General features: G+C 59.2%; 53 protein-coding genes (1 of these 53 only partly in view). 24 read left to right on the top strand and 29 right to left on the bottom strand.

Annotation, left to right across the window (positions count from 1 at the left end; translation table 11 throughout):
* Nucleotides 1–265, top strand: the 3' portion of a protein-coding gene (locus BMY54_RS23135) for a helix-turn-helix domain-containing protein (protein ID WP_093438176.1). The gene continues 233 nt to the left of window position 1, outside the view; the window shows 265 of its 498 coding nt (coding positions 234–498); the start codon falls outside the window, past its left edge; it ends in the stop codon at nt 263–265.
* Here BMY54_RS23135 and BMY54_RS23130 read toward each other — a convergent pair.
* On the bottom strand, nt 262–1,338 hold the full coding sequence (locus tag BMY54_RS23130; protein WP_093438171.1) for a DUF748 domain-containing protein: 1,077 nt from the start codon (nt 1,336–1,338) through the stop codon (nt 262–264). The genes BMY54_RS23135 and BMY54_RS23130 overlap by 4 nt on opposite strands.
* A 127-nt stretch (nt 1,339–1,465) precedes the next feature.
* Between BMY54_RS23130 and cysK the strand changes: the two genes are divergently transcribed.
* Together cysK and BMY54_RS23120 are read left to right on the top strand one after the other, a co-directional pair.
* Nucleotides 1,466–2,440, top strand: a complete 975-nt coding sequence (gene cysK / locus BMY54_RS23125; RefSeq protein ID WP_007911289.1) for a cysteine synthase A — start codon at nt 1,466–1,468, stop codon at nt 2,438–2,440.
* Nucleotides 2,441–2,624: 184 nt separating this feature from the next.
* Nucleotides 2,625–3,563, top strand: coding sequence for an aspartyl/asparaginyl beta-hydroxylase domain-containing protein (locus BMY54_RS23120; protein ID WP_093438167.1), 939 nt, complete (start codon nt 2,625–2,627; stop codon nt 3,561–3,563).
* Nucleotides 3,564–3,619: 56 nt separating this feature from the next.
* Here BMY54_RS23120 and BMY54_RS23115 read toward each other — a convergent pair whose 3' ends face one another.
* On the bottom strand, nt 3,620–3,817 hold the full coding sequence (locus tag BMY54_RS23115) for a hypothetical protein (protein WP_099758281.1): 198 nt from the start codon (nt 3,815–3,817) through the stop codon (nt 3,620–3,622).
* Complete coding sequence (locus BMY54_RS23110; RefSeq protein ID WP_371914459.1) at nt 3,814–4,320, bottom strand: hypothetical protein; 507 nt, start codon at nt 4,318–4,320, stop codon at nt 3,814–3,816. Before BMY54_RS23110 ends, BMY54_RS23115 begins: the two co-directional genes overlap by 4 nt.
* A 210-nt stretch (nt 4,321–4,530) precedes the next feature.
* Between BMY54_RS23110 and BMY54_RS30660 the strand changes: the two genes are divergently transcribed.
* Together BMY54_RS30660 and BMY54_RS23105 are read left to right on the top strand one after the other, a co-directional pair.
* The gene (locus tag BMY54_RS30660; protein WP_162835961.1) at nt 4,531–4,695 is read left to right on the top strand and encodes a hypothetical protein; all 165 of its coding nucleotides are present in this window, start codon (nt 4,531–4,533) and stop codon (nt 4,693–4,695) included.
* 95 nt (nt 4,696–4,790) lie between these two features.
* Nucleotides 4,791–5,654 (top strand): DMT family transporter, encoded by an 864-nt coding sequence (locus BMY54_RS23105; RefSeq protein WP_093438153.1) that lies wholly within the window; start codon nt 4,791–4,793, stop codon nt 5,652–5,654.
* Between the two features lie 121 nt (nt 5,655–5,775).
* Here the strand turns inward: BMY54_RS23105 and BMY54_RS23100 are convergent, their stop codons facing one another.
* On the bottom strand, nt 5,776–6,684 hold the full coding sequence (locus BMY54_RS23100) for a DMT family transporter (RefSeq protein WP_093438149.1): 909 nt from the start codon (nt 6,682–6,684) through the stop codon (nt 5,776–5,778).
* A gap of 85 nt (nt 6,685–6,769) precedes the next feature.
* The gene (locus tag BMY54_RS23095; protein ID WP_093438144.1) at nt 6,770–8,395 is read right to left on the bottom strand and encodes a methyl-accepting chemotaxis protein; all 1,626 of its coding nucleotides are present in this window, start codon (nt 8,393–8,395) and stop codon (nt 6,770–6,772) included.
* A gap of 400 nt (nt 8,396–8,795) precedes the next feature.
* Between BMY54_RS23095 and aceK the strand changes: the two genes are divergently transcribed.
* The 5 genes from aceK (at nt 8,796) to BMY54_RS23070 (ending at nt 17,150) form a co-directional block, all read left to right on the top strand.
* On the top strand, nt 8,796–10,517 hold the full coding sequence (aceK, locus tag BMY54_RS23090) for a bifunctional isocitrate dehydrogenase kinase/phosphatase (RefSeq protein ID WP_093438140.1): 1,722 nt from the start codon (nt 8,796–8,798) through the stop codon (nt 10,515–10,517).
* Between the two features lie 292 nt (nt 10,518–10,809).
* Complete coding sequence (gene hrpA, locus BMY54_RS23085; RefSeq protein ID WP_093438135.1) at nt 10,810–14,721, top strand: ATP-dependent RNA helicase HrpA; 3,912 nt, start codon at nt 10,810–10,812, stop codon at nt 14,719–14,721.
* Nucleotides 14,722–15,049: 328 nt separating this feature from the next.
* On the top strand, nt 15,050–16,171 hold the full coding sequence (locus BMY54_RS23080) for a beta-ketoacyl-ACP synthase III (RefSeq protein WP_093438130.1): 1,122 nt from the start codon (nt 15,050–15,052) through the stop codon (nt 16,169–16,171).
* 137 nt (nt 16,172–16,308) lie between these two features.
* Nucleotides 16,309–16,920 (top strand): RNA polymerase sigma factor, encoded by a 612-nt coding sequence (locus BMY54_RS23075; RefSeq protein ID WP_093438125.1) that lies wholly within the window; start codon nt 16,309–16,311, stop codon nt 16,918–16,920.
* Complete coding sequence (locus tag BMY54_RS23070; protein ID WP_093438121.1) at nt 16,914–17,150, top strand: anti-sigma factor family protein; 237 nt, start codon at nt 16,914–16,916, stop codon at nt 17,148–17,150. Before BMY54_RS23075 ends, BMY54_RS23070 begins: the two co-directional genes overlap by 7 nt.
* Before the next feature lie 143 nt (nt 17,151–17,293).
* On the opposite strand, the gene BMY54_RS23065 is transcribed toward BMY54_RS23070, so the two are convergent.
* Nucleotides 17,294–18,616: a putative porin gene (locus BMY54_RS23065; RefSeq protein WP_007914428.1), complete on the bottom strand. Its 1,323-nt coding sequence runs from the start codon at nt 18,614–18,616 to the stop codon at nt 17,294–17,296.
* Between the two features lie 282 nt (nt 18,617–18,898).
* Here BMY54_RS23065 and BMY54_RS23060 point away from each other — a divergent pair, with 282 nt between their 5' ends.
* The gene (locus BMY54_RS23060; protein ID WP_093438117.1) at nt 18,899–20,023 is read left to right on the top strand and encodes a GNAT family N-acetyltransferase; all 1,125 of its coding nucleotides are present in this window, start codon (nt 18,899–18,901) and stop codon (nt 20,021–20,023) included.
* 116 nt (nt 20,024–20,139) lie between these two features.
* On the opposite strand, the gene aqpZ is transcribed toward BMY54_RS23060, so the two are convergent.
* From aqpZ to BMY54_RS23035, 5 genes are all read right to left on the bottom strand, one after another.
* The gene (gene aqpZ / locus BMY54_RS23055; protein ID WP_093438113.1) at nt 20,140–20,832 is read right to left on the bottom strand and encodes an aquaporin Z; all 693 of its coding nucleotides are present in this window, start codon (nt 20,830–20,832) and stop codon (nt 20,140–20,142) included.
* A gap of 296 nt (nt 20,833–21,128) precedes the next feature.
* Nucleotides 21,129–22,961 carry an ABC transporter ATP-binding protein gene (locus BMY54_RS23050; protein WP_093438109.1) on the bottom strand — a complete coding sequence of 611 codons (1,833 nt, stop codon included), beginning with the start codon at nt 22,959–22,961 and terminating at the stop codon, nt 21,129–21,131.
* 90 nt (nt 22,962–23,051) lie between these two features.
* The gene (locus BMY54_RS23045; protein ID WP_093438104.1) at nt 23,052–23,609 is read right to left on the bottom strand and encodes a peptidylprolyl isomerase; all 558 of its coding nucleotides are present in this window, start codon (nt 23,607–23,609) and stop codon (nt 23,052–23,054) included.
* Between the two features lie 3 nt (nt 23,610–23,612).
* Nucleotides 23,613–24,416, bottom strand: coding sequence for an alpha/beta fold hydrolase (locus tag BMY54_RS23040; protein ID WP_093438101.1), 804 nt, complete (start codon nt 24,414–24,416; stop codon nt 23,613–23,615).
* A 14-nt stretch (nt 24,417–24,430) separates the two neighbouring features.
* Nucleotides 24,431–25,354 (bottom strand): PA3225 family LysR-type transcriptional regulator, encoded by a 924-nt coding sequence (locus BMY54_RS23035; RefSeq protein ID WP_007914443.1) that lies wholly within the window; start codon nt 25,352–25,354, stop codon nt 24,431–24,433.
* Nucleotides 25,355–25,403: 49 nt separating this feature from the next.
* On the opposite strand from BMY54_RS23035, the gene BMY54_RS23030 reads away from it, so the two are divergent.
* The 3 genes from BMY54_RS23030 to BMY54_RS23020 all read left to right on the top strand — a co-directional run bounded on the left by BMY54_RS23030 (nt 25,404) and on the right by BMY54_RS23020 (nt 27,761).
* Nucleotides 25,404–25,718: a hypothetical protein gene (locus BMY54_RS23030; RefSeq protein WP_016985956.1), complete on the top strand. Its 315-nt coding sequence runs from the start codon at nt 25,404–25,406 to the stop codon at nt 25,716–25,718.
* A 230-nt stretch (nt 25,719–25,948) separates the two neighbouring features.
* A complete protein-coding gene (locus BMY54_RS23025) occupies nt 25,949–26,548 on the top strand; it encodes an FMN-dependent NADH-azoreductase (RefSeq protein WP_093438095.1) in 600 nt (199 codons plus the stop codon).
* Nucleotides 26,549–26,894: 346 nt separating this feature from the next.
* Complete coding sequence (locus BMY54_RS23020) at nt 26,895–27,761, top strand: carboxylate/amino acid/amine transporter (protein WP_093438091.1); 867 nt, start codon at nt 26,895–26,897, stop codon at nt 27,759–27,761.
* Nucleotides 27,762–27,867: 106 nt separating this feature from the next.
* Here BMY54_RS23020 and BMY54_RS23015 read toward each other — a convergent pair whose 3' ends face one another.
* Nucleotides 27,868–29,166 carry a mechanosensitive ion channel family protein gene (locus BMY54_RS23015; RefSeq protein ID WP_093438086.1) on the bottom strand — a complete coding sequence of 433 codons (1,299 nt, stop codon included), beginning with the start codon at nt 29,164–29,166 and terminating at the stop codon, nt 27,868–27,870.
* Nucleotides 29,167–29,357: 191 nt separating this feature from the next.
* Between BMY54_RS23015 and BMY54_RS23010 the strand changes: the two genes are divergently transcribed.
* The gene (locus BMY54_RS23010) at nt 29,358–30,698 is read left to right on the top strand and encodes a DEAD/DEAH box helicase (RefSeq protein WP_038358505.1); all 1,341 of its coding nucleotides are present in this window, start codon (nt 29,358–29,360) and stop codon (nt 30,696–30,698) included.
* Nucleotides 30,699–30,753: 55 nt separating this feature from the next.
* On the opposite strand, the gene BMY54_RS23005 is transcribed toward BMY54_RS23010, so the two are convergent.
* The 4 genes from BMY54_RS23005 to BMY54_RS22990 form a co-directional block, all read right to left on the bottom strand.
* Nucleotides 30,754–31,353 carry a hypothetical protein gene (locus BMY54_RS23005; protein WP_093438082.1) on the bottom strand — a complete coding sequence of 200 codons (600 nt, stop codon included), beginning with the start codon at nt 31,351–31,353 and terminating at the stop codon, nt 30,754–30,756.
* Between the two features lie 12 nt (nt 31,354–31,365).
* A complete protein-coding gene (locus tag BMY54_RS23000) occupies nt 31,366–31,950 on the bottom strand; it encodes a papain-like cysteine protease family protein (RefSeq protein ID WP_093438078.1) in 585 nt (194 codons plus the stop codon).
* 262 nt (nt 31,951–32,212) lie between these two features.
* Nucleotides 32,213–32,488, bottom strand: a complete 276-nt coding sequence (locus tag BMY54_RS22995; protein WP_093438074.1) for a hypothetical protein — start codon at nt 32,486–32,488, stop codon at nt 32,213–32,215.
* A 106-nt stretch (nt 32,489–32,594) separates the two neighbouring features.
* Nucleotides 32,595–33,329 carry a DUF899 domain-containing protein gene (locus tag BMY54_RS22990; protein ID WP_093438069.1) on the bottom strand — a complete coding sequence of 245 codons (735 nt, stop codon included), beginning with the start codon at nt 33,327–33,329 and terminating at the stop codon, nt 32,595–32,597.
* Between the two features lie 175 nt (nt 33,330–33,504).
* On the opposite strand from BMY54_RS22990, the gene BMY54_RS22985 reads away from it, so the two are divergent.
* Nucleotides 33,505–33,897, top strand: coding sequence for a transcriptional regulator (locus BMY54_RS22985; protein ID WP_093438066.1), 393 nt, complete (start codon nt 33,505–33,507; stop codon nt 33,895–33,897).
* A gap of 122 nt (nt 33,898–34,019) precedes the next feature.
* Here BMY54_RS22985 and BMY54_RS22980 read toward each other — a convergent pair whose 3' ends face one another.
* The 3 genes from BMY54_RS22980 to BMY54_RS22970 form a co-directional block, all read right to left on the bottom strand.
* Nucleotides 34,020–34,889 (bottom strand): DUF6279 family lipoprotein, encoded by an 870-nt coding sequence (locus tag BMY54_RS22980; RefSeq protein ID WP_093438063.1) that lies wholly within the window; start codon nt 34,887–34,889, stop codon nt 34,020–34,022.
* A gap of 78 nt (nt 34,890–34,967) precedes the next feature.
* Nucleotides 34,968–35,684, bottom strand: a complete 717-nt coding sequence (locus BMY54_RS22975) for a TorF family putative porin (protein ID WP_093438058.1) — start codon at nt 35,682–35,684, stop codon at nt 34,968–34,970.
* A 205-nt stretch (nt 35,685–35,889) separates the two neighbouring features.
* A complete protein-coding gene (locus BMY54_RS22970) occupies nt 35,890–36,078 on the bottom strand; it encodes a hypothetical protein (protein WP_170844885.1) in 189 nt (62 codons plus the stop codon).
* 340 nt (nt 36,079–36,418) lie between these two features.
* On the opposite strand from BMY54_RS22970, the gene BMY54_RS22965 reads away from it, so the two are divergent.
* The 3 genes from BMY54_RS22965 to BMY54_RS22955 all read left to right on the top strand — a co-directional run bounded on the left by BMY54_RS22965 (nt 36,419) and on the right by BMY54_RS22955 (nt 38,882).
* A complete protein-coding gene (locus BMY54_RS22965; protein ID WP_093438054.1) occupies nt 36,419–37,255 on the top strand; it encodes a CvfB family protein in 837 nt (278 codons plus the stop codon).
* Between the two features lie 46 nt (nt 37,256–37,301).
* Entirely contained in the window at nt 37,302–37,700 is a 399-nt protein-coding gene (locus BMY54_RS22960) for a DUF2177 family protein (protein WP_093438050.1), read from the top strand.
* A gap of 249 nt (nt 37,701–37,949) precedes the next feature.
* The gene (locus BMY54_RS22955; protein ID WP_093438047.1) at nt 37,950–38,882 is read left to right on the top strand and encodes a DMT family transporter; all 933 of its coding nucleotides are present in this window, start codon (nt 37,950–37,952) and stop codon (nt 38,880–38,882) included.
* On the opposite strand, the gene BMY54_RS22950 is transcribed toward BMY54_RS22955, so the two are convergent.
* Nucleotides 38,827–40,008, bottom strand: a complete 1,182-nt coding sequence (locus tag BMY54_RS22950) for an MFS transporter (RefSeq protein ID WP_093438043.1) — start codon at nt 40,006–40,008, stop codon at nt 38,827–38,829. The genes BMY54_RS22955 and BMY54_RS22950 overlap by 56 nt on opposite strands.
* Nucleotides 40,009–40,112: 104 nt before the next feature.
* On the opposite strand from BMY54_RS22950, the gene BMY54_RS22945 reads away from it, so the two are divergent.
* On the top strand, nt 40,113–41,006 hold the full coding sequence (locus tag BMY54_RS22945; RefSeq protein ID WP_093438038.1) for a putrescine utilization regulator PtrR: 894 nt from the start codon (nt 40,113–40,115) through the stop codon (nt 41,004–41,006).
* Nucleotides 41,007–41,148: 142 nt separating this feature from the next.
* Entirely contained in the window at nt 41,149–41,277 is a 129-nt protein-coding gene (locus BMY54_RS31015; protein WP_007914492.1) for a PA1414 family protein, read from the top strand.
* A gap of 103 nt (nt 41,278–41,380) precedes the next feature.
* Here the strand turns inward: BMY54_RS31015 and BMY54_RS22940 are convergent, their stop codons facing one another.
* The 6 genes from BMY54_RS22940 to speB all read right to left on the bottom strand — a co-directional run bounded on the left by BMY54_RS22940 (nt 41,381) and on the right by speB (nt 46,897).
* Nucleotides 41,381–41,629 carry a phosphopantetheine-containing protein gene (locus BMY54_RS22940; RefSeq protein WP_034153223.1) on the bottom strand — a complete coding sequence of 83 codons (249 nt, stop codon included), beginning with the start codon at nt 41,627–41,629 and terminating at the stop codon, nt 41,381–41,383.
* 43 nt (nt 41,630–41,672) lie between these two features.
* The gene (locus BMY54_RS22935; protein ID WP_093438035.1) at nt 41,673–42,398 is read right to left on the bottom strand and encodes an MBL fold metallo-hydrolase; all 726 of its coding nucleotides are present in this window, start codon (nt 42,396–42,398) and stop codon (nt 41,673–41,675) included.
* An 86-nt stretch (nt 42,399–42,484) separates the two neighbouring features.
* A complete protein-coding gene (locus tag BMY54_RS22930) occupies nt 42,485–43,864 on the bottom strand; it encodes a sodium:solute symporter family protein (protein WP_093438031.1) in 1,380 nt (459 codons plus the stop codon).
* A gap of 91 nt (nt 43,865–43,955) precedes the next feature.
* Nucleotides 43,956–45,458, bottom strand: coding sequence for a purine-cytosine permease family protein (locus BMY54_RS22925; RefSeq protein WP_093438026.1), 1,503 nt, complete (start codon nt 45,456–45,458; stop codon nt 43,956–43,958).
* Between the two features lie 55 nt (nt 45,459–45,513).
* Nucleotides 45,514–45,936 carry a YybH family protein gene (locus tag BMY54_RS22920; RefSeq protein ID WP_034153227.1) on the bottom strand — a complete coding sequence of 141 codons (423 nt, stop codon included), beginning with the start codon at nt 45,934–45,936 and terminating at the stop codon, nt 45,514–45,516.
* Between the two features lie 10 nt (nt 45,937–45,946).
* Complete coding sequence (speB, locus tag BMY54_RS22915; RefSeq protein WP_003222717.1) at nt 45,947–46,897, bottom strand: agmatinase; 951 nt, start codon at nt 46,895–46,897, stop codon at nt 45,947–45,949.
* Nucleotides 46,898–47,292: 395 nt separating this feature from the next.
* Between speB and BMY54_RS22910 the strand changes: the two genes are divergently transcribed.
* On the top strand, nt 47,293–48,186 hold the full coding sequence (locus tag BMY54_RS22910) for a LysR family transcriptional regulator (RefSeq protein WP_007956593.1): 894 nt from the start codon (nt 47,293–47,295) through the stop codon (nt 48,184–48,186).
* 5 nt (nt 48,187–48,191) lie between these two features.
* Nucleotides 48,192–48,788, top strand: a complete 597-nt coding sequence (locus BMY54_RS22905; protein WP_093438021.1) for a tRNA-uridine aminocarboxypropyltransferase — start codon at nt 48,192–48,194, stop codon at nt 48,786–48,788.
* Between the two features lie 121 nt (nt 48,789–48,909).
* Here BMY54_RS22905 and BMY54_RS22900 read toward each other — a convergent pair whose 3' ends face one another.
* The 3 genes from BMY54_RS22900 to BMY54_RS22890 form a co-directional block, all read right to left on the bottom strand.
* Nucleotides 48,910–50,271 carry an HlyD family type I secretion periplasmic adaptor subunit gene (locus BMY54_RS22900; protein ID WP_093438017.1) on the bottom strand — a complete coding sequence of 454 codons (1,362 nt, stop codon included), beginning with the start codon at nt 50,269–50,271 and terminating at the stop codon, nt 48,910–48,912.
* Nucleotides 50,272–50,281: 10 nt separating this feature from the next.
* Entirely contained in the window at nt 50,282–52,441 is a 2,160-nt protein-coding gene (locus BMY54_RS22895; protein ID WP_093438012.1) for a type I secretion system permease/ATPase, read from the bottom strand.
* A 167-nt stretch (nt 52,442–52,608) separates the two neighbouring features.
* A complete protein-coding gene (locus BMY54_RS22890) occupies nt 52,609–53,967 on the bottom strand; it encodes a TolC family outer membrane protein (RefSeq protein ID WP_093438007.1) in 1,359 nt (452 codons plus the stop codon).
* A gap of 532 nt (nt 53,968–54,499) precedes the next feature.
* Between BMY54_RS22890 and BMY54_RS22885 the strand changes: the two genes are divergently transcribed.
* Nucleotides 54,500–56,097, top strand: a 1,598-nt coding sequence (locus tag BMY54_RS22885) for a retention module-containing protein (RefSeq protein WP_139213438.1), incomplete at its 3' end; no start/stop codon positions are given.

The following is a 56,097-nucleotide window of genomic DNA, read 5'->3' as shown; positions in this document are numbered from 1 at the left end:
ACTTTATATGGATGCGCTGGCCCAAAACGCAGCCGATGAAAACACGCGAATCTTCATCAACTGGCGAGCCCGAACCGGGCTGTCTCTTAATCAGGCTGCCGAGGCACTGGGTGTCAGTGCTCGCAGCATCAGTCGCTACAGTAATGGTCGCGAGGCAGTCCCGCGTTCACTGGCGCTGGCTTGTCTGGGCTGGGATTCACTGCAACAAGGCTCAACTCTGGCCGCAGAGGAGTCTGGTCGCTATACCGTCAACCGCAAAAGCTAACCCGCATCCGGCTTCGGCCGCTCATACCGGGCGTTGAACGCCTGTATGAATCCATTGCGCAAAATCTGCAAAAACGCTTCGAACGCGCTGATGTTTTGCTGATGCACGTTACCGCTGAGTTCGACCTTGGTGGCGAACTGGTTTTTCGCCTGATTCTTCAGCACGGTTTCCGAGCCACCGACGATGGCTTCCCAGACCGAGCGGAAGATGCTTTTGTTCTTGTTTTCCACGTCCTGCTGCCAGTTGAACACTTCGACATCGCGCAGCAGCGGTTTGATGTAGCCGTTGACCTGGGCTTTTTTGGCTTGGGCTTCGATCACCACGTCACCGTGGCCTGCGTTGAAGTCGAACTTGCCGTAGGCCGAGGCGAAGTCGTTCATGCTCTTGAGTTCGATGTCTTTGGCGCGCAGGCGGAACTGGAAGTCTTCAAAATTGCTCAGCGGGTCGAAGGTGGCAGTGGTTTCCAGTGGCGCATGCCCGAGCAAAAGCGCTTTGCCTTCGAAACGCGCGTCACGTTTGCCCTGATTGTCGACCACGTTGGTCAGGTTGTAGATGCTGGCCTCGACGTTGGTGGCGTTCATATTGACCGGTGGCTTGGAGTTGAAATTGCGGAAAGTGATTTTGCCTTCGTGAATCTGGACCTCGTCGAGGGTAATCGGCAGCAATTTGCCCAGTTGTGCGCGCCAGTCGGTGCCTTGACCGGTTTGAGAGTTCTGCTTGTTGGCACCGCCGTCGACGAAGTTAATCTCAGGTTTGACGAATTTCACCTGGGCTACGACGGCATGGTCATACCACAGCGAATGCCAGCTGACCGCCAGATCGATCAGCGGAGCATTGACGAACGGCACCGGTACCTTGCCGTCGACCTTGACGATCTTCAGTCCATTGATCTTGTAGGCGCCGCGCCATAGGGCGAGGTCGACATCAGTGATCTGGCCCCGATAGTCACCCATGTCCGCCAGTTTGCCGTTCAGGTAGTCGCGCACCATGTAAGGCAGGGCGATGTGCAGTGCGATCAGCAGCACAACGACGACGGCGAAAATCCCTAGTGGCCAACTGTAGCGACGCTTCATGACGGCAATTCCCTGACGATGTAAGCGATTGACTGTTACGTCGCGCAGACGTTCGACCCGACTGGACTGTGATGGGCAACAGGCATACCTTGGAAGGCTGAATTCAACGCTGCATAAGGACCCAGCCATGAGCCGTATTTTTGCTGACAACGCCCATTCCATCGGTAATACGCCGCTGGTGCAGATCAACCGCATCGCACCGCGTGGCGTGACCATTCTGGCCAAGATCGAGGGGCGCAACCCCGGTTATTCGGTCAAGTGCCGGATCGGCGCCAACATGATCTGGGACGCCGAAAGCAGCGGCAAACTGAAGCCGGGCATGACCATTGTCGAACCGACGTCGGGCAACACGGGGATCGGTCTGGCCTTTGTTGCCGCGGCCCGTGGGTACAAGTTGATGCTGACCATGCCGGCCTCGATGAGCATCGAACGCCGTAAAGTCCTCAAGGCTCTGGGCGCCGAACTGGTGTTGACCGAGCCGGCCAAGGGCATGAAAGGCGCAATCGAGAAGGCGGCCGAAATCGTTGCCAGCGATGCCGACAAATATTTCATGCCGGCGCAGTTCGATAACCCGGCCAACCCCGCCATTCACGAAAAGACCACCGGTCCGGAAATCTGGAACGACACTGACGGTGCCGTCGATGTACTGGTAGCGGGCGTCGGCACCGGCGGAACCATCACCGGCGTTTCGCGGTATATCAAGAATACCCAGGGCAAACCGATTCTTTCGGTGGCCGTGGAGCCGATGTCGTCGCCGGTGATCACCCAGGCGCTGGCGGGTGAAGAAATCAAACCGAGCCCGCACAAGATTCAGGGGATCGGTGCCGGCTTTGTGCCGAAGAACCTGGATCTGTCGATGGTCGACCGGGTCGAGCAAGTCACCGACGAAGAGTCCAAGGCAATGGCCCTGCGCTTGATGCAGGAAGAGGGGATTCTATGCGGCATCTCCTGCGGTGCAGCGATGGCAGTCGCGGTGCGTTTGGCGGAGACGCCGGAGATGCAGGGCAAGACTATCGTGGTGATTCTGCCCGACTCCGGCGAGCGTTATCTGTCGAGCATGCTGTTCAGCGATCTGTTCACTGAGCAGGAGACTCAGCAGTAATCCAGTTGATTCAGATCAGCCGGGGTTCAGGATCGTTATGCTAATAAATGCTTTGTTGCGCAATTCTTAACACTGAATCTTGTGTAAGGCGGGTTTTGCCCGGCGCCGGTAGTGTTTATCATGGCCGGCTGCCATGCCGGGTAAAGGGCATTGCGCAGCGTTGTCTTTATTCAAGGAGTCGTTGATGACCTTTTCGTTAGCCGCCAAGGTATTGGTGCTGCTGCTGTTCGTGGGCAGCATCCTCTATGTGCATTTGCGCGGCAAGGCGCGTTTGCCGGTTCTGCGCCAGTTCGTCAACCACTCGGCGCTGTTCGCTCCGTACAACGCCCTGATGTACCTGTTCTCCGGCGTGCCGTCCAAGCCGTACCTGGATCGCAGCAAATTTCCGGAACTGGACGTGCTGCGCGACAATTGGGAAACCATTCGCGACGAGGCCATGCACCTGTTCGATGAGGGTTATATTCGCGCGGCAGAAAAGAACAACGACGCCGGCTTCGGCTCGTTCTTCAAGAAGGGCTGGAAACGTTTCTACCTCAAGTGGTACGACAAACCGCTGCCATCGGCCGAAACCCTGTGCCCGAAAACCGTGGCGCTGGTCAGTGCGATTCCCAACGTCAAAGGCGCAATGTTCGCGCTGTTGCCGGGTGGCAGCCACTTGAACCCGCACCGCGATCCGTTCGCCGGCTCCCTGCGTTATCACCTCGGCTTGTCGACGCCGAACTCCGACGATTGCCGGATCTTTGTTGATGGTCAGGTTTATGCCTGGCGTGACGGTGAAGACGTAATGTTCGACGAGACCTACGTGCATTGGGTCAAGAATGAAACCGACCAGACCCGCGTGATCCTGTTCTGCGACGTCGAGCGTCCGCTGAGCAACCGCCTCATGACCCGCATCAACCGCTCCATCAGCGCCTGGCTCGGCCGTGCCACTGCACCGCAGAACCTTGATGATGAACGCGTCGGCGGGATCAACCAGGCCTACGCCTGGAGCAAGAACTTCAGCGACAAGTTCAGTGGCGTGGTCAAGCAGTGGAAACGCCGTCATCCGAAAGCCTACCGCGTGATGCGTCCGGTGCTGGCGGTGGTGGTATTGACGTTGTTGGGGTATTGGCTGTTTGGCTGAGGCTGGACAGGCGATGAAAAACCGCTCCTTGTGAGCGGTTTTTTATTATCTGCGAGTCAGCGCCGCCCAGCGAGAACGTTGGGTTCGTCTTCGATGCCTGTAATCAATAGCTGAAGAAAGCGCTGCTGATTGGCTGATAGTTCGGAGGAGATAAACTTTTCGTCCGTTTTGATTGATCTTTTCTTAGTAGGGGATTTTTTCACGGATTTACGCATGTTCCCGCCCTCGTTGATCATTACTTGAACAGTTTTCACGATACTTTACTCTCCACTGCGAGGACAAGGCGGCCTTCCAAATCAAATTTGAAGCCGAGTTTTGTATAAACAGGAATTGCTCCAGGTATCGGTTCCTGAACTTCAATGCACTTGCTACCGATTATTTGCGCAAACTCATCGATGGCCACCATCGACAAAAGCGCAATACGCTTTTTTAGCGGATGAGGCACTCCGGGCCGCCCCTCCAATCGTACGATTCGAATTCGCTGGCGGCTTTTGTTCGGATTGACGAAACACAGCCCGCACAGCTTTTCTTCAAACCAGATCGCGATATCCAGGGACAAGGGTTCTCGTGACTTCCATTTGGCAATCTCTCGCCAGCAAAAATGCGGATTCTCCCAAAGCTCGAACGCACCTAGTGCTTCGGCATCGATAGGTTCAAAGCGTACTGGCGACAAGTCTTGTCCCGCCGGTAGCTGCAACAGAGCAGTGGCGATGCTTGCCTGCTTCCTGGCCAGCGACCGATACAACTGATAGCGCAAATACGTCCGTTCTCTTGGCATATGATTTCGAGCATTCCATGTCTCCCCATCGATAGGTGTTGCGGTTGCTCAAAAGCCTATTCAGCTCTCATGCATCCGTCGCTACTGGCCCTTTGTCCAAATCATTGCAATCCATGTCCCACGCTGGTTATAGTCGGCGCTCGTGAGCCCCATGGTTCACCCTCCAGCCCTTCAAAAAAGATCTGCCAAATGCCTGCATCCCTCATCAACGCGGTAGTCGATTCAGCGGTCAACGCTGGCGTCGTGCCGTGCGGGAATCAGCAGCCCAAGCAGATCAGTCATTACCCCCCACCTGTCAGTAGCACGCCGGTGTGCGCAGTCGTATCACCGCCGGGCGTTGGTGTTTCGGGCTGATCGGCAGTTTTTGCTGACCCCTGCGCCCGCCAGAAAAACCTACTGAATTTCAGCTTCGGCTGAGTTGGCTTCTTGCCTGACTACAGGTGGTAATCATGTTTGTCCTGTCGAAAAAATCCGCGCTCGCGGCCGCGTCCACGAGCCTGTTCGTTCTGCTGTGGAGCAGCGGCGCGATCTTCTCCAAATGGGGGCTGGCCCACGCGTCACCATTTGCCTTTCTGCTGATTCGCTTCGCGATTGCCTTTTGCGGGCTCGTGCTGCTGGCGCCGTTGCTCAAGCTGAAGCTGCCCAAGGGCGGCAAACCGATGATGTTTGCGATTGCCACGGGTGTGGTGTTGTTGGGGGCCTATCAGATCTTTTATCTACTGGCCTTGAACAGCAAAGTCACTCCGGGCGTGATGGCGACCATCATGGGCGTGCAGCCGATTCTCACCGTGGTGTTGATGGAGCGGCAGCGCTCGGCGAGCCGGATGTTTGGTCTGGCCTTGGGGTTGGCGGGGCTGATCATGGTGGTTTACCAAGGCATCGGTCTGGCCGGGATGTCCTTGGCGGGGATGCTGTTTGGTCTGCTGGCGCTGGCGAGCATGACGCTGGGCTCGATCATGCAGAAACGCATCACCGACAATCCTCTCGGTACGCTGCCGGTGCAGTACTTGGCCGGGCTGTTGTTGTGCGGGATTTTCGTGCCGTTCCAGCCGTTCCACTTTGAGCACAGCACAGGTTTTATCGTGCCGGTGTTGTGGATGGGACTGGTGGTGTCGGTGCTGGCGACGCTGTTGCTGTATCGGTTGATCGCGCGGGGCAATCTGGTCAATGTCACCAGTCTGTTCTACCTGGTGCCGGCGGTGACGGCAGTGATGGACTATCTGATTTTCGGCAATCGCCTGGCGGCGTTGAGTGTGCTGGGGATGCTGTTGATCATTGTCGGTCTGGCGTTTGTGTTCCGTAAAACCAGCTAACAGATCGTCAGGTGGCGGCTTTTAGGCCGCCGATCGCAAGCAGGCTCACTCCTACAGGGGAACGCATTCCAATTGTAGGAGTGAGCCTGCTCGCGATGGCCTTTTCGGCCACAGCACAAATTTATCGGGCGGGCGCCTCAGCCGGTTTCACCACCGCCGGCTTCAACACCAGCCACAACGCCAACGCAATCAACACCCCGCCATAAATGTGCGCCATCGACAACGGCTCATCCAGCAGCAACGCCCCCCACAGCACGCCGAATGGCGGAATCATGAAGGTCACGGTCATCGACTTCACCGGCCCGATCGAACTGAGCAGGCGGAAGTAAATGATGTAGGCAAACGCCGTGCAGCCAAGACCCAGGCCCAACAGCGACAGCCAGACATTCCAGCCGCCCCAACTGGCCGGCGGTGCGGTGATCACGCTATATCCAAACAGCGGCAACAGAAACAACGTCGCACCGAGCATGCTGCCCAGCGCCGACAGGCGACTGTCCAGACCACCAGCCTGATCCAGCCAGCGCCGTGCGAGGAAACCGGCAAAACCATAACAAGTGGTCGCCAGCAAACAGGCGAGGGCGCCCATCAACAATTGCAGATCGAACGCCACGGGACCGGCGCGGGTCAGCACGCCAACGCCGAACAGGCCGAGGAACACCCCGCCCAGTTTGGCTGCGGTGAGTTTTTCACTGAAGAACAACCCGCCAATCAGCACGCCCATCAACGGCGTGGTGGCATTGAAGATCGCCGAATAACCGGCCGGTAACACCTGGGCCGCGACCGAATACAGCGTCGCTGGAATCCCCGAGTTGATCACACCCAGCAGCATCACGGTTTTCAGTTTGCCTTTGAAATCCCAGCGTACGCGCATCAGCCCGAGGATCACCAGCAGGCCAAGGGCCGCAATCGACACGCGAAAGAATCCGGTCGGGATCGTGCCGATCACCGGCGCAATAATGCGCATGAACAGAAAACTCGCGCCCCAGATGGCCGCCAGCGACAACATACGGAAAATATCGACAGGGCTCACGGCGGGTCTCCTTCCTTGATCGGGACGAGAGTGTTGCCGAGCGCCCTGCCGAAGGCAACCGCTAATCGGGCATGCAACTGTTCGTTCAGATCACAAAGCGTGTGACCAGGCCGTTCAAGTCGACGGCCAGACGCGACAGCTCCTGGCTTGCGGCCGAGGTCTGGGTGGCGCCAGCGGCGGTCTGGGTCGAGAGGTCGCGGATGGTCACCAGATTCTGATCGACCTCGCGAGCGACCAAGGCCTGTTGCTCGGCTGCACTGGCGATTACCAGATTGCGCTGGTTGATCTGCGAGATCGACGCGGTGATTTTCTCCAGCGCCTGACCTGCGCTGTTGGCCCGACGCAACGTCTGGCCAGCCTGTTCGGCACTGCTCTGCAGCGCGCCCACGGTCGACCCCGTACCTTGCTGGATGCTGCTGATCATCAGCTCGATTTCTTCAGTGGAATTTTGCGTGCGTTGTGCCAGCGAGCGCACTTCATCGGCCACCACCGCGAAACCGCGCCCGGCTTCACCGGCGCGGGCCGCTTCGATCGCCGCATTGAGCGCCAGCAGGTTGGTCTGTCCGGCAATCCCGCGAATCACTTCCAGCACTTTGCTGATGTCCTGTGCCTGCGTGGCCAGGCCTTCAGCTTGTGCTGAGGCGCCCAGTACGGCGTCGACCAGTTCTTGAATCGAGCTGATGGTTTCGCTGACCTGCACATGACCGTGCTTGCTGTCCTCGTTCGACGCGGCAGACGCCTCGGCGCTGGACACCGCGTTGGCCGCGACTTCGTCCACCGCGGTGCTCATCTCGGTCACTGCGGTGGCGGCTTGTTCGATCTGATCGTTCTGCTGTTGCAGGCCGCGAGTGCTTTGCTCCATCACCGAACTCATTTCCTCGGCCGCGGAAGCCAACTGCTGCGCCGATTCGCTGATGCCGCGAATGGTCGAGCGCAGATTGCCCTGCATCTCGGCCAAGGCGTTGAGCAAATGCGCAGCCTCATCTTTACCGGTGCTGACGATCTCGCCGCTGAGGTCGCCGGCAGCAATGCGCCGCGCCACATTCAGGGCCTGATTGATCGGGGTGGTGATGCTGCGTGTCAGTTGCCAGGCCAGCAGCAGCGTGGCAATCAGGGCAACCACGATGATGGTCGCGACGATCCACAATGCCCGTTGGTACATCGCTGCGGCGGCATCTGCGGCGGCGTCGGCACCTTGCTGATTGAACGCGATCATCTGCTCGAGGGTTTTGTCGAGCAGCGTTCCCTGTGGTGCCAGTTCATTGTTAAGCCGCGTGTAGGCCTGTTCACTTTGCCCGGCGTCGATCTGGCCGATGATCTGTTCGAGAATGCTCATGTACTTGGCGGTGTTGGCATTCAAACCGTCGAGCATCAGCCGTTCTTCTTCGCTGGTGAGCAGGGCTTTGTGATCGGCGAGGCGCTTGAGCAGTTCTTCGCGCTGCGCCTTGATGAGGCCTTTGCTTCTGTCGCGCACAGCAGACTGGGTGCTGGTGATCAGGCGCAAGGATTCAAGACGGATGCTGGCGATGTTCGCCGCCGTGTCATGGATGCTCTCGATGCTCGGCATCCACGATTCTTCAATCACTGTTGCACTCTCGCGCAGGGTTTTCATCTGGCCCAGACCGAACAGGCCGACCACCACCAGCAGACCGGCCAAAACGGCAAAGCTCAAACTGGCGCGCAAACCTATGCGCAGATTCCGGATAGACATCAGTGTGCTCCTTGATCTTTGAGGGGGGGGAGGTCGTCCTCGTCAGCGAGGATCTTGTTATGAAGGGGGGAATGGTGGGCTATATATCAAAGTGCCACTATTTTGGTAAGACCAATCTGGAAGCGTTGCCGTCGGTAAGCGCATTTGCAGTAAAGCCACGAGCTAGACGCGTTTGATCAGTATTGGATCCGAAGCCCAGAGAATTCGCGGCCTGGCGCAGGGCGGCCAGAAGGACCATCAAGGTGATTAACTGACCGAACGGTCGATTAAAAAAACTTTGCTAAAAACTGTGTCGCTGTACAACCCTGACGCGGATTTGGCAGAAATTGCACTTCACGCGCACACGCTTGCGTGGCTAAGCTCAGGCACAGATTTCCCCACGCACGCCGAGGTCTTATCTATGCCGCAGCAATGGCCAGCCACCGATATCGCCCGCATGATCCTCGATGGCTTTGACGATTACCGCGAGCATTTCCGGCGAATCACCGACGGCGCCCGGGAGCGCTTCGAGCAGGCGCGCTGGCAGGAGACGCAAACGGCGTCGGCGGCACGGATCAATCTCTACGAAGAAAAGGTCAGCGAAACTATCGCTCGCCTGCGCGAATACTTCGATGATGAAACGCTGATGAACGTCAGCTGCTGGCCGTTGGTGAAAAGTGCCTACATCAGCGTCATCGACCTGCGCTTCGATGATGAGTTGTCCGAGACCTGGTACAACTCGATTTTCTGCGGGCTGTTCAGCCACGACCTGATCAGCGACGGCTGCATGTTCATCCACACCACCCGCCCGAGCCTGCGCCGAGCCCGCGCCGCGCAAACCCGCACCTACAAACCGCAGGGGCAGTTGTCGGGGATGCTCGCGAGCATTTTTGCCGACTATCGCTTCAGCGAGGATTACGCCGATCTGCCCGGCGATTTGCTTCGCCTCGAAGCACAACTGCGCGAGAACCTGCCGGACTGGGTGTGCAAGGATCCGGAGCTGAGCGTCGAGCTGTTTTCCTCGGTGTTGTACCGCAACAAGGGCGCCTATCTGGTTGGACGCATCTACACCCGCGACGAGCAATGGCCGCTGGTGATCCCGCTGCTGCACCGAGAAGGGCGCGGGATTCAGATCGATGCGTTGATCACCGACGAAGCCGATGTGTCGATCATCTTCTCGTTCACCCGTTCGTATTTCATGGTCGATGTACCGGTGCCGGCGGAGTTCATCGGCTTCCTGCGACGCATTCTGCCGGGCAAGCACATTGCCGAGTTGTACACCTCAATCGGCTTCTACAAGCACGGCAAATCCGAGTTCTACCGCGCGCTGATCAACCATCTGGCCAACACCGATGATCAGTTCATCATGGCCCCGGGTGTGCGTGGCATGGTCATGAGCGTGTTTACCCTGCCGGGCTTCAACACCGTGTTCAAAATCATCAAGGACCGTTTTTCACCTTCGAAAAACGTCGACCGCGCCACGGTGATCGAGAAGTATCGGCTGGTGAAAAGCGTCGACCGGGTAGGGCGCATGGCCGATACCCAGGAGTTCGCCGATTTCCGTTTTCCGCTGAGCAAGTTTGATCCGGCGTGCCTGGAGGAGCTGCTGGAGGTGGCGCCGTCGACGGTGTCGGTCGAGGGCGACACGGTGTTGATCCGTCACTGCTGGACCGAGCGGCGGATGACCCCGCTCAACCTCTATCTGGAAAACGCCAACGATGCGCAGGTGCGTGAGGCGCTGGAGGATTACGGCCTGGCGATCAAGCAACTGGCGGCGGCGAACATCTTTCCCGGTGACATGCTGCTGAAGAACTTTGGCGTCACTCGCCACGGGCGCGTGGTGTTTTATGACTACGACGAAATCTGCTTCCTGACCGAAGCCAACTTCCGCCACATCCCCGCACCGCGCACGCCGGAGGACGAAATGGCCTCGGAGCCGTGGTATTCGATCGGGCCGCTGGATGTCTTTCCCGAGGAGTTTCCGCCGTTTCTGTTTGCCGATTCGGGGCAGCGCAAGTTGTTCGATCAGTTGCATGGCGAGTTGTATAACGCAGATTACTGGAAGGGCTTGCAGGAGGCGATTCGGGCCGGGAAAGTCATTGATGTTTTCCCGTATCGGCGTAGAGGTCTCGATAACGAGTAGCTCTTTTAAAAAAACACCCTCACCCCAGCCCTCCCGAAACGTCGGACCGCCCGCAGGGAGAGGGGGCCGACCGAGGTGTCTTGCGCCAAACACCGACCTGAAAGAGCTTGGCGATTGTGGATTCGGTGATGCGCGTTCAGGTCGGCGAAGCTGGCAAAGTTGACTCGGTCGGTCCCCTCTCCCTTTGGGAGAGGGCTAGGGTGAGGGCAGCAATCCCCCTGACACGCCACAAATCCGCCAAATCTGCGACAATCCGCCCCCTGCATAAATAGACGACCGAATTGCCTACCCGATGACCGACGAATCGCCCTCCATCGACAAACTGCTGAAGAACCTCGATCACGCCATGCTCGCCGACCGTCACCGGCTGCGGCGGCAGTTGCTTGAGCTGCGCAAGAAACCCGACGAGGCCAAACTGGCCCAATGGGTGACGCGCATGCAGGCGTCCTGCGATCAGGTACTGGCCCGCCGTGCCAGCCTGCCGGTGATTCGTTACGACGACAGTTTGCCGATTGCGGCCAAGCGCGACGAGATCAAAAAGGCGCTGGAAAAACACCAGGTGCTGATCATCGCCGGCGAAACCGGCTCGGGTAAAACCACCCAGTTGCCAAAAATCTGTCTGGAAATCGGTCGCGGCCAGCACGGTCTGATCGGCCACACCCAACCGCGTCGAATCGCTGCACGCAGCGTCGCCAGCCGGGTCGCCGAAGAACTCGCTACGCCACTTGGTGCGCTGGTCGGCTATCAGGTGCGTTTCGAGGATCAAAGCGATTCCAACACTCTGATCAAGCTGATGACCGACGGTATTCTGCTGGCGGAAACCCAGAACGATCGCTACCTCGAACGCTACGACACGATCATCGTCGACGAAGCCCACGAACGCAGCCTCAACATCGACTTCCTGCTCGGCTACCTGAAAACCCTGCTGCCGCGTCGCCCGGACCTGAAAGTCATCATCACTTCGGCGACCATCGATCTGGAGCGCTTCTCCAAGCACTTCGACGATGCGCCAATTGTCGAAGTCTCCGGCCGCACCTTCCCGGTGGACACCTGGTATCGCCCGCTGACCCTGGAGCAGGACGAAGAGGGCAACCGCGTCGAGGATGACCTGACGGTGGATCAAGCGATCCTCGCGACCCTTGACGAAATCGCCGCTTACGAGCGCAGCGAACGCCGCAGTCCGGGAGACGTGCTGGTATTCCTGCCCGGCGAGCGCGAGATTCGCGACGCTGCCGACATGCTGCGCAAGGCGCAACTCAAACACACGGAAATCCTGCCGCTGTACGCGCGCTTGTCGCCGGCCGAGCAGCAGCGGATTTTCCAGTCGCACCCGGGCCGTCGCGTGGTGCTGGCGACCAACGTTGCCGAGACCTCGTTGACCGTGCCGGGCATCCGTTACGTGATCGACAGCGGCACCGCGCGCATCAGCCGTTACAGCTACCGTGCCAAGGTCCAGCGTCTGCCGATCGAGGCGATTTCCCAAGCCAGCGCCAACCAGCGTAAAGGTCGTTGCGGACGGGTTGAGCCGGGCATTTGTATTCGGCTGTACAGCGAAGAAGATTTTAACGGGCGCCCGGAATTCACCGATCCAGAGATTCTGCGCACCAACCTCGCTGCCGTGATTCTGCAGATGCTGCATCTGCGTCTCGGCGAGATCACCGCATTCCCGTTCATCGAGCCGCCGGATGGCAAGGCGATCAGCGACGGTTTCAACCTGCTGCAAGAACTCTCGGCGGTTGACCGCAACAGTCAGCTGACCCCGCTCGGTCGCCAACTGGCGCGCCTGCCGGTCGACCCGCGCATGGGCCGTATGCTGCTTGAAGCAGCCAAGCTCGGCAGTTTGCAGGAAGTGCTGATCGTCGCCAGTGCGATGTCGATTCAAGACCCGCGCGAGCGGCCGCCGGAGCGTCAGCAAGCCGCCGATCAGGCCCACGCGCAATGGAAGGACACCGATTCGGACTTCGCCGGACTGGTCAATCTGTGGCGCGGTTTTGAAGAGCAGCGCCAGGCGCTGACCGCCAGCCCGTTGCGTAACTGGTGCCGGAAGAATTTCCTCAACTATCTGCGTTTGCGCGAGTGGCGCGACTCGCATCGGCAGTTGAGCCTGATCTGCCGCGACATGCAGTTGAGTCTGAATAAAGAGCCGGCGGATTACCCGAAACTGCACAAAGCGGTGCTGGTCGGCTTGCTCAGCCAGATCGGTCAGAAAACCGAGGACGGCGATTACCTCGGCGCGCGTCAGCGACGTTTCTGGATTCACCCGTCGTCGGGCATCGGCAAGAAGCGCCCGCAATGGCTGATGACCGCTGAGCTGGTGGAAACCACCAAGCTTTATGCACGCATGGTCGCCAAGATCGACGCCGACTGGATCGAGCCGCTGGCCGGGCACCTGATCAAGAAAAACCACTTCGAACCGCATTGGGAAAAGAAGCGCGGCCAGGTCGTGGCCTACGAGCAGATCACTCTGTTCGGGCTGATCGTGGTCGGCCGCCGGCCGGTGCATTACGGTCCGGTGGATCCCGTGGTTTCTCGCGAGTTGTTCATTCGCGAAGGCTTGGTGCGTGGCGAGATTCAATCGAAAGCCAAGTGCCTGACCGCCAACCAACAGTTGCTCGAACAGCTCGACGAACTGGAAGCCAAGGCCCGTCGTCGCGACATTCTCGCCGATGAAGAAACCCTGTACGCGTTCTACGACGCGCGGTTGCCGGCGGAGATTCACCAGACCGCGACCTTCGACAGTTGGTACCGCATCAATAGCCAGAAGAATCCGCAGTTGTTGATCATGCGCGAAGAAGACGTGCTGGCTCGCGAGGCCAGTGAAGTCACCGCGCGGGATTACCCGGACACGCTGCACATCGGCGATCTGGAACTGGCGCTGACTTATCACTTCGAGCCCAATCATCCGCGCGACGGCGTGACCCTGCGCGTGCCGGCCCCGCTGTTGCCGATGCTGCCACCGGAACGCCTGGAATGGCTGGTGCCGGGGATGATCGAGGCCAAGTGCATCGCCCTTGTGCGCAACCTGCCGAAGGCCTTGCGCAAGAACTTTGTGCCGGTGCCGGACTTCATCAAAGCCGCGCTGCAACGCATGACCTTTGCCGAGGGTTCGTTGCCGCAAGCGCTCGGTCGCGAACTGCTGCGCATGACTGGCGCGCGGGTCAGTGACGAGGCGTGGGCCGAAGCCGAGCAAGGCGTCGAGGGGCATCTGCGGATGAACCTGGAAATTGTCGACGGCCAAGGCAAATTCCTCGGCGAAGGTCGCGATCTGGCCGAGCTGACCGCACGGTTTGCCGAAGCCAGTCAGGCCGCGCTGGCGGTGCCGCAGAGTGCGAAAAGTCAGCAACCGGTGGAGGCCAAGGTCTTCGCGCCGGTGGCGGAAAAGACTCAGCAGAAGATCGCCGGGCTGTCGATGACGGTATATCCGGCGCTGGTTGAAGAGGGCGGCACGGTCAAGGAAGGGCGCTTCTCGACCCCGGCCGAGGCCGAATTCCAGCATCGTCGCGCCTTGCAGCGGTTGTTGATGCAGCAACTGGCGGAGCCGGCCAAGTTCCTGCGTGGCAAGTTGCCGGGGCAGACTGAGCTGGGCTTGCTCTATCGCGAGTTGGGCCGGGTTGATGCGCTGGTTGAAGATATTCTGCTGGCGAGCCTCGACAGCTGCATTCTCGAAGGCGAAGACCCGTTGCCCCGCGACGGCGCCGGTTTGGCGGCACTGGCCGAGCGCAAACGCGGCAACTGGACTGAACACGCCGAACGCGTGGCGCGCCTGACGCTGGAAATTCTCAAGCTGTGGCACAGCCTGCAAAAGCGCTTCAAGGGCAAGATCGATCTGGCCCAGGCTGTGGCGCTCAATGACATCAAGCAGCAAATCAACAGTCTGGTGTATCCGGGGTTTGTCCGCGAAACGCCGATGCAGTGGCTTAAGGAATTGCCGCGTTACCTGAAAGCGGTCGAGCAGCGCTTCGAAAAGCTCGGCGCGCAGGTGCAGAAGGATCGCGTCTGGAGCGGCGAACTCGCCGGCCTCTGGGGGCAATACCAGACTCGCGCGGCGAAACATGCTCAGGAAGGCAAACGCGATCCGCAGCTTGAGCTGTATCGCTGGTGGCTGGAGGAATACCGGGTGTCGCTGTTCGCCCAGCAGTTGGGGACGAAAGTACCGATTTCCGACAAACGCCTTAACAAGCAGTGGACCCAGGTCGAGCCCTGACCTAGAGGCATATGCAGTCCCTTGTAGGAGTGAGCCTGCTCGCGATTGCGGTGTGTCAGTCACCTTGCCACTGGCAGACAGACCGCAATCGCGAGCAGGCTCGCTCCCACATTGGGATTTGGGTTGTGCTTGAGAAAGGCGCCAAAACCCCGCGTTTATGGCAAACTTCGCGACCATAAACGCCGGTTTCGCGACCCAGAGCCTTCGCCCGGTTCGCGCGACGGAATAAAGCGATGCCAGGTTTGCGTCCCCCGGATGGGAATAGACCCTTTGTGTGTTGGTACGACGGTTCCAGCACTTTCTGCCTGAACAGATTAGAGAAACGACCATGCATAACGTCGTCATCAGCGGCACCGGCCTGTACACCCCGGCCAACAGCATCTCCAATGAAGAGCTGGTGCAGTCTTTCAACGCCTACGTCGCCCAGTTCAACGCCGACAACGCCGAGGCCATTGCCCGCGGCGAAGTCCAGGCCCTGACCGAATCCAGCGCCGCGTTCATCGAAAAAGCTTCAGGCATCAAGAGCCGCTTTGTCATGGACAAGGACGGCATCCTCGATCCGCAACGCATGGCCCCGCGTCTGCCGGAGCGTTCCAACGACGAATGGTCGGTGCTTTGCCAGATGGCTATCGGCGCTGCCGAACAGGCCCTGCAACGTGCCGGCAAAACTGCTGCCGACATCGACGGCGTGATCGTTGCCTGTTCCAACCTGCAGCGCGCCTACCCGGCCATCGCCATCGAAGTCCAGGAAGCCCTGGGCATTCAGGGTTTCGGTTTCGACATGAACGTGGCCTGCTCCTCAGCGACTTTCGGCATCCAGGCCGCCGCCAACAGCGTGCAACTGGGCCAGGCCCGGGCGATCCTGATGGTCAACCCGGAAGTCTGCACCGGTCACCTGAACTTCCGTGACCGCGACAGCCACTTCATCTTCGGCGATGCGGCGACTGCAGTGATCATCGAGCGCGCTGAGACCGCGACGTCCAAACACCAGTTCGATGTGGTCAGCACCAAGCTGCTGACCAAGTTCTCCAACAACATCCGCAACAATTTCGGGTTCCTCAACCGCGCGGCGGAAGAGGGCATTGGTGCCCGCGACAAACTGTTCGTGCAGGAAGGCCGCAAGGTGTTCAAGGATGTCTGCCCGATGGTTGCCGAGCTGATCGGCGAACATCTGCAAGAGAACCAGCTCAACGTCGGCGACGTGAAGCGCTTCTGGCTGCACCAGGCCAACCTGAGCATGAATCACCTGATCGTGCGCAAGTTGCTGGGTCGCGAAGCCACTGAAGAAGAAGCCCCGGTGATTCTCGACACCTACGCCAACACCAGCTCTGCGGGTTCGGTGATTGCTTTCCACAAGTATCAGGATGATCTGGCTGCCGGTTCGCTGGCGGTGTTGAGTTCGTTCGGTGCAGGCTATTCGATCGGTAGCGTGATTCTGCGCAAACGTTGAAAATCGGTTTAATTTCCACCTGATCGCGCCGACCTTTCCTACATCCGAATCGGCTCAAACGCTGTAATTTTTCGGAAATGGCGGCAGGTGAAGACCTGCCGCTATCATTTTCGGAATCGGCACAAGGAGATTTTTGGATGGCGGCTGACGACACCCAACTGCTTGCGCGCCTGCTGGCGGGTGAGCAAAAGGCTTTCAAGGAACTGGTGACGACGTATCAGAGCGCTATGCGCGCCGTGGCGTATGCGATTGTCGGCCAGCGTCATGTCGAAGAAGTGGTGCAGGACGCCTGGTTGTCGGTGGTGCGCCACATCGCCAGCTTCGAAGGCCGCTCCAGTCTCAAGACCTGGCTGTTGACCATCACGGCCAACTCGGCCAAAAGCCGTTATAAACAAAATCGCCGGGAAGTGTTGATGGATGATCTGCCGTCACCTCATGGCACGATCGACGATGACCGCTTTTCTCCCGGTGACGGCCATTGGCTGGTTGCCCCGTTCGCCTGGCATCAGGACACCCCGGAAGCCTTGCTGACCGAAGGTGAATTGCGTGACTGTCTGGAGCACACCCTGCTGAACCTGTCGGAACTGCAAAGCAGCGTTTTGTTGTTGCGCGAACGCCAAGGGCTGGAGCTGGAGGAGATCTGTAATCTTCTGGAGATCTCGCTCTCCAATGTCCGTGTGCTGCTGCATCGTGCGCGGCTGAAAGTCTTCGCGACCGTGGAGCATTTTGAGGAGACAGGGGAATGCTGACCTGTAAGGAACAAGTGGCGCGCTCCAGCGATTATCTCGATGGCCAATTGAGCTTTCGTGAAAAACTGATGGTGCGCCATCACCTGATGTTTTGCCCGAACTGTCGGCGTTTCATTCGTCAGATGCGTTTGATGCAAGCGACCTTGAAGGCGATGCCGGAGAAACCGGAAGAGGGTGTGGACGCGCTGGCTGAGCGTCTGGCTACGCAGAGGCGGGACGATAGCCCGTAAAAACACAGCCCGGTGCAGCGCCAGCGAACGGATGATGGGGATCGCTGTAACTGCACCGGGCTGCAGGAAAATCAGCTTCGATCGGCAAATCGCAAGGGGAGCGGTGACTTGCGGCTTGTCGTTCGAAGCTTGTAGCTGTTTTCTTAGAACTTGGCTTCCGCGTCCAGCTGCAAGGTGTTGGCGTCAGCGTCACGCTGGGTACGGCTGGCGAAGTCAGCCTTGGTCAGGAAGTACGTGGCACCGATAGCGAAGTTCTTGTCGATGTCGTAACCGACCTTGAACTTGTGGCCACGGGAACCGGTGGTGCCGTTGGCGAAGTCGGAGTCGGTGAAAGCGCCGACTACGGCGTTGCGCTGCACGTCACGATAGTTGTAATCGAGGTTCAGGCCGAAGACTTTCGACTTGGCACCCAACAGCCACGCGGTGTCCTGATCGGTCACGGCATCGTTGTTCTTCACGTACTGACCGTAGAACGACAGTGGCATTGGCAGACCGCCGATGTCGACCTGGCTGAAGCCTTCATACAGACGGAATTCGTTGTTGGCCGAGTTGCCGTTGACCGCCAGTGCGCACGGTGTGGAAGTGCCGGTGCAGCGGCTGTCTTCGTCGTTCTGGTAGGCATAGACACTACCGCCCAGAGTCACTTTCAAGTTGTCGGTGATGTTGAAGCGGCTACCCAACTGGCCGGCGGTCAGACGCAGGTCGTGACGGAATTGCACGCCATCGCCATCGACGTTGTCCTTGAGGTTGTAGTTACCCAGGCTGCCGAACAGTTCGGCGCTGCTGCCCAACGGGTATTTGTAGGTAACGGCCAGACCTTCCGGGTTGATGTCGCTATCCCAGATCACGTCGCCCATGCTGACCCACGGCTGGAGCATCTTGCCGCCGATAATGTGCAGGTTCTTGATCTGGTCAGGGTGGTAGTCGATGTAGCCCAGATCCAGCCAGATCTGCTTCTTGTCGAAGTAGTTGTCCTGGTCCTGGTTGGTCGAACGGGCATCATCGCCGCCGCCGGTGGCGATACGGATACCGGTGTCGACTTGCGGATTGATCTCGGTGTAGGCACCCAGACGGGCGCGGATGCGCTGACGGTCCTTGTCGCGGCCACCGTTGTTCGGTTCGCCGTCGATCTTGATGGTCTCCTGACGGATACGCACATCGCCCTTGAATTGGGTCTTGGCTGCCCAGGCGAGTTTCTGGTCGAAGACGCTTTGTTCGTTGGTTTTCTTCGCAACAGCGGCGACTTGTTCGTTGGTCTCTTGCTGCGCCTGCTGCGCGATTTGCTGAGCCTTCTGATCCTTGGCCAGTTCAGTTTGCAGTTCGATGTACTGCGCCTGGGAAATGGAACCGTTAGCCTTGAGCATGTCGAGCAGTTTGGCGTCGACTGCAGCACTGGCCGGAACACTCATGGCCAGCAACAAGCCACCGCACAGGGCCGCCGCAGTTTTCGTGGAAGCAAGACGCATAGCAATCTCCGAAGATGAGAGGGGATGGCACAACCATCCGGGGCACAACCGACGATTCGAGCGTCGGAAAACAGTGTCCGGGTAGAACCCGGCGCTCTAAAAACAGGCGCCAGTATCGCGATGGTTTATGACAGGGCAGTGGCACAGTGATGGCAGGTTGATGACGATATCGATTTGTCCTGAACTATTGATCTAGAGCGCTGTCGGCCGATTGCGGGTGTGCAATGCCACGCAATCGGCGATACTCGCCGGGCGCTGAAGTCTTGTTGTGGAGAGCTGTCGATGCCGTTGCAATGCCTGCAAAACCTGTCGCAAATCGCTCCGGCAACCTGGGATGCGCTGGTCCCTGAAAGCCAGCCATTTCTGCGCCACGCTTTTCTCAGTGCACTGGAAGACAGTGGCAGCGTTGGCCCTCACACCGGCTGGCAACCCGAGCATTTGCTGCATATTGAAGATGATCGACTGATCGCCGCACTGCCCAGTTATCGCAAGTGGCATTCCTACGGCGAGTACGTGTTCGATCATGGCTGGGCCGACGCCTGCGCCCGCGCCGGCATCGATTACTACCCCAAGCTGTTGAGCGCCGTGCCGTTCAGCCCGGTCAGCGGCCCGCGCTTGTTGGCGGCCAATGTCGAAGACGGTTTCGAGCTGCTCAAGAGCCTGCCCGGTTACCTGGAAATCGAAGGGCTTTCCAGCGCGCACATCAACTTCACGGATCCTTTCACCGACGCTGCAATGGCCGAGCAACCAGGCTGGCTGCAACGTATTGGCTGTCAATATCACTGGCAGAATCGCGGGTATCGCGACTTTCAGGATTTCCTCGACGTACTCAGTTCGCGCAAGCGCAAACAGATGCGCAAGGAACGCGAGCAAGTGGCGGGGCAGGGGTTTGAATTTGAATGGCTGGAGGGGCGCGAGCTGGACGAGGCGCAGTGGGATTTTGTCTACGCCTGCTACGCCAATACCTATGCGGTGCGGCGTCAGGCACCGTACCTGACGCGGGAGTTTTTCAGTCTGCTGGCCGAGCGTATGCCCGAGGCGATCCGCGTGGTACTGGCCAAACAAGGCTCACGGCCGGTGGCGATGGCCTTCAGTCTGGTCGGTGGCGACAGTTTCTACGGGCGCTATTGGGGCTGTCTGGCGGAGTTTGATCGGCTGCACTTTGAGACGTGTTTTTACCAGGGCATGGATTACGCGATCGCGCAGGGTTATCAGCGTTTCGATGCTGGCGCTCAGGGCGAGCACAAGTTGATTCGTGGCTTCGAGCCGGTGATCACCCATTCATGGCATTACTTGCGTCATCCGGGGTTGAAAGCGGCGGTTAAGGATTTCCTGAAACAGGAACGCGCCGGCGTCCTCGCTTATGCCGAAGAAGCGAAAACCGCGTTGCCTTATCGCCAAACCTAGATCCCTTGTGGGAGCGAGCTTGCTCGCGAAAGCGGTGTTGCAGTGACATGGATATCAGCTGACACACCGCCTTCGCGAGCAAGCTCGCTCCCACATTTGTTTTGTGTATGCCTTGGCTACTCTTCTTTGCCCAACCAGCGATAGATCCCGCCACCGACCACCGCGCCAATCAACGGTGCGACCCAGAACATCCATAACTGCGCAATTGCCCAGCCGCCGACCATCAGTGCCGGTCCCGTGCTACGGGCCGGGTTCACCGAGGTGTTGGTGACGGGAATCGAGATCAGGTGAATCAGCGTCAGGCCCAGGCCGATGGCGATCGGTGCCAGCCCCGGTGGTGCGCGTCTATCGGTCGCGCCCAGAATGATGATCACGAACATCGCCGTCATCACCAGCTCGGTCACAAACCCTGCCGCCATGGAATACTTCCCCGGCGAATGCTCACCATAACCATTGGAAGCGAGGCCTGCAGCGATATCGAAACCCTCCTTGCCGCTGGCGATATGCGCGATCAGCGCCGCCGCGAGAATCGCGCCAAGCACCTGCGCGATGATGTAGGCGGGCAACTCTTTGGCCGGAAACCGACCGCCGACGAACAGACCGACCGACACGGCCGGGTTTAGGTGACATCCGCTGATGTGACCGATGGCGAATGCCATGGTCAGCACCGTCAGACCAAACGCCAGGGCCACCCCCAGCACCCCGATTCCCAACGGTGAAGACGCGGCGATCACCGCGCTGCCGCAACCACCCAATACTAACCAGAACGTACCCAACAACTCAGTGACTGAACGTTTGAACAGAGACATGAGAGGCGTCCTTGATAGCCCTGCTATCGAGACTGCATCGAGTTGTGCATCCCTGCAGATTTACGACAGGTTTCGTACCGAAACCTTGGCTGAGTACAGCAGGCTTTCTGCGGATTTCCAGCAGCCACAAAAAAACCGCCAGCGCCCTTGGTTTGCGGGCTGTGGCGGCCTTGTGAGCTGTTGCATGTCCATTGTGGGAGCGAGCTTGCTCGCGAAAGCGGTGGATCAGCAACGCAAGTGGCGACTGATACGACGCTTTCGCGAGCAAGCTCGCTCCCACAGGGAAGTCCAGTGCATCAATCTATGCCGACAAACCCTCCGGTCTGGTGCGCCCAAAGTCGTGCATACAGACCGCGATGGGCCAACAGCTCGGCATGGGTGCCGCTCTCGGCAATCTTGCCGTTCTCCAGCACCACCAGCCGATCCATACGGGCAATGGTCGAGAGTCGGTGCGCAATCGCGATAACAGTTTTGCCCTGCATCAGGGTTTCCAGGCTTTCCTGGATCGCCGCCTCGACTTCCGAATCCAGTGCCGAGGTCGCTTCGTCCATGATCAGGATCGGCGCGTCCTTGAGCAACACTCGCGCAATCGCGATGCGCTGGCGTTGGCCGCCGGACAGTTTCACCCCGCGCTCACCGACGTGCGCGTCAAACCCGGTGCGCCCTTCGGCGTCCGACAGCAGCGGAATGAACTCATCGGCGCGCGCTTTGTGCACCGCGTCCCATAACTCGGCATCGGTCGCATCCGGTTTGCCGTACAGCAAGTTGTCGCGGATCGAACGGTGTAGCAGCGAGGTGTCCTGGGTGATCATGCCGATCCGTGCACGCAGGCTTTCCTGACCGACTTCGGCGATGTTCTGGCCATCAATCAGAATCCGCCCACCCTCGACGTCGTACAGGCGCAGCAATAGATTGACCAGCGTCGATTTGCCGGCGCCGGACGGTCCGATCAAACCGATTTTCTCACCCGGTTTGATATTCAGATTGAGATCGCCGATGATCCCGCGCTTCTTGCCGTAGTGAAAATCCACGTGCTCGAAACGCACTTCGCCACGGGCCACTTCCAGCGGTTTGGCTTGCTCGTGATCGGTGACGCTGACCGGTTGCGAAATGGTCTGTAAGCCGTCCTGGACCATGCCGATGTTTTCGAAAATGCCGGTGACCACCCACATGATCCAGCCGGACATGTTGACGATGCGAATCACCAGACCGGTGGCCAGGGCAATCGCCCCGACAGTGATCAGCGATTGCGTCCACAGCCACAAGGCCAGGCCTGTGGTGCCGACGATCAACAGGCCGTTCATGGTGGTAATGGCGATGTCCATGCTGGTCACAACGCGGCCCGCCAGTTGGGCTTTTTCGGTTTGTTCTTCGATTGCTTCGCGGGCGTATTGCTGCTCGTAATTGGTATGGGCGAACAACTTCAGGGTGGCGATATTGGTGTAACCATCGACGATCCGCCCCATCAGTTTGGAGCGTGCATCGGAGGACACCACCGAGCGCTCCTTGACCCGCGGCACGAAGTAACAGAGCGCGCCAATGTAAGCGGCGATCCACGTCAGCAACGGAATCATCAGGCGCCAGTCCGCCTCGGCGAACAGCACCAGCGAGCTGATCGCGTAGATCAGCACATGCCACAACGCATCCACTGCTTGCACCGCAGAGTCACGTAGCGAGTTGCCCGTCTGCATGATGCGTTGGGCGATACGACCAGCGAAGTCATTCTGGAAAAAGTTAAGGCTCTGCTTGAGCACGTAGCTGTGGTTCTGCCAGCGGATCATGCTGGTCATGCTCGGGCTCAGGGTCTGGTGCACCAGCAGGTCGTGCAGGCCGACAAAGACCGGGCGCAAGATCAGCGCGACCACGGCCATCCAGGCCAATTCCAGGCCATGCTCCTGAAAGAAATTCGGATTCGGTGCACCTTGGGCGAGGTCAATGATGCGACTGAGGTAGCTGAACAACGCCACTTCGATCAAGGCGCCGAACAGTCCGACGGTGAGCAGGGCGGCAAAACTCGGCCAGACCTGCTTCAGGTAATAGGTGTAGAAGGGCAGCACGCGATCCGGCGGGGATGCCGTGGGGGCGTCGCGGAACACGTCGATCAGTTGTTCGAAACGGCGATAGAGCATCAGATAACCGCCCGGGGAACGGGCTCTCCTTTTATCGGTGTGAGCGGCGCGCGGGATCAGGCCAGCGCCGCTCGATACGCCCAGTACAGCTTAGTCGATGACTTTGGCCGACTTGATGAAGACAGGGTCGGAAGGCACATTTTGCATGCCTTGTTTGGTGGTGGTCGGCGAGTTGACGATGATGTCGACGACGTCCATACCTTTGACCACTTTGCCGAATACTGCGTAGCCATCGCCCTGGTCGAGGAAGTCGTTGTCCTTGACGTTGATGAAGAACTGGCTGGTCGCCGAATCAGGTACGGAAGTGCGAGCCATGGACAAGGTGCCACGAACGTTAGCCAGACCGTTTTTGTGTTCGTTCTTGATTGGAGCCTTGGTTTCTTTCTGCTGCATCTGTTGAGTGAAACCACCGCCCTGGACCATAAAGCCCGGGATCACGCGGTGGAAAATCGTGTTGTTGTAGAAGCCGCTGTTGACGTAATCGAGAAAGTTCTTGGTGCTGATCGGTGCCTTGACCGGATCCAGTTCGATTTCGATCTGGCCGTTGGTGGTGTCCAGCAGCACATGCGGTGCCTTGGTTGGCGTGGCAGCCATCAGGTTGGCGGCAAACAGCACAGTACCAGCGGCGAGGGCGAGTTTTTTCAACATGGGTCAGTGATCCTGAGATTGAATATCGGCTGCGGCAAGGAACTCCAGCAGCGTTTGATTGAAACGTTCGGGTTGATCGAGCGGGGTGGCGTGGCGCGAATCGGCGATCACCACCAGCCGCGCATTCGGCAGCAGTTTTACATAGGTTTCTTTCAGTGCCACCGGTGTGTAGTCACGGTCGGCGCTGATGACGAGCGTTGGACAGGACACTCGGGAAAGTCGTTCCTGAACGCCCCAGCCAACAATCGCATCGAAGCTGGCGAGATAAGCACGTTTGTCGTTTTTTGCCCAGCGTTCGACCATTTTCTGTCGCAGATCCGCCTGTTCCGGTTTCGGAAAAAGTTTACCGCCGAGGGCTTTGCCGATGGTCGCGAGGCTGAGTACGCGCATCAGGCTCCAGCGTTTGAACCACTGCCAGTAGTCGTCGCGGCTGCGGATTTTGACCTCGGGCGCACTGTTGACGATGGTCAGGCTCTTGAGCATTTGCGGATGATCGACGCCGAACTGGAAGCCGATCATGCCGCCCATCGACAGCCCGACGTAATGCACCGGGCCGAGGTTCAAGTGCTCGATCAACGCCAGCAGGTCGTTGCTGAAACCGGCGATGCTGTAGCGCTCGCGCGGTTTGTCCGAACGCCCGTGGCCCCGAACATCCGGGACGATCACCCGATAGTGCGCGGCCAGCGCCGGGATCTGCATTTCCCAATCCAGCGTGCTCGAACCGAGCCCGTGAACCAGCAGCAACGGCGTACCGTGGCCATATTCCTCGTAGTGCAGGTTGCAACCTTCGTGCTGGAAATACGCCATCGGTGAACTCCGTGTCAGGCTTGTTCAGGGGCGGCGAACGGGGCGTCCAGCGGCAAAGTGTCGAAGGTGCGCAGCAGTTCGATGAGGATTTGCGTGGCCGGGCCCAAGGGTTTGTCCTTGTTCGAATACAGATAGAAGCTGGAGTTGCGGTTGCCGCCCCTGTCCAACGGTAGCAGCTTGAGCGAGCCATCCTTCAGCTCTCGTTCAATCATGTGGCGAGGCAGCCAGGCAAAACCGAGGCCGCTGCTGACGAACGTCGCCGCTGTGGCGAGGCTGCCAACGGTCCAGCGCTGTTCGGCGCCGAGCCAGCCGACATCCCGTGGTTGCTGGCGGCCGGAGTCGCGGATCACCACTTGCATCTGGGTTTCCAGATCCTGAAAGCTCAGCTCACGGTTGAGCCGGTGCAGCGGGTGATCGGGGTGGGCGACGGCGACAAACTCTACGTCGCTCAATTCCGCGCCGAGGTAACCGGGAATGCTCAGGCCAGTAATGGCCAGATCGGCCACGCCTTCGAGCAGCACCTCCTCGACACCCGACAATACTTCCTCACGCAGACGCACGCGGCAGCCACGACTCTGCGGCATGAACGCGGTCAGCGCGCGGACGATGCGTGCGCTTGGATAGGCTGCATCGACCACCAGCCGCACTTCGGCTTCCCAACCTTGCTCCATGTGATGGGCGAGGTCTTCCAGTTGACTGGCCTGTTTCACCAGTTGCCGCGAGCGGCGCAGCAACACACCGCCGGCTTCGGTGAGCACGGCTTTGCGCCCGTCGATGCGCAGCAACGGCACGCCGAGCTGGTCCTGCATGCGGGCGACGGTGTAACTCACCGACGATTGCGAACGGTGCAAGGCCTCGGCGGCCTGGGCGAATCCGCCGTGGTCGACCACGGCCTGCAATGTTCGCCATTGATCAAGGGTCACGCGGGGCGCTTTCATCAATAGCTCCTCTTGTCCTAAGCTGGCCGTCCCTCATGGAGACTGCCGAATGAAAAAATTCTGTTGTGTGCTGCTGGCGCTGCTTCCGCTGACCGCTTTTGCTTATCCGATCGATGTGCAGAAGGATCTCAACGGCATGAAGATCGATTACGAGACCTTCGATACCGATAACGACATCGGCTCGATTCGGGTGGCCAACTACGGTGATGTCGACGCAGTGTGCAAGGCCGTCTTCACCAATGGACCCGAGGCGCCGCGCACCCGCAACATCGAAGTGGCAGCCGGCAAACATAAAAACGCCACGGCCAAGTTCACCCGCGAGATCATCAAGCTGCGCATCAAACTGACCTGCACCCCGAAATAACGGTCGCTCCCTTGTAGGAGTGAGCCTGCTCGCGATAGCGGTGTGTCAGATACATCTGTGTTAACTGACACACCGCTATCGCGAGCAGGCTCACTCCTACAAGGTGTGTGTCAGCATCTAAACGAATTATTCGATGCTTTGCAGCAATTATTTGCGCTTTTTCATCGATTCGACTCTGTTTAACCTTCACTCCATCGACCTACAACATTCTCGGATGGAGGCTACACACCATGTCCCGCGTTCTGATCATCGAAAGCAGCGCCCGCCAGCAAGACTCGGTTTCCCGTCAACTGACCCAGACTTTCATCAGTCAGTGGAAAGCAGCGCATCCCAACGATCAGATCGCTGTGCGTGACCTCGCCGTGAACCCGGTGCCACACCTGGACAGCAATCTGTTGGGTGGCTGGATGAAGCCTGCCGATCAGCGCAACGCCAACGAGCAATCGTCGCTGGATCGTTCCAACGAATTGACCGATGAGTTGCTCGCCGCCGACGTACTGGTGATGGCCGCGCCGATGTACAACTTCGCCATCCCGAGCACCCTCAAGGCCTGGCTCGACCACGTGCTGCGTGCCGGCGTGACCTTCAAGTACACCGAAACCGGCCCCCAAGGCCTGCTCAGCGGCAAACGTGCCTACGTGCTCACCGCTCGCGGCGGCATCTACGCCGGCGGCCCGGCCGACCATCAGGAACCGTACCTGCGTCAGGTCATGGGCTTCATCGGCATCAACGACGTGACGTTCATTCACGCCGAGGGCATGAACCTCGGTGGCGACTTTCAGGAGAAGGGCCTGAATCAGGCCAATGCCAAGCTGTCCCAGGTCGCTTGATAGGTTAATCCCCAGATAATCGCCGATTGTTTAAGTGACCTGGCGCAACCCCTTCAAGGCTCTACGCGCATCGAACCTCCCTTTGCACTTGTTGCTCCTGAGTGCTGTAGCCCGATTGAACGCATTAGCGAGATCGGGCTTTTTTTTGTCTGCGATTTGATGAACAACGCAATTTCCCTTGTAGGAGTGAGCCTGCTCGCGATAGCGGTGTGTCAGTCAATGCTGATGTGTCTGAACAACCGCCATCGCGAGCAGGCTCACTCCTACAGGGGATTTGTGTTGTTCGAGGGTTCGCGGTCTGGCGCAAAAACCGCTATCGTCGCCGCCATTCAAATTAGGGGCGAGCATGGGCTATCTACTTTTTGTCACGCTGATCCAGGCGTTTTCCTTCAGTCTGATCGGCGAATACCTGGCCGGTCACGTCGACAGTTATTTCGCGGTGCTGGTGCGCGTCGTGCTGGCCGGGCTGGTGTTCATTCCGTTGACCCGCTGGCGCTCGGTCGAACCTTCGTTCATGCGCGGCATGCTGATGATCGGCGCCTTGCAGTTTGGCGTAACTTACGTCTGCCTCTACCTGAGCTTCCGCGTGCTGACGGTGCCGGAAGTGTTGCTGTTCACCATCCTCACGCCGCTGCACGTGACGTTGATCGAAGACGCCCTGAACCGGCGCTTCAATCCGTGGGCGCTGATTGCCGCGCTGGTCGCGGTGGGCGGGGCGGCGGTGATTCGTTTCGACAGCATCAGCCCGGACTTCTTCATGGGCTTCCTGCTGCTGCAACTGGCCAACTTCACCTACGCCGCCGGGCAGGTGATGTACAAGCATCTGGTGGCGAAACACCCGAGCGATCTACCGCACTATCGGCGTTTCGGCTTCTTCTACCTCGGCGCGTTGGCGGTGGTGTTGCCGGCATTCCTGATGTTCGGCAAAGCCAATTTCCTCCCGGAAGCGCCGTTGCAGTGGGGCGTGTTGCTGTTCCTCGGCCTGGTCTCGACCGCGCTGGGCATGTACTGGTGGAACAAGGGGGCGTGCATGGTCAACGGCGGCACGCTGGCGGTGATGAACAACCTGCATGTGCCGGTGGGGTTGCTGCTGAATTTGCTGATCTGGAATCAGCATGAGGAACTGGGGCGGTTGTTCCTTGGCGGCAGCGTCATCCTCGCTGCCGTGTGGATCAGCCGTCTCGGCATCCGCAAATCCCCAGCCACCGCATAACCCCTGTGGGAGCGAGCCTGCTCGCGAATGCGCTGGGTCAGATAAGTATGGGTCGACTGACACATTGCATTCGCGAGCAGGCTCGCTCCCACATTTGATCTTTGGGTTACATGAGGTGTTTCTGTGGTTCGGGAATGCTCGCCGCGCCAAGTACCGCCGGCAGCAGGCCAGAACGCAAATCCCCACCACTCGGCTGTTGATACAGACTCAGCCCAAACTCCGGCAACACCGCCAGCAGATAATCGAAAATATCCCCCTGAATCCGCTCGTAATCGGCCCACACCGTGGTGCGGGTGAAGCAGTAGATCTCCAGCGGAATGCCCTGCGCCGTGGTCTGCATCTGCCGGACCATGCAGGTCATGTTCGGCTGAATCTCCGGATGACTCTTCAGATACGCCAGTGCATAGGCGCGAAACGTGCCGATGTTGGTCATGCGCCGGCGGTTGGCCGACATCGCCGCGACATTGCCCTGCGCCTCGTTCCATGCCTTGAGCTCGGCTTTTTTGCGGCTCATGTAGTCGGTGAGCAGGTGCACTTGGGAGAGCTTTTCCTCTTCGTCATCGCGGATGAAACGCACACCGCTGGCGTCGATGAACAGGCTGCGCTTGATCCGCCGCCCGCCGGACTGCTGCATGCCGCGCCAGTTCTTGAACGACTCGGACATCAGCCGCCAGGTCGGGATCGAAACGATGGTCTTGTCGAAGTTCTGCACCTTGACCGTGTGCAGGGTGATGTCGACCACATCGCCGTCGGCGCCGACTTGTGGCATCTCGATCCAGTCACCCACGCGCAACATGTCGTTGCTGGTCAACTGCACACTGGCGACAAACGACAGCAGGGTGTCCTTGTAGACCAACAGAATCACCGCCGACATTGCACCCAGACCGGAGAGCAGCAACAGCGGCGAACGGTCGATCAATGTGGCGACGATGATGATCGCGCCGAACACGTACAAAACCATTTTTGCCAGCTGCACGTAGCCTTTGATCGAGCGCGTACGCGCATGTTCGGTACGCGCATAGATGTCGAGCAGGGCATTGAGCAGAGCGCTGACCGAGAGCAGCAGGAACAGAATGGTGAACGACAACGCGACGTTGCCGAGAAAGGTCATCGCGGTTTTGTTCAGTTCCGGCACCAGATGCAGGCCGAACTGGATGACCAGCGATGGCGTCATCTGCGCCACACGCTGAAACACCTTGTTATGGCGAAAGTCATTGATCCAGTGCAACGCCGGCTGGCGTCCGAGCATGCGGCTGGCGTGCAGGATCAGGTAACGCGCCACTCGTCCGAGCACCAGTGCGATGACCAATAGCACGGTCAGTGCGAGGCCAGCCTGCAAGAACGGATGCTGTTCGAGGGTGCCCCAGAGGTCTTGGGCGTTGTGCCAGAGCTGTTTGAAATCCATATGAGCAACGATTCTTCTGTAAGACGCGATGGGCGATTAGAGCATTTAAGACGCCGTGTATTACCGTTGAAGACAAATCGAGCAACAAAAAAGCCACTGATTACGTCCGTTTGTATAAAGAAACTCGGCCTGAGCGCTCGAAACCGGTAACCTATGCAGCTGTTTTTTTGCATATCTTCGAGGTAGCACCCGTGTTTTCCCAATTCGCCCTGCACGAACGCCTGCTTAAAGCTGTGGCCGAGCTGAAATTTGTCGAGCCAACGCCTGTGCAAGCCGCGGCCATCCCGCTGGCGCTCCAAGGGCGTGATCTGCGGGTGACGGCGCAAACCGGTAGCGGCAAAACCGCCGCTTTCGTACTGCCGATTCTCAATCGCCTGATCGGCCCGGCCAAGGTCCGCGTCAGCATCAAGACGCTGATCCTGCTGCCGACCCGCGAGCTGGCCCAGCAGACGCTGAAGGAAGTTGAGCGCTTTTCGCAGTTCACTTTCATCAAGTCCGGCCTGATCACCGGCGGTGAAGACTTCAAGGTCCAGGCCGCGATGCTGCGCAAAGTGCCGGACATCCTCATCGGTACCCCGGGCCGGATGATCGAGCAACTCAACGCCGGCAACCTCGACCTCAAAGAAGTCGAAGTGCTGGTGCTCGACGAAGCTGACCGCATGCTCGACATGGGCTTCGCCGAAGACGTACAGCGTCTGGTTGACGAATGCCCGAACCGTCAGCAGACCATGCTGTTCTCGGCCACCACCGGTGGTTCCGGCCTGCGCGAGATGATCGGCAAGGTACTGAACAACCCTGAGCACTTGCAGCTCAACGCGGTCAGCCAGCTGAACTCGACCACCCGTCAGCAGATCATCACCGCCGACCACAATCAGCACAAAGAGCAGATTGTGAACTGGCTGCTGGCCAACGAGACCTACCAGAAGGCCATCGTCTTCACCAACACCCGCGCCATGGCCGACCGCATCTACGGCCGCCTCGTGGCTCAGGAATACAAAGCGTTCGTGTTGCACGGCGAGAAAGACCAGAAGGATCGCAAACTGGCGATCGACCGTCTGAAGCAGGGCGGCGTGAAGATTCTGGTCGCTACCGACGTCGCGGCCCGTGGTCTGGACGTTGATGGCCTGGATCTGGTGATCAACTTCGATATGCCACGCAGCGGCGACGAATACGTGCACCGCATCGGCCGTACCGGTCGTGCCGGCAACGACGGTCTGGCGATCTCGCTGATCTGCCACGGCGACTGGAACCTGATGTCGAGCATCGAGCGCTACCTGAAGCAGAGCTTCGAGCGCCGCACCATCAAGGAAGTCAAAGGCACCTACGGCGGACCGAAAAAGGTCAAGGCCTCGGGCAAAGCCGTTGGTGTGAAGAAGAAAAAGACCGACGCCAAGGGTGACAAGAAGAAAACTGCCGCCAAGACGCCGACCAAGCGCAAGAGCGTCAATCGTCCGAAGCCTGACTCGTTGGTGAGCAGCGACGGCATGGCACCGCTCAAGCGTCGCAAGCCAGCAGAGCCTGCGGCTGAGTAAGGCGTTTCTAGCGAGCATAAAAAACCCGGACAGTGTCCGGGTTTTTTTTCGTCCATCAGTTGCCGAGCTGACCACTGGTGTCGGCATCAAAGCGCCGTTTGGCTTGATCGGCCGCCGGCTTCAATGCTGCGAGCAAGGCTGCCTCGCTGTACAACCGCGTGACCGCCAGCTCCTTCGGCGTCGGCTCGATCGGGATCAGCACGTCCTCACCGTCGGCGTGCAGCCAGATTGCGACAACGTGCAGTGCCGAGACAAACAGCACGCGCAGCTCAACGGTTTTACCCTGCAATTGCGGCGCTTGTTCCGCCAGTTTCAGCGCAGCCACCGTAGCGGCGGCGTGATCGCCGTGGTTCAACGAGGCGAATTCGACATGCCCGCGCACCTCGGCCAGTTGCGCATCGGCAATCGTCACGCCGTCGGCAAACACCAGGTAATGCCAGTCGCCGATTCGTGCGTCTTTCAGACCTTTGCCGTGGCTCAGGTCTTCCAGATTCAGTGAGTAGCCGCGATAGGCCTCACTGAGGCTGATCTTCGCAGGTGCTGCGTTGGCGAATTGGCGATTGGCGCCAAAGCCTTGGGTTTGCAGTGCAGCTTGCAGCGCCGGGCGCAAGGTCTGTACGCCGTTGGAAGGCGCCTTTGGATAAGTCAGTTGCATGATCTCGCCCTCCTAGTTTTTCACGGTGAAGTAAGTGTGGGTCCAGTTGCCGCCGCCGTTGTAGGCGCGGGGGAACGCGTTCAGCGCGCGGGTCGAATAGCCGTAGATGGAGTCTGCAACCAATACGTAATCGCCGTTGGTGCCGTAGATCGTCAGGAAGTGCGCACCGCCGCCGTACCAGGCGCAGCGCAGTCCGACCGGGCGGCCCATGCTGATCTGGTTACGGATGGCCGACATCTGCAGCGAGCCCTGATTCATGCCGTTGTAGCTGCGAGTGGTTTGCAGAGCGGAATCCAGATAGCCGTAGACGTTGCACGGCCCCGGCTGATTGCAGCAATTGCGGTCCAGTTGGGTGCTGGCCACGCCGCACTGCGTCCAGTTGCCGGTGCCGTAATAGTTGCCGACCGAAGCGGACACGGCGGCCCAGCACCAGTTGGTCTGGGTCTGTTTCTGCATGTTGAAGTTAAGGCTGCCAGCGGCGCGGGCGCTGAGCTGTTCAGCGGCTTCGACTTCGGCGAGTTGCGGGTCGAGCAGGTGACCGGCCAGGCACCTTGGCAGTGATTCGCCGGTGAATTGTGTTGCTGCTGTTGTTAACATTTTTCAATCCTCCATGAGTGAAAACAAGCGTCCAGCTTGTGTGGGTGTTGCGGTGTTGCCGAGCGATCGGTGTTCACGGGTTGCCATGTCATATGGCGGGTTCCGATCTCGTTGCTCGATGTAACCGTAGATGTGGATATGCGTTAATGCAAATAAATAAATGCATTAATGCATTTCCATAAGCAAAAGATCGCAGCCTTCGGCCGTTCCTACAGGGATCGATGTAGGAGCTGCCGCAGGCTGCGATCTTTTGATCTGGCTTTTAGCTTTCCGCTTTTTTCTCCGCCGTGCCCAACTCTTTCAACCGCTGATCAATCAACTGACATTTATCCGGCAGATCGGCACTGGCCGTGCCCAGATCCATCTTCTGCAACTCGGCGTTGATCTCCTTGGCCTTGGCCGGATTCTGTTCGGTGAGCTTGGCGACTTCCTTGGCCAGTTGTTCGCGCTTTTCGGTGGCTTCCTCCGGCGTGCAGGCCCAGACGGGCAGGGCGCAGGCCAAGGTGGCGGCGAGGGTGAGCTTGATCAGGGTTTTCATGGGCAGGCCTCAGTTCCGGTTAAGGCGGGTTAACCGGTTGAGCGGCGAAACTGGCGAAAAGTTCAGACTCTATGGGCGCGAGCAAGCTCCCTCCCACAAAAGGCTTTCATTTACCGTGGCAGCAACTGGATTTTGTCGCTAGCTCATAGCGATCGTGATGCCGCACCCACTCCATGATCTCGTCTTCATTCCTGCCCTTGGGCGTGAGGTCGAGGTAGTTATAGGCGCAGACCAGCATGTCGAGACCGCGAGCGTAGGTCGAGTAGGTGTGGAAAATCTCCCCGGCCTCATCGCGATAAAACACACTCAACCCCGGCATTTCCTCCTCAGCACTGTCAGTCTTTTCGTAGTTGTACGTAGCCTTTCCCGCCGCGACATCCTCAGCCCGGGCACAAACGCCGAAGTCATAGTTGAAGTCGCAACCCTCTGACGACACCCAGTCAAACTTCCAGCCCATCCGTTGTTTAAACGCCTGGAATTCGTTGAAGGGCGCATGGGACACAGCTACCACCGCGATGTCGTGATGAGCCAGATGCTGGTTGGCGCCATCAATGTGGTCGCTGAGGAACGAGCAACCCTGGCAACCTTCCTCCCAGTCCTTGGCAAACATGAAGTGGTAAACCACCAATTGGCTGTGTTTGCCAAACAGGTCAGCCAATTTCAACTCGCCGTTCGGACCCTGGAAGTGGTAGTCCTTGTCGACCTTCACCCATGGTAAGGCTCGACGCTCGGCGCTGAGGCGATCGCGTTCCTTGGTGAAAGCTTTCTCATGGGCCAGATGCTGCTTACGGGCGGCGAGCCATTCTTCGCGCGATACCACCGGATGATTCTCAACGTTCATGATGATTTCTCCTGCGGGGTTGAAACCGTCTGTTTCAGACTAGTCGTTTAACCCTGCTGCAAATCGACAGACCGCCGGTCGGTCGCTGCGGGAAATGCGGCTGAACGGCTGCGAGCCACTCCGGTCACAACCTATGAACGCGCCATAAATTACGCGCACCGGAGGTTGTATCAGGATGACGAAATATAATTGGGATTTGATTGAACGCTTGCTGCATGAAGTGCAGAACAGTGCCGGCCACAGTTTTGCCCCTCGAGCCTACGCCGAAGACTATGCGGCGGCGAAAGCCAGCGCCGGCGAGCCGATCGAGAATCTGGATCATCTGAAAACGCTGGCCTGCGATTATGAACGGTTGCTGCTGTTGCGCGGCTACATCGCACCGCGTCCGGATGAGGAGGGCAGCACGGGAAACAATTTTGTTCTGACGCCTCGCGGTTCCAGCCTGCTGAGCCTGATCGACAGCAGCATTCCTGGCAACGATCACCCGCGTCAGGTGCTGGATGAGCAAGAGGATGCGCTGGCCGAGGCGACCTTTGAGGAAGTGGCGTCTAAAGCCCAGATCGCCTGAGTTTACGCAGATCCCCTGTAGGAGTGAGCCTGCTCGCGATAGCGGTCTTCCAGTGACATCAATGTTGACTGGAACACCGCTATCGCGAGCAGGCTCACTCCTACAATTGGATGTAGGTGTCTTCAGGTTTTTTGCGCGGCCTTGAGGCATTTGAGCTCGTTGAAGTCTTTGCGCACTCCTTCGATTTTCCTCAACAACCGCTGACGCTGTTGCGGCGTACTTTCGGCCATCAAGTCCACCGCCAGAGATCGTCCTTGTGCTTCAGTTTCGGCGAAGGCCTTGCGGTAATCGGCTGTCCATAAACTCTCGCGATTGACCAGAAGCGTCTCGATTCTCTGTGGGAATTCGGGGCTTTTGCGTTGTGCGACGGCGGCACTGAATTGCTTCTGCCAATGGGCGCGATTGGCGATCCATTGCGTGTACTGATCGCCCAGCGCGGTCGACCACGCCATGACCCGCTGTTCTTGAGTGGCGCTCAATGGCCCCAGCCAGTCGTTCAGACGTTTAACCATGCGTGCGCCGCGCTCGGCAATTTGCTGATCAAGCGGCGGCTTGAGGTATTCCTGCTGACGCTTGCGCAGATCCTTGGCAAACGCATCATTCATCTCGGCCACTTGCTTGTCATCCAGCCCTTGCAGCAACTCGATCGCCGACGGGGTGATCTCTCGAGCGGTTTCGGCAATCGCCTGCTTGGCTTCCGCAGTGCGCGCCTGTAGCGCGGCATCGGTGACCTGATTGGATTCGACCATGGTCTGCAGGCGATCAAGCCAGTCCAGATAGCCCGGCAATTGCGTGGTGCAATGCCAGCTCAGGTGGTCCTTGAGGCGTTCGTTGAACCAGTCTTTCTGCTCGCCGTTCATGTCCAGATAGTCGCTGAGCGTCCATGGAATGATCACGTCGAGGTTGCGATAGGCCAGGCCGACACGGCTGCAAGCGCCGAGGGCGAGGGTGAAGATCAGTAGCGCGGCGATCTGTTTGAACCAGCGAGACATGGGCGAATCCTTGCGTGAGCCTGGCTTCGAGGAACTGATTCCTATGTGAACGCAGAATGAACCCGGCAGTTCAGCCGATCAATAGAACGCGCGCGCAGCCTTGAGGGTGACGAGGCCGTCGCACTCGCTGTTGTGCCCGGAGTAGGCCGAACAATCGCTGCCGCTGAGACTGGAGTCGCTGTAGATCAGATCGAGGTCGACGCCCATGAATGGTCGGGACAATTTCACCGACCAATCGGTAAAACTGCCGACATAACCACCGTCCACGGCCACTGGTGTGTTCAGTTGGTGGGTGGTGTATTTCATGCTGACGCCGATGCCGAATGGCTGGTTGCCGCCAAGATCGGCAAACAACGTGTTGTTCTGTTTATCCGGGTCATTGCTGAAGGCCACGCCGAAACGACTACCGAGCAAGGTCAGGCCACCGAACAGCTCCTGGCTGTCGAGAGTGTCTACCTTGGGATAGCTGTAGTGGATCATGCCGACTTCATAGCCGAGGGTCTGATCGAAAGGTTGTTTAAAACCGACGTAGGAGTCGATTTCGAGGTTCTTGCCCGGGGAGATGCCCATGCTCGGTGCGTACTGGCCGACATAGAGGCCGCTGTCGTGGCTCAGGTCGAGGCCGCCATGGAAGGAACCGACTGCCGCCGGTTTGACCAGGCCTTGAGCCATGCTGCGCGTGGGCGTGGTACCGAGTTTGAGATCGAAGTCGCCGAGTTCACGCTGGAAAATCTGCGCGTGCGCGGTCGAGCCAACTATCAGGCTTACGAGCAATAAACAGGAAGATTTGCGCATGCGTCACTCCATGAACAGCGAGTGCAGGAATGCGGGCCTGCTGAAACGCTTGATCTAGACGCGTGCAAGGATACCGGCGAATGATCGGCATTGAAGGCCGTTCGTCGATTCACAAGGAATTTTGTTTAAAAAGGAGGGAGGTTACGCGGTGCCAGTCCAGGCGCTTCAAAGCTCAAAGCGCCTCTGGACGGGTGTAAAACCGGTGTTACTTCTTGCCCAGGCTGATCTGCTTGGACGGGCCGAATGTCTGGCCACTGACGCCTTTGGCAATTTGCTGGATCTCGCCACCAGACTTGAGAAACGCTGCAATCTGATCGTTGATCGATTCGCTGGTTTCAACGGCTGGAGCTGGCTTTGCTTTGCTGGAGGATGCTTTTACACGCATGGCGGCCATTAACCTGTAGAAAAGTAACTCGGCCAGGCATCGTACAGGAATAACTTGACAATTGCTTGGTAAATATCCCCCGGAATAACCAACCGCATTGCTGCATTATTCTCGATCCAATATTCGAAATATCCGGCTAACCTGCTGTTTTAAATAACAACATTTATGTGCGCGTGCATTGAAATATTCAGTCATGAGCGTTCGTGCCTGTCTGACGAGCGGCACCTCGGCCCTGCTGCGCCCGAGGAAAATCAAGGTGTTGAACCGGTTTCACAAGCGTGCCGATCTGTCACCCGACGGCCACGATAAAAACGGGTAGAATGCCGCCCACGCAATGAGGGTTCTGGAAATGGCTTTAGTCGGGCGTTACAACAGTTTGCAAGTGGTTAAACACACTAACTTCGGTTTATATCTGGATGGCGGTGCCGATGGCGAGATTCTTTTGCCTAATCGTTATATCCCGAAAGATATTCCGACCGAAGATGAAGATTGGCTCAACGTTTTTGTTTATCTGGACAGCGAAGACAAACTTCTCGCCACCACGGAAAAACCGAAAGTGCAGGTGGGCGAATTTGCCAGTCTGAAAGTCGTTGAAGTCAACAGCATCGGTGTGTTCCTCGATTGGGGGCTGCCGAAGGATCTGTTGCTGCCGTATTCCGAAGAGAAGCGCCAGATGACCGCCGGCGAATACTGCGTGGTGCATGTCTACCTCGACAAGCACACCCGCCGTATCACCGCCACTGCGCGACTGGATCGCTACCTCGACAAGACTCCGGCCAATTACAGTCAGGGTCAGGAAGTTGATCTGCTGGTTGCCGAAGCCACCGACATGGGCTTCAAGGCGATCATCAACAACAAGCACTGGGGTCTGATTCACAAGAATGAGATCTTCAAGTTCATGCGCGCCGGCATGCTTGAGAAGGGCTACATCAAGGAAGTGCGTGCCGACGGCAAGATCGCCCTGAGCCTGCAACCGGTTGGCCAGGAAGCTGCCAGCAGCCTGAACTCGAAGATCCTCGCCAAGTTGCGTGACAACAGCGGCACGTTGCCGGTCAGCGACAAGAGCGATCCAGCGTTGATCAGCAGCCTGTTTGGCGTCAGCAAAGGCAACTTCAAGAAGGCCATCGGCTCGCTGTACAAGGAAGGCAAGATCGTTATTCATGCTGATCGCATTGAACTAACCTGAGCCTTGGGTGGCCCATCTTGCATGGGACACACACGAGATCGGGTCGATGAAAAAAACGCTGATTGCCTACGTCGCCACACTGGTGATGTTTTTATTGCTCGACGGTCTCTGGCTCGGCCTGTTGATGGCGCCGACCTATCGCGAACTGCTCGGCCCGCTGATGCTCGAAAAACCGCTGCTGATTCCTGCAGCGGTTTTTTATTGCCTGTATGTTTTTGGCTGCGTGGTGTTTGTGGTGCTGCCTGCGGCGACCTGGCAGTGGGCGGCGAAGCGGGGCGCGTTGTTGGGGCTGGTGGCTTATGGCACCTATGACCTGACCAATTGGGCGACGTTGCGTGGCTGGTCGGTGCAGGTGACGCTGATGGATTGGGCGTGGGGGACGTTTGCTACTGCTGTGGCTTGTAGCGTCGGGTTTTTGTTGGCGAGGCGGTTTGGCAATGTCTGATCCGAAATGCAGGTAAGCAATGCCGGCCTCTTCGCGAGCAAGCTCGCTCCCACAGGGAAATGCATTCTAATTGTGGGAGCGAGCTTGCTCGCGAATGGCGGCGCAGCCGACAGCCACTTACCGCTGACGCCGCTGAAGCACAAAATGTCTTTTCCAGACGGCTTTTTGCGCTCGAGTCATTGATAATCCTCGACACTGTTTTCTGACCATTGGATGGCCTGCCATGTTGTGTGTATTCGAGGTGTTGCGGTGAGTGTCGAGCGGCGCAATGCCGACAGTTTTGCCCTGCAAGTGATGATCGGCCTCTGCCTGATCTGGGGCGTGCAACAGGTGATGATCAAGTGGGCCGCAGCGGACATCGCACCGGTGATGCAAGCGGCGGGGCGCTCGGGAATTTCCGCGTTGCTGGTCGGTTTGCTGATCTGCTGGAAAGGCGGCTGGGATCAGGTCGGTACGACCTGGCGCGGTGGCTTACTGGCCGGTGCGCTGTTTGGTCTGGAGTTTTTTTTCATCGCCGAAGGCTTGCAACTGACCACTGCTGCGCACATGTCGGTGTTCCTCTACACCGCACCGATTTTCACCGCGTTGGGTGTGCACTTTCTGCTGGCCAGTGAGCGACTGCGGCCGCTGCAATGGCTTGGCATCCTGCTCGCCTTCATCGGCATCGCGATTGCCTTTGCCGGCGGTGTGTCGTGGGACAACCTCGACCGGCGCATGCTGCTCGGCGATGCCTTTGGCGTATTGGCTGGTGCCTGTTGGGGCGCGACCACGGTGGTAGTGCGCGCTTCGCGTCTGTCGGAAGCACCGGTGACGCTGACCCTGTTCTATCAATTGATCGTCGGCTTCATCGGGCTGCTCTTGATTGCGCTGTTCAGCGGCCAGATCACCCACGTCAGCCTGACCACCGTGGCGGTGGCCAGCGTGTTGTTCCAGGGCCTGGTGGTGTCGTTCTTCAGTTACCTGATCTGGTTCTGGTTGCTGCGTCGTTATCTGGCGGCGAACCTTGCGGTGTTTTCGTTCATGACGCCGCTGTTTGGCGTGACCTTCGGCGTGATTCTTCTGGGCGAACAGCTGAGTGTGAACTTCGTGATCGGCGCCGTTCTCGTGCTGTTCGGCATCACTTTTGTCAGCGCCGAGCAGTGGCTGCGTCGGCGTTTGCGCAAAGCGCTGGGCCAGCGCTAGTCGATTGCATCGCCAGACCGCCGGCAATCAACAATCCGCTGCCGGCGGTGACCAGTGCTGGCTGCAAACCGCCGCTGAAATGGCTGCTCAACGCCGCCAGCAACGGGCCGCTGAGTTGGCCGACGGCGAAGCACGCGGTGAGCATGCCGGCATTGCGTTGGGTGGCATGCGGCGCCAGTTCCCGCGAGCGTTGCATGACCAGTTGCATGCAGGCGAGGAACGGTGTGCCACAGAGGATCACGCCCAGTGCGAGGCCCAGGCCACTGCCGAGCAGGCAGGCAAAGACACCGGCCGCTTGCAGCCACAACGTCGCCATCAACCAGTGGCGCGTCGTTTCGGGATCGTGACGCCGTAGACTCACCAGCAACACGCCAAGCGCCGCGGCCAGACCGAAGCACGGCCAGAACAAGTCCGCCTGCCATTGTCCGTGAAATTGCCCAGTGGCCATCTGCGACAGGAAGGTCGCGGGAATGATGTAGCCGACGCCGTACAGCGCATAAATCACGGCCAGCCGCCCGATGCCGCGATTCGATGGATTGCCTGCCGCCACAGCAACCGCAGCCGTTGCGACGGGCTTAGGCAGCAGTCGCCAGACGCTCAGCATCATCACCAACGCAGCCGCTGCGTAAATCAGCCACAACGTCGCGGAAGTCTGGTTGAGCAGGTGTGAGACCAGCGCCAGCAATCCTGTCAGAAAAATCCCTAAGCCCGGTCCGGCGAACACCAGTGCGCCCAAACGTGGACGACCCGCTGCCGCAGCCAACGGTTGGCTTAAAGTCGTGATCATCACCAGCACCCAGGCACTCGCCACCCCGGTGCCGAAGCGCAGCACCAGGTGCGACCAAAAACCATCGGCCCAGAACGATGCCAGGGTCAGCAGCACACACAGCCACAAGCCACCGTGCAGGCGCCGCTGAACCTGTTGCGGGCGATGGGCGAACATCGCGTCCACCGCGCCGAGCAAGTAACCGAGGTAGTTGGCCGCTGCAATCAGACCAGCGGCTGTCAGGTCGATCTGACCTTCGCTGAGCAGGTGCGGCATTTGCGGGGTGAGAGCGAAACGTCCGATGCCCATGGCCATCATCAGGGCCACGAAGCAGGCAGATAAGCGAATAAGCGGCGACATGGTCGGGATTCCTTTGAAGGATCAATGACCGTCAGGCTAGGACTGATTGACTTTCTTTAAAATTGAATAATAGTGAGTAACTTGTTCTGTTCTGGAGAAAGGTTGTGGAATTCAGCCAACTACGGATCTTCCAGGCCGTGGCCGAGGAAGGTTCCATCACCCGCGCTGCGGAACGCCTGCACCGCGTGCCATCGAATCTATCGACCCGACTCAAGCAACTGGAGGAGCAGCTCGGTGTCGAGTTATTCGTCCGTGAGCGTCAGCGTTTGCAACTGTCGCCTGCAGGAAAAGTCCTGCTGGACTACACCGGTAAACTCTTCGCCCTGCGCGATCAGGCCAGTGCGGCGGTGATGGGCGGCAAACCCGCCGGTGACTTCGCTCTGGGCACCATGTACAGCACGGCGGCGATTCATCTGCCGGCGCTGCTGGCGCAGTATCACAAGCTCTATCCAGCGGTGAATCTGCAAGTGCAGTCAGCACCGAGTGGCGAGTTGCTGGAGGGGTTGCTCACCGGGCGCCTTGATGCCGCGTTGGTCGACGGCCCGCTGGAACTCGCCGGGCTCGACGGCGTGCCGTTGTGCGAGGAGCGGTTGGTGTTGATCACTGAAATCGATCATCCGCCGGTGCGCAGCGCGCGGGATGTTGAAGGGCGTTCGGTGTTCACCTTTCGTCGCGGCTGTTCCTACCGCATGCGCCTGGAGGCGTGGTTTTCGCACTATCACGCGACTATGGGCCGGGCGATGGAGATCGAGTCGTATCAAGGCATGCTCGCCTGTGTGATTGCCGGCAGTGGCGTGGCGCTGATGTCGGAGTCGATGCTGGCCAGTCTGCCGGGGCGTGACAGCGTCGCGGTGCATCCATTGGCCCAGCCATTTGTGGGTGCGACAACGTGGCTCATGTGGCGCAAGGGCATGGTCGGCGCCAACCTCAATGCCTGGATCGAGGTGCAGCAGGCTGTCTATCCTGCGGCTCAGATTGAAACCCGAGAAACAGCCTGAACCAATGGCGGCATATTCTGTTCAATTCAGTAACAGATCATTGCGGATTTGGCCGAGCATTACGTAGGACTTCGGACTATTATCAGTGCGAAGCGGCCTCAGAATTCCGGCCGCTCAGCACCACCCTGAAGGGGGCATGACGATGAAAGAGAAAATTCAAAACTGGCTGCACGACTTGGGTGTTGCCCTTGGCTTGATCGAACCGCCTCTGCAACCTGTCCCGATCCGCACCGATGACGAGCAGCGCCGCCGTCAACAACGGCGCCGGTAAGCCCCCGATCCGAGATCAAAGGATTCCGATCAAGAGATCGCAGCCTGCGGCAGCTCCTGCACGGATTAATGCAGGAGCTGCCGCAGGCTGCGATCTTTTGCTTTTAATGACGGCCGATCTCCAGTAAAAACCGGCTTAAGTCATTCGCGGTCTTCGCGGTCTTGAGCATGCGGTCTTCCTCGGCGGTAAACGCCGTCAGGCCGAATTCATCTTCCAGATGAAAGATCAGATCTTCTATATCGGCTTTCTCCAGGCCCAGTTGCACAAGGCTGGTGTTGTCGTTGAATTCGCGGGTTTCCAACAGACGCCGGATATATCGGTGCACGGCGGCACGCACGGCAGCTCTTCTCATGGCAGATATTTCTGATTGTTGTTGTGCTTGAGTGAAGCAGGCCTCAGACGTGGCCGCGCAACCACTCGTCAATCATCGAACGCAAATGCTCCCCGGAAAAACTGCCGAAGTGCCCGCCATGCACCGTGCGGATCGGCAACGCCTGCAAACGTCGCAGGCTGGCGGCGTAATCCTCAAGATTGGAGTGGTAGGCGTCTTCGATCAGCGGCCCGTCGTAAATGATGTCGCCGCTGAACAGCGTTTCAGTCGCCGCTTCATACAGGCTGATGCCGCCCGGCGAATGCCCCGGTGTATGCAGCACCTGCAGCGTGCGATTGCCCAGATCGAGCACATCGCCGTCCTCGACAAACCCGGTCGCCGGCGCGGCTTTGACCCGGTATTCGGCGTAGCACAACGGGCAATCCGGATGCGCTTCGAACATGTCGTCGCCAACGAAAGCGCGGCTCAAGTCGTTTTCGCCATCCGGCGCGGCCAGAATGTCCGCTTCGGCCGGATGCACCAGCCGTTCAGCAAATTCGTGATGCCCGGCGATATGGTCGAAATGGCAATGACTGGCCACTGCCACCAGTGGCCGCTCGGTAATCCACGGCAACTGTTCGCGCAGGCTGACCAGTCCTGAGCCGCTGTCCAGCAGCAGGTCTTTGTCACGGCCCTGCACATGCCAGAGGTTGCAGCGGTAGAACGGGCGGATATACGGCTCGTGAATCAACCGAATGCCATCGCTCAGGTGCTGCACTTCAAACCACTGATCACGAGAAACGATCTTCATCGGTACTTTTCTCCAAGCGTAAAAAAACGAGTGTGGCAACCGACGCCACACTCGTCGAAGAAAGCATCAAGTCGTTATGTTTCAGCTTAGATCGCGCGGGCCACCGAGACAGGACGGCGCGAGGCGAGGCTGACCACGACAAAACTCACCAGACCCACCGCCAGGCTGTAGTAGATCGGTGTATTGGCATCCAGACCGTCCTTGAACATGAACAGCAGTGCGGTGGCGAAACCCAGGCCCATGCTGGCGATGGCGCCGGCGGTGGTTGCGCGTTTCCAGAATATCGCACCGATCAGCGGAACCAGCATGCCGCCGACCAACAGGTTGTAGGCGAGGGTGAGGGCGCTGATCACGTCATTTACCACCAGCGCAATACCCAGCACCACGACACCGGTCAGCAGGGTGAACAGACGGTTGATGCCCAGGCTCGACTGTTTGCCGCCACGCAGTTTTGGCAGCAGGTCTTCAGTCAGCGTGGTGGCGGCGGCGAGCAGGCCAGCGCTGGCGGTGGACATCATTGCCGCCAGTGCTGCAGCGATCACCAGGCCACGGATGCCGTCCGGCAGCGACAGTTTGACGATGGCGGCGAAGGCGTTGTTGACGTTGTCCAGATCCGGAATCAGCACGTGTGCAGCCATGCCGATCAGCGCGCAGGCCAGGCCGTAGATGATGCAGTAGATGCCGGCGATGCTGCCGGCGTATTGCGCGACTTTGGCGGTCTTGACGGTGAACACCCGTTGCCAGATGTCCTGACCGATCAGGATGCCGAAGAAGTAGATCATGAAGTAGGTGATGATCGTGTCCCAGCCGATGGTGGTGAAGCTGAAGGCAGTCGCCGGCAGTTTCAGCACCAGTTCGTCCCAACCGCCGACGCGGTACAGGCAGATCGGCAACAGGATGAACATCAGGCCCACGGTCTTGATGATGAACTGGACGATGTCGGTCAGGGTCAGCGACCACATACCGCCGATCGCCGAGTAGATCACCACTACGCCACCGCCGAGCAATACCGACACCCAGAATGGCAGGCCGAACAGCACTTGCAGGACGGTGCCGATCGCCAGGATCGAGGTCACGCCGATCATCAGTGCGTAGGCCAGCATGATCGCCGCGCTCGCCGAGCGGGCCATCGGGTTGTAGCGTTTTTCCAGGACCTGGGTAACGGTGTAGATCTTCAGTTTCAGCAGCGGTTTGGCGAGGAACAGGTTCAGCGCAACGATGCCGCAACCCAGTGCCGCACACAGCCAGAAGCCGGAGATGCCATGCACGTAGCCCAGACGCACGGTGCCGACGGTGGACGCGCCACCGAGCACGGTTGCGGCCATGGTGCCCATATACAGGCTTGGGCCGAGGTTGCGACCGGCAACGAGAAAGTCCTCGTTGGTCTTGGCCTTGCGCATGCCGAAGTAGCCAAGCAAGAGCATGCCGGCGGCGTAGATGAGGACGACGAATAAATCCAAAGCCATGATGGCGTGTCTCCGATTGTCTTTTTTATGTGAGGCTGATTCGAATCTCCCTGTGGGAGCAAGCTCGCTCCCACAGGGGGTAGGCGTTTACTCAGGCAGCTTGCGCTTTAGCCGACGACTCCCCGACTTGGCTGCGGGCATCCGTCGGGCCGAACACTTCGCGCGGTTCCGGGAACAGGCTCAGCAGCGTCAGGTACACCACCGAAGCCAGGCCCAATGTCACCGGCAAACTGATGTCGATACCGCCGGCCATTTCACCCAACGGGCCAACGAACTGCCCCGGCAAATTGACGAAGCACAAACCAACCGCCGCGCTCGGGATCCATGCGCCCAGACCGCGCCAGTTCCAGCCGTGGCTGAACCAGTAGCGACCGCCCTGTTCGCCGCGCGTGAACACTTGCAGGTCATCCGGGCAGTAGAAGCCGCGACGCACCAAGAGGCCGATGATCATGATCACCATCCATGGCGTGGTGCAGGTGATGATCAGCACGGCGAAGGTCGACACGCTCTGCACCAGGTTCGCCGCAAAGCGGCCGATGAAGATGAAGGCAATCGACAGCACGCCGATCAGCAGCGTCGCCTTCACGCGCGACAGCACGCGGGGGAACACGCTGGACATGTCCAGCCCGGTGCCATACAGCGAGGTGGTGCCGGTGGACATGCCGCCGATCACCGCAATCAGGCACACCGGCAGGAAGAACCAGCTCGGCGACACCGCCAGCAAACCACCGACATAGTTGTTCGCCGCGATGTAGTCCGGCGCCTTGATCGCGACGATGGTCGCGGTGGCCAGGCCGAACAGGAACGGGATGAACGTGGCGATCTGCGACAGCACGACCGCTGCCATGATCCGTTGTTTGGAGGTGTCACGCGGGATGTAGCGCGACCAGTCGCCGAGGAACGCTCCGAAGGAAATCGGGTTGCTCATGGCTACCAGCGCGGCGCCGATGAACGCGGCCCAGAAGCCTGGCTGACCGAGGCTCACCGTACCGGCGTAGTTCACATCGAAAGGACCGGCGAAGGCGAAGATGCCCAGCAGGAACAACAGGCTGGCGCTCCACACTGCGATCTTGTTCACCCACAGCAAAAAGCGGAAGCCGTAGATGCACACGGTCAGCACCAGAATCGCGAACAGACCGTAGGCCAGGCCCAGAGTCAGGTCGGTTTCCGGCAGACCGATCAAGCGTTTCGCACCACCGATCAGCGCATCCCCCGAACTCCACACCGAGAGCGAGAAAAACGCGATAGCGGTCAACAGCGACAGGAACGAACCGACGATGCGCCCATGCACGCCGAAATGCGCACCCGACGACACGGCATTGTTGGTGCCGTTGATCGGGCCGAACAGGCCCATCGGTGCGAGGATCAGCGAGCCAAGCAGCACGCCCGACACAATCGCCCAGACGCCGGCCTGAAAAGACAGACCGAACAGCACCGGGAAACTGCCGAGCACGGCGGTGGCAAAGGTATTCGAACCACCGAAGATCATCCGGAACAAGTCCGTCGGGCCTGCGCTGCGTTCGTGGTCCGGGATCTGTTCGACCCCGTGGGTTTCAATTTGCGTAAGGCTTTGGTCGTTGTTGTTGTTATTCATGATCTGCTCCGATCATAAAGGCGCGCTCATCGTGCGTGAGCGTCACCTGTCTTGGCTAAGGGGATGGCAGCCCTTCCGGCATTGCGGACAAATGTTCGTGGCAGGCCAGCCAATGGCCTTGTTGTTCTAGGCTCGACGCTTGTTTCTTGAAAACAATCGTCTCGCGCTCCTGGCTGAAGTGTTGCTCCCCTTGCATGCGCAGCTCGGTGGCCACGTCATGGATGAAAATCGCCACATCACCTTGCAGGCTGACGAAGGCGTTGCTCGACGTGCACGACAGCACCTCGAAGCCATCCTCGGCGCGCCAGCTGTCCCACAAGGCCTGATAGGCATCGCGCGACAGCAGCGGCTGTTCGAGGGTGTAGAAAACGAAACTCGCATCGGCGCTGAAGGCGCCGAAGTAAGCTTCGCGATCGTTACGGGCGAAGGCGGACACCAGATCGGCGGCCGCTTGCAGAACCTGATCACGTTCGTTCATGACCCGACCCTCAGCGATGGACCACGCCAGGCAGTACGCAGAGCATTTCGTACAGCAGGTTGGCGGCCAGCAGCGAGGTGTTGCCGGTGGTGTCATAAGCGGGCGAGACTTCTACCAGATCGCAACCGATCAGGTCGAGGCCTTGGCAGCCGCGAACGATTTCAATCGCCTGAATGGTCGTCAGACCACCGATTTCCGGGGTGCCGGTGCCCGGTGCCCAGGCCGGATCGATGCCGTCGATGTCGAAGCTCAGATACACCGGACCGCCGCCGACTTTCTCGCGCACTTCGGCCATCAGTGGCGCCAGCGACTTGTGCCAGCACTCTTCGGCCTGAACCACGCGGAAGCCCTGATCGCGGCTCCAGTTGAAGTCGTCCGCGGTGTAACCCTGCGCGCGCAGACCAATTTGCACCACGCGGTCGCAGTCCAGAAGGCCTTCTTCGACGGCGCGACGGAAGGTCGTACCGTGGGCGATCTTCTCGCCGAACATGTGATCGTTGACGTCAGCGTGGGCATCGATGTGCACCAGACCGACCTTGCCGTGCTTTTTATGAATCGCCCGCAGGATCGGCAGGGTGATGGTGTGGTCGCCACCCAGGGTCATCGGGATCACGTTGTGCTCGAGGATGTTGTCGTAGGCTTCTTCGATGATGCGCACGGCGTCGAGCAGGTTGAAGGTGTTGATCGCCACGTCACCGATGTCGGCGACCGACAGCGAGTCGAATGGCGCCGCGCCGGTGGCCATGTTGTACGGGCGGATCATCACCGATTCGGTGCGGATGTCGCGTGGCCCGAAGCGGGTGCCGGGACGCAGCGAAGTACCGATGTCCAGGGGCACGCCAACAAAGGCAGCGTCCAGGCCGGCAGCGGTCGGTACATGGGGGAGTCGGAGCATGGTGGCGATGCCGCCGAAGCGCGGCATTTCGTTGCCGCCCAGTGGTTGGTGAAGAATCTTGTCCACGGGTAAGGCCTCATCGTCTTTGTTTTATTTATGTCGGCGCGCCGTGGAGCAGGGGAGCGGGCGCCGCTGTGGGGCCGATGATGCGAAATGTAGTGAGGGGAAAGAATCGCTACGGGCAAAAACTTAGTTCAGATTTTTCTAAACTAATGGCGGGGCTGGGATTAGACTTTGCGGTCTCGGGATTCTTGCCTGGCTGAACATTGCTGCCCTCACCCCAGCCCTCTACCGGAGGGAGAGGGGGCTGATCTCCATGGCTTTCAAATCCTGAGATCGACTCGGTATTTCAGGTCGATGTAAATCCCGAATACAACCCGGTCGGCTCCCTCTCCCTCGGGGAGAGGGCTGGGGTGAGGGGCTTTTCCCACAGACACGCAGTTGCAAACCCCGGAGCAGACATGGCCAACGCTTTACCCGACCTGAAACTGTTGCGCATCTTCGTCAGCGTCGTCCGTCATCAGGGTTTCGCCAACGCCCAGCAGGAACTCAACCTGTCGACCTCGGCGATCAGCACCTACATGAGCCAGCTCGAAGCCGCGCTCGGCCTGGTGCTATGCCATCGCGGCCGCGGTGGGTTCAGCCTGACCAGCAAGGGTGAGCTGTTCCATCAGGAAACCCTGCGCCTGCTCGCCGAGCTCGAAGGTTTCGAGCAATACGCCGCTGCGCTCAAGGGCGAATTGCGTGGCACGCTCAACCTTGGCGTCATCGACTCTACCGTCAGCGACAAGGCACTGCCCTTCGCCGAAGCCATCGGCGCTTACAGTCAGGAACACCCGGCGGTGCATTTGCATTTGTCGGTGATGAGCCCGTACGAACTGCAACTCGGTGTGCAGGACAACCGTCTCGATCTGGCCATCGGTGCGTTTTCCACGCGCATGAGCGGTCTGGTCTACATGCCGCTGTACCGCGAGCAGCACTGGTTGTATTGCAGTAGCCGCCATCCGTTATTCAACGAGCGGCGGATTCCTGAGCAGGTCATCACTCAACAGCGCATGGTCGGACGCGGTTACTGGAGCCAGGCCGAGCTGGCCCGGCACGGCTTCAAACACAGCGCCGCCACCGTGGAAAGTATGGAAGCGCAGCTGATTCTGGTGCTGTCCGGCGCCTACATCGGTTACTTGCCGGAGCACTATGCTCAGGCCTGGGCCGACAAGGGCGATTTGCGTGTGTTGCTGCCAGCGACGTTTGGTTATCAGGCGCCGTTCTCGATGATCATGCGCCGGGGTCGCAGTCGCGAGCCGCTGATCCAGACCTTCCGTGATTTGCTTAAAGCACAGCTCAATCAGGCTTAAGAACGATGTCCAGACCTCAATGCCCGCGCTGCCTGCGCCCCCAAACCCATTGCCTTTGCCCGCTGATCCCGAGCCTCGACAGTCGCACGCGGGTGTTGCTGTTGCAGCATCCGAGCGAGGTTAATCACGCGTTGAATACCGCGCGTCTGGCAGCGCTGGGGTTGAGCAATGCCGAGCTGATCGTCGGTGAGGTGTTCGAGGATTTGCCGACGCTGTTAAGCCGCCCGGGGTATCGGGCGCGGTTGTTGTTTCCGGCCGATGACGCGCAGCCGATGCAGGCTTACGGTGAGTCCGAGGAACCGTTGTTGCTGGTGGTGCCGGATGGCACCTGGCGCAAGGCGCGCAAGATGTTGCACCTCAATCCATTACTGGCGGCGCTGCCCCGGGTGACGCTGGCCGAGGGCGGGGTGTCGCGGTATCGCTTGCGCAAGGCACCGGGACCGGGGGCGTTGTCGACCATTGAGGCGATTGTGCAGGCGTTGCAGACGCTGGAGGCGCCGGTTTCATTCGAGCCTTTGCTCAAGCCGTTCGAGGCGTTGATCGAGGGGCAGATTGCGGCGATGGGGGAGGAGACCTTCCAGCGTAATCATGGTGATAGATAGGCGTTGATTGTGCCGGCCTCTTCGCGAGCAAGCTCGCTCCCACAGGGGAACGCATTCCAAAATGTGGGAGCGAGCTTGCTCGCGAAGGCGCCAGATCAATCACCGCAAATCTCAACAATGACTAGCGCTCACGCATCGCCTCGGTCCGCGCTTTCAACACTGGCTTGAGCAGGTAATCCAGGACACTCTTTTCGCCGGTAATAATGTCCACCGTCGCCACCATCCCCGGAATAATCAGCAACGGTTTCACATCCCCGCCCAAATGGTTTTTATCGGTACGCACCTGAATCAGATAAAAGCTATTGCCCTTGTCATCGGTAATCGTGTCCGCACCGATCAACTCCAGCTTGGCACTCAGCCCACCGTAAATCGTGTAGTCGTAAGCACTGAACTTGACCATGGCCTTCTGGCCCGGATGCAGGAACGCGACGTCCTGCGGCCGCACTTTGGCCTCGATCAACAGGTTGTCTTCCAACGGCACGATTTCAACCATGTCGCTGCCCGGCTGGACCACGCCGCCGATGGTATTGACCTTCAATTGCTTGATCACCCCGTGCACCGGTGAGGTCACGGTGGTGCGGCTGACACGGTCGTCGATGGCGATGCTGGTGGCAGTGATTTTCGACAGGTCCGTACGTTTCTCGTTCAGCTCCTTGGCCGCCTCGGAACGGAAGGTCTGCTCGGATTCGTCGATCTTGCTGCGGATCTCGGCAATCGCCGATTCGGCGCGGGGAATCGCCAGAGTGGTGGCGTTCAGCGAGCCACGGATTTCCACGGCGCTGCGTTTCAGCCGGAGGATTTCCACGGGTGACACCGCACCGGTTTTCACCAGCGGTTCAGACATGTTCATCTCTTGCTGCAACAGCGCCAGGCTGGAACTGAACTGGCCCTGTTTGGAACGAAACTCCGCCAGCTCCTGAGTCTTCTGCCGCAGCTGTTCGCTAAGCGTACGCTGTTCGCTGGCCAGTCGGCGCTGGCGCTGGTCGTACAGCGAGCGTTCGTCTTCGGCGACTTGCGGGGCTTTGGCGATCACTTCATCGGAGAGCTTGAACGGCCGGCCCTCGGCCTCCGCCGACAGTCGCTCGACCTGCGCGGTCAACGCATAACGATCGGCCTCGCTCTCACCCTTGTTCGAGCGAAAGCGTGTGTCATCCAGGCGCAGCAACGTGTCGCCCTTGTTCACCATTTGCCCTTCGCGGACGAAAATCTCGGTGACGATCCCGCCTTCAAGGTTCTGGATCACCTGCACCTTGCTCGATGGAATCGCCTTGCCTTCGCCCATGGTCACTTCTTCGAGCACGGCGAATTTGGCCCAGACCACTGCGCTGATCAGCAGCGCTGCCGCCAGCCACACGGTGATTCGCGACCAGCGCGGCGAATCCTGTAACGAGGCACCGGCGGTTTCCGGCATGAATTCGGCTTCGGCGCTTTTGCCGAAACTGTCGAAGTAGCCGCGATCTTTGCTATCTGAGGAAGCAGACATGGGGCAACTCCTAAACCGCCGCCGAGCCGACACGGCCCTTGCGCAGTGCATCGATGACCGCTTCTTTCGGACCGTCGGCGACGACCCGGCCGTTGTCCAGCACCAGCAAGCGGTCCACCAGACTCAGCATTGAAGTGCGGTGGGTGACCAGCAGCAGTGTCTTGCCTTGCACCCAGCCGTGCAGCTTCTGCCGCAGTTGGTCTTCGCTGCTGTTGTCCATGGCACTGGTGGGTTCGTCGAGCAGCATGATCGGTGGATCGAGCAACAAGGATCGCGCGAGCAAAACGGCCTGACGTTGACCGCCGGAGAGCAATTGCCCGCGCTCGCCCACCGGCCGGTCGAAACCTTGCGGATGCTGGCGGGCAAGTTCGGTAACGCCGGTCAGTTCGGCGACTTCGAGCATCCGCGCATCGCTGATGTAACGTGCGCCGAGGGTCAGGTTGTCACGCAGGCTGCCGGCCAGCAGCGGCAGATCGTGAGCGACGTAGCCGATCTGCTGACGCAGGTCAGCAACATCGAGTTGGCGCAGGTCGAGGCCGTCGAGCAGCAGTTGGCCTTCCTCGGGTTCATAGAAACCCATGACCAAACGCGCCAAGGTACTTTTGCCCGAGCCGCTGCGGCCGATGATGCCGACCCGTTCACCGGGTTTCAGGCTGAACGAAACATTGCTCAGTGCCGGCGCATTCTGGCCGTTGTAATGAAAGGTCACGCCGCTGACGTCGAGTGCGCCTTGCAGTTGCGTGCGCTCCAGCGGCCGCTGCTTGCCGTCGCGTTCCTGCGGCAGGGCCATCAGCGCATCGGTGCTTTTCATGGTCAGTTGCGCTTGCTGATAGCGGGTGATCAACCCGGCAATCTGTCCCAGCGGCGCAAGCACGCGGCTGCCGAGCATGTAACTGGCAACCAGCGCACCGACGCTGAGGTTTCCAGCGATGATGCTGTAGACCCCGGCGACAATCGTCGCCATCCCCGAGAATTGTTGAATGAACAATGTGCCGTTAGTGGCCAGCGCCGACAGATTGCGCGCGTGGCTGTCGAGGCGGGTGAGGGCGCCGTGGGTGCTCTCCCATTTGTGCTGGCGCTCGCTTTCGGCGCTGCAAGCCTTGAGGGTTTCCAGGCCACCGAGAGTTTCGATCAGCACCGCTTGGCGTTCAGCGCCGAGGCTCAGGCTCTTTTGCACGGTGTCGCGAAGGCGCACCTGAATGATCATCGCGAAGATGATGGTGATCGGAAACGCCAGCAGCGGAATCACCACCAGCCAGCCGCCGAGCAGGCCGATCACCACCAGCATCAGCACGACGAAGGGCAGGTCGATCAGGCTGGTCAGGGTCACCGCTGTGAGGAATTCGCGCAGGCCCTGGAAGTCATGAATGCTCTGGGCGAAACCACCGATGGTCGCCGGCCGTGCCTTCATCGACATGCCGGTGATGCGTTCAAATAAAGTCGCGGAAAGGATCACATCGGTTTTCTTGCCGGCGGTGTCGAGCAGGTGCGCGCGAACTACCCGCAGGACCAGTTCGAACCCGGTGCCGATCAGCAAACCGATCGACAGCACCCACAAGGTCGAGGTGGCCTGATTCGGCACCACGCGGTCGTAGGTCTGCATGACGAACAGCGGCACCATCAGGCCTAAAAGGTTGATCAGGAAACTGGCGAGAATCGCATCGCTGTAGAGCCATTTCGACAGCTTCAGGGTGTCGCGAAACCATGCATGTACCCTTGGCACCAGCGGCGAGCGCAGGTCTTCGAGTTCGTGGCGCGGACGGGCGAACAAGGCCTGGCCGCTGTAGTGCTCGCTGAGCTCTTCGCGGCTGATCCATTGCTCGCCGCCATCGGCTTCGCTGGGCAGGATCAGCGCTTTGCCGTCGTCGCTGAAGCGCCGCAGAACAGCGGTGCGACCGTCGTTGAGCAGCAGCAGAATCGGCAGATTCAGTGGTGAGATGTCTTTCAGTTCACGGCGCAAAATCCGCGCCTGCAACCCGGCCCGGGCTGCTGCGCGGGGCAGCAGGTCCAGACTCAGGCGTTGCTTGTTCAGGGGCAACCCGGCACTCAGGCTGGCGCGACTGACCGTCGCGCCATGCAGTTTGCAGAGGATCAACAGACCGTCGAGTAACGGATCATCGAAGCTCAGCCGCGGATCGATCCCGGTGTGGCCGGGTTCCATGCTGGTCATATTGATCGCTCCCCTGTTACCGCTTCATTGATCGTTCCCACGCTCTGCGTGGGAATGCCTCTAGGGACGCTCTGCGTCCAGTGACGCGGAGCGTCACGGGCTGCATTCCCACGCGGAGCGTGGGAACGATCAAAAGATCGCAGCCTTCGGCAGCTCCTACATGGGACTTACTTCAGTTCCGGCAGGCGCGCTTCGTTTTTCACTTCGGTCGCGGCGATCGCATCGGCCGGCAGCACCACCCGTTGTTTGCTCAGCAACTGGCCCATGTTCGCCAGCACGCGGTACATCGAATACTCCTCGGTGTAGCGGATTTCGGTGTAGCGACGGTTGGCGTTGTAAAGCTCGTTTTCACTGTCGAGCAAGTCGAGCAGGGTGCGTTGGCCGAGGCCGAACTGATCCTGATACGCGGCGCGTACGCGTTTGGTGGTTTCCGCGTATTCGCGTGCGGTCGGGGTCTGTTTCTTCGCGTTCTGCATGGCGTTCCAGGCCAGGCGAATGTTCTCGTTGAGTTGACGCAGGGCGTTGTTGCGGATGTCCATCGCCTGATTGATCTGGTGCGCATCGGAGGCCAGGCGCGCCTTGTCGCTGCCGCCACGGAACAGGTTGTAGTTCATCACCACACCGACGCGCCATTCGTTGTCGTGGCCTTCATCGCCTTGCACATTGTTGTTCGCGCCGACGGCCGCTTCCGCGTCGAAGCGCGGGTAGAACGGCGACTTGGCGACTTCGTACTGGCTCTCGGCCGATTGCACGTCAGCCTGGGCGGACTTCAGATACGGGTTGTTGTCGACCATGCTCTGCTGGGCTTCACGCAATTCGGTCGGCAGTTCGCCACGGGTTGAGGCCGGGGTTTCCAGCTCATCGGGCATGCGCCCGACGACGCTGTAGAAGTTGGCTTCGGCGTCAGACAGATCGACTTCGGCGGTGTCGAGGTTGTTCTGCGCCAGCGCTTTACGCGCAACCGATTGATCGGAGTCGGCGGTGCTGCCGACACCCCGCTCGGTGCGCAGGCCAATCTGATCGTTGACCCGCAAGTGTGCCTGCAGGTTGTTGCGAGCCAAGGTCACCAGTTCGCGGCGCTTGAGCACTTCGAGGTAGACCTCGATGGTGCGCAGGGCCAGATCCTGGGCGGTGCCTTGCGCGTAGTACGCGCGCGAATTGGAGACGCCTTTGGTGCGTTCGACTTCGTTGGCGGTGTTGAAACCGTCGAACAGCATCTGCCGCAGGCGCAACTCGGACTGGGTGTAATTGAGGATTTCGGTGTGGTGATTACCGAAGGCCCGGGTGTTGGTGTTGTCGCTGTAGCCACGGCCATAGGCGGCGTTCAAATCGACGGACGGATAGAAGCCGCCCTTGGCGACTTTGACTTGTTCATCAGCCGACAGGCGGGCGTCCACGCGCGAGGCCAGTTCCGGGTGAGTGGCGATGGTGCTTTGAATCGCCTCGGTGAGGTTCATGGCCTGAGCTTGAGAAGTGCAAGCCATGGCCAGCAAAACCGCGCTGCAGAGGGGGGTTAGAACGCGCATGGGTGCATCTCCCTGAGTCCTGATGGTGTGTTACTGTCGCCAAATATTTGACGATATTTTTAGGTGTAGGCGTTTCACTCTTGTAACAACAGAGCTAAGAACATCCTGAAGCGTAGCTAAGAAAAAATTTTCATAAGGCTTATGCCGAAAAAAACTTATGCGCTTTGTAAAAACCGGCACATTGTTCAGCATGAAAGCCTTTGTTTTATGCGCTTTAGGGAGTGCAAAAAGGCTTGAGGAAAGTTCCATTCACTTTGCGACATACGGCGAAGTACTGCTGAAGGGGAGGGACGCGTAGCGGCTGATGGGCGACAGATTTTTGTCACTCGAGTGATTCACCACCGTTACGTAGCGTTAGTAGGCGTATGGCTTTGATCAGGATGCGGAAGTGCTTGATAGCACTGATGTTTCCGAAAGAAGCCACCTGCGAAACGAACTGTTGAAGGTGCGAGCGTCGCCTCCAACAACCCGATTGAGCCATGGGCTGCTTCGCTTACCAGTGCCGACGGTGGTCGGCAGCGGAGGATTTCACATGGCAACGCTCATCGGGATAGTCACCAAAGTCATTGGCCAGGTTTTCGCCCAGTCAGCCGACGGCACTAAACGCGCACTGGTTGAGGGGGATCGCCTGTTTGCCGGCGATCAACTGATCACCGGCGCAGAAGGCGCCGTCGCCGTTCATCTGCAAAACGGCCAGGAACTGACCCTGGGCCGTGACAGCAGCCTGACCATGACCGGCCAATTGCTGGCCGATCAAGCGGCGCACGTAAATGCGCCAGAGGCGGTGACCCCGAGCGAAGCGCAACTGACTGACGTTGAGCAAATCCAGAAAGCCATCGCCGCCGGTGATGACCCGAGCAAAAACGCCGAAGCCACTGCCGCCGGCCCGAATGCCCCGGGCGGGGCGCCGGGTGAATTGGGCGGCGGCCACAGTTTTGTCTTGCTGACCGAAGTCGGCGGCCGGGTCGACCCGATCATCGGTTTCCCTACCGCCGGGTTCGGCGGTATTCCCGAATTCCCTGAAGAACGCCACAACGCGGTGATCGACAACGGCGACAACACCCCGGCAGTCGTGGTGCCGCCACCGGTCAACAATCCGGTAACCCTTACCGGCCTGGATGTGGCTGGTGGCGAACTCAATCTCAATGAAGCCAATCTGCCTGACGGCTCGGCGGCCAATCCTGGCGCCCTCACGCAAAGCGGCAGCTTCACTGTGTCGGCGCCGGACGGTCTGACCAGCCTGAGCATTGGCGGCATCAACCTGATCAACGGCGGCGTAGCTGTCGGGTTCCCGCAATCGATCACCACGCAACTGGGCAACACCCTGACCATCACCGGTTACAACCCGGCGACGGGCGTGGTCAGTTACAGCTACACCCTCAACGGCAACGAAAGCCACGCGGCCGGCGATGGCGCGAACAACCTCAGCGAACAGTTCACGGTGATTGCCGGTGACAGTAATGGCGACACCGCGACCGGCACGCTCGACGTCAACATCACCGACGACGTGCCGAAAGCCTTCGATGACAGCAATGGTACGGCTTCAGAGACTCAACTGACGCTGACCGGCAATGTGCTGACCAATGACGTGCAAGGTGCCGACCGTGTGCCCACCGGTCCCGTTACGCCAGGCACGTTCACCGGCACTTACGGCACCTTGGTACTCAACGCCAACGGCACCTACACCTACACGCTGAACACCAATGACGCCGACTTCAAAAACCTGCACGGTGGCGGTATTGGCACGGAAACCTTCGCCTACACCATCACCGATTCGGACGGTGATACCAGCACGGCGAATCTCGTTCTGCAGATCCACAACAACGACGATCCAGTGGTCATCAATGGCCTGAACGTCGAAGGCGGCGAGCTGACGGTCTACGAGAAAAATCTCACTGACGGCAGCGCACCGGATTCCACCGCGTTGACTCAAAGCGGCACGTTCACCATCACCGCACTCGATGGCGTCACGACGCTGACTGTGGGTGGCATTGCTGTCGTTACCAACGGTGTGGCCGCCGGTTTCCCGCAATCGGTCACTACGCCGCTGGGCAGCACGTTGACCATCACCGGTTTCAACGCCACCACCGGCGTGGTCAGCTACAGCTACACCCTGGTCGACAACGAAGC

Source organism: Pseudomonas sp. ok266 (assembly GCF_900110195.1).
GTDB lineage: Bacteria > Pseudomonadota > Gammaproteobacteria > Pseudomonadales > Pseudomonadaceae > Aquipseudomonas > Aquipseudomonas neuropathica.
Note: the sequence above shows the minus strand (reverse complement) of the source record. Positions and strands in the feature narration are given on the sequence as shown.

What these genes read in the sequence shown, in the direction of transcription:
- BMY54_RS23050 (WP_093438109.1), bottom strand. Translation starts at nt 22,961, where the DNA reads ATGCTCTATCGCCGTTTCGAACAACTGATCGACGTGTTCCGCGACGCC.
- BMY54_RS22920 (WP_034153227.1), bottom strand. Translation starts at nt 45,936, where the DNA reads ATGAACGAACGTGATCAGGTTCTGCAAGCGGCCGCCGATCTGGTGTCC.
- BMY54_RS22930 (WP_093438031.1), bottom strand. Translation starts at nt 43,864, where the DNA reads ATGGCTTTGGATTTATTCGTCGTCCTCATCTACGCCGCCGGCATGCTC.
- BMY54_RS23105 (WP_093438153.1), top strand. Translation starts at nt 4,791, where the DNA reads ATGTTTGTCCTGTCGAAAAAATCCGCGCTCGCGGCCGCGTCCACGAGC.
- BMY54_RS22900 (WP_093438017.1), bottom strand. Translation starts at nt 50,271, where the DNA reads ATGTCTGCTTCCTCAGATAGCAAAGATCGCGGCTACTTCGACAGTTTC.
- BMY54_RS22925 (WP_093438026.1), bottom strand. Translation starts at nt 45,458, where the DNA reads ATGAATAACAACAACAACGACCAAAGCCTTACGCAAATTGAAACCCAC.
- BMY54_RS23080 (WP_093438130.1), top strand. Translation starts at nt 15,050, where the DNA reads ATGCATAACGTCGTCATCAGCGGCACCGGCCTGTACACCCCGGCCAAC.
- BMY54_RS22980 (WP_093438063.1), bottom strand. Translation starts at nt 34,889, where the DNA reads ATGTCTCGCTGGTTCAAACAGATCGCCGCGCTACTGATCTTCACCCTC.
- BMY54_RS23075 (WP_093438125.1), top strand. Translation starts at nt 16,309, where the DNA reads ATGGCGGCTGACGACACCCAACTGCTTGCGCGCCTGCTGGCGGGTGAG.
- BMY54_RS23040 (WP_093438101.1), bottom strand. Translation starts at nt 24,416, where the DNA reads ATGGCGTATTTCCAGCACGAAGGTTGCAACCTGCACTACGAGGAATAT.
- BMY54_RS23065 (WP_007914428.1), bottom strand. Translation starts at nt 18,616, where the DNA reads ATGCGTCTTGCTTCCACGAAAACTGCGGCGGCCCTGTGCGGTGGCTTG.
- BMY54_RS22905 (WP_093438021.1), top strand. Translation starts at nt 48,192, where the DNA reads ATGTCCAGACCTCAATGCCCGCGCTGCCTGCGCCCCCAAACCCATTGC.
- BMY54_RS22965 (WP_093438054.1), top strand. Translation starts at nt 36,419, where the DNA reads ATGGCTTTAGTCGGGCGTTACAACAGTTTGCAAGTGGTTAAACACACT.
- BMY54_RS22995 (WP_093438074.1), bottom strand. Translation starts at nt 32,488, where the DNA reads ATGAAAACCCTGATCAAGCTCACCCTCGCCGCCACCTTGGCCTGCGCC.
- BMY54_RS22990 (WP_093438069.1), bottom strand. Translation starts at nt 33,329, where the DNA reads ATGAACGTTGAGAATCATCCGGTGGTATCGCGCGAAGAATGGCTCGCC.
- BMY54_RS22890 (WP_093438007.1), bottom strand. Translation starts at nt 53,967, where the DNA reads ATGCGCGTTCTAACCCCCCTCTGCAGCGCGGTTTTGCTGGCCATGGCT.
- BMY54_RS22975 (WP_093438058.1), bottom strand. Translation starts at nt 35,684, where the DNA reads ATGCGCAAATCTTCCTGTTTATTGCTCGTAAGCCTGATAGTTGGCTCG.
- BMY54_RS22970 (WP_170844885.1), bottom strand. Translation starts at nt 36,078, where the DNA reads ATGGCCGCCATGCGTGTAAAAGCATCCTCCAGCAAAGCAAAGCCAGCT.
- BMY54_RS23130 (WP_093438171.1), bottom strand. Translation starts at nt 1,338, where the DNA reads ATGAAGCGTCGCTACAGTTGGCCACTAGGGATTTTCGCCGTCGTCGTT.
- BMY54_RS22940 (WP_034153223.1), bottom strand. Translation starts at nt 41,629, where the DNA reads ATGAGAAGAGCTGCCGTGCGTGCCGCCGTGCACCGATATATCCGGCGT.
- cysK (WP_007911289.1), top strand. Translation starts at nt 1,466, where the DNA reads ATGAGCCGTATTTTTGCTGACAACGCCCATTCCATCGGTAATACGCCG.
- BMY54_RS22985 (WP_093438066.1), top strand. Translation starts at nt 33,505, where the DNA reads ATGACGAAATATAATTGGGATTTGATTGAACGCTTGCTGCATGAAGTG.
- aqpZ (WP_093438113.1), bottom strand. Translation starts at nt 20,832, where the DNA reads ATGTCTCTGTTCAAACGTTCAGTCACTGAGTTGTTGGGTACGTTCTGG.
- BMY54_RS31015 (WP_007914492.1), top strand. Translation starts at nt 41,149, where the DNA reads ATGAAAGAGAAAATTCAAAACTGGCTGCACGACTTGGGTGTTGCCCTT.
- BMY54_RS22895 (WP_093438012.1), bottom strand. Translation starts at nt 52,441, where the DNA reads ATGACCAGCATGGAACCCGGCCACACCGGGATCGATCCGCGGCTGAGC.
- BMY54_RS22910 (WP_007956593.1), top strand. Translation starts at nt 47,293, where the DNA reads ATGGCCAACGCTTTACCCGACCTGAAACTGTTGCGCATCTTCGTCAGC.
- BMY54_RS23120 (WP_093438167.1), top strand. Translation starts at nt 2,625, where the DNA reads ATGACCTTTTCGTTAGCCGCCAAGGTATTGGTGCTGCTGCTGTTCGTG.
- BMY54_RS23030 (WP_016985956.1), top strand. Translation starts at nt 25,404, where the DNA reads ATGAAAAAATTCTGTTGTGTGCTGCTGGCGCTGCTTCCGCTGACCGCT.
- BMY54_RS23005 (WP_093438082.1), bottom strand. Translation starts at nt 31,353, where the DNA reads ATGCAACTGACTTATCCAAAGGCGCCTTCCAACGGCGTACAGACCTTG.
- BMY54_RS23045 (WP_093438104.1), bottom strand. Translation starts at nt 23,609, where the DNA reads ATGTTGAAAAAACTCGCCCTCGCCGCTGGTACTGTGCTGTTTGCCGCC.
- aceK (WP_093438140.1), top strand. Translation starts at nt 8,796, where the DNA reads ATGCCGCAGCAATGGCCAGCCACCGATATCGCCCGCATGATCCTCGAT.
- BMY54_RS22960 (WP_093438050.1), top strand. Translation starts at nt 37,302, where the DNA reads ATGAAAAAAACGCTGATTGCCTACGTCGCCACACTGGTGATGTTTTTA.
- BMY54_RS30660 (WP_162835961.1), top strand. Translation starts at nt 4,531, where the DNA reads ATGCCTGCATCCCTCATCAACGCGGTAGTCGATTCAGCGGTCAACGCT.
- BMY54_RS22950 (WP_093438043.1), bottom strand. Translation starts at nt 40,008, where the DNA reads ATGTCGCCGCTTATTCGCTTATCTGCCTGCTTCGTGGCCCTGATGATG.
- BMY54_RS23095 (WP_093438144.1), bottom strand. Translation starts at nt 8,395, where the DNA reads ATGTCTATCCGGAATCTGCGCATAGGTTTGCGCGCCAGTTTGAGCTTT.
- BMY54_RS23000 (WP_093438078.1), bottom strand. Translation starts at nt 31,950, where the DNA reads ATGTTAACAACAGCAGCAACACAATTCACCGGCGAATCACTGCCAAGG.
- BMY54_RS23015 (WP_093438086.1), bottom strand. Translation starts at nt 29,166, where the DNA reads ATGGATTTCAAACAGCTCTGGCACAACGCCCAAGACCTCTGGGGCACC.
- hrpA (WP_093438135.1), top strand. Translation starts at nt 10,810, where the DNA reads ATGACCGACGAATCGCCCTCCATCGACAAACTGCTGAAGAACCTCGAT.
- BMY54_RS23060 (WP_093438117.1), top strand. Translation starts at nt 18,899, where the DNA reads ATGCCGTTGCAATGCCTGCAAAACCTGTCGCAAATCGCTCCGGCAACC.
- BMY54_RS23025 (WP_093438095.1), top strand. Translation starts at nt 25,949, where the DNA reads ATGTCCCGCGTTCTGATCATCGAAAGCAGCGCCCGCCAGCAAGACTCG.
- BMY54_RS23020 (WP_093438091.1), top strand. Translation starts at nt 26,895, where the DNA reads ATGGGCTATCTACTTTTTGTCACGCTGATCCAGGCGTTTTCCTTCAGT.
- BMY54_RS23070 (WP_093438121.1), top strand. Translation starts at nt 16,914, where the DNA reads ATGCTGACCTGTAAGGAACAAGTGGCGCGCTCCAGCGATTATCTCGAT.
- BMY54_RS22935 (WP_093438035.1), bottom strand. Translation starts at nt 42,398, where the DNA reads ATGAAGATCGTTTCTCGTGATCAGTGGTTTGAAGTGCAGCACCTGAGC.
- BMY54_RS23035 (WP_007914443.1), bottom strand. Translation starts at nt 25,354, where the DNA reads ATGAAAGCGCCCCGCGTGACCCTTGATCAATGGCGAACATTGCAGGCC.